The sequence below is a fragment of the Qipengyuania oceanensis genome (assembly GCF_009827535.1).
Lineage (GTDB): Bacteria > Pseudomonadota > Alphaproteobacteria > Sphingomonadales > Sphingomonadaceae > Qipengyuania_C > Qipengyuania_C oceanensis.
In genome coordinates, this window is record NZ_WTYN01000003.1 from 1 (window position 1) to 57,671 (window position 57,671).

At 59.1% G+C, this 57,671-nt stretch carries 48 protein-coding genes (1 of these 48 running past the window's edge); 30 read left to right on the forward strand and 18 right to left on the reverse strand.

The genetic code is table 11. The features are described from left to right. Positions 1 to 132 precede the first annotated feature (132 nt). The 4 genes from GRI48_RS11820 (at position 133) to GRI48_RS11835 (ending at position 6,146) form a co-directional block, all read left to right on the forward strand. On the forward strand, positions 133 to 1,413 hold the full coding sequence (locus GRI48_RS11820; RefSeq protein WP_237451933.1) for a site-specific integrase: 1,281 nt from the start codon (positions 133 to 135) through the stop codon (positions 1,411 to 1,413). Next, positions 1,410 to 2,627 (forward strand): tyrosine-type recombinase/integrase, encoded by a 1,218-nt coding sequence (locus GRI48_RS11825; protein ID WP_160676461.1) that lies wholly within the window; start codon positions 1,410 to 1,412, stop codon positions 2,625 to 2,627. Before GRI48_RS11820 ends, GRI48_RS11825 begins: the two co-directional genes overlap by 4 nt. A gap of 185 nt (positions 2,628 to 2,812) precedes the next feature. After that, positions 2,813 to 3,799, forward strand: a complete 987-nt coding sequence (locus GRI48_RS11830) for an AAA family ATPase (protein WP_160676464.1) — start codon at positions 2,813 to 2,815, stop codon at positions 3,797 to 3,799. Positions 3,800 to 4,010: 211 nt separating this feature from the next. After that, positions 4,011 to 6,146 carry a S8 family peptidase gene (locus GRI48_RS11835; protein ID WP_202389342.1) on the forward strand — a complete coding sequence of 712 codons (2,136 nt, stop codon included), beginning with the start codon at positions 4,011 to 4,013 and terminating at the stop codon, positions 6,144 to 6,146. Here GRI48_RS11835 and GRI48_RS11840 read toward each other — a convergent pair. Together GRI48_RS11840 and GRI48_RS11845 are read right to left on the reverse strand one after the other, a co-directional pair. Further along, entirely contained in the window at positions 6,143 to 8,686 is a 2,544-nt protein-coding gene (locus tag GRI48_RS11840) for a polynucleotide kinase-phosphatase (protein ID WP_160676470.1), read from the reverse strand. The two genes, GRI48_RS11835 and GRI48_RS11840, sit on opposite strands and share 4 nt — an antisense overlap. Next, positions 8,683 to 10,089, reverse strand: coding sequence for a 3' terminal RNA ribose 2'-O-methyltransferase Hen1 (locus GRI48_RS11845; protein WP_160676473.1), 1,407 nt, complete (start codon positions 10,087 to 10,089; stop codon positions 8,683 to 8,685). The genes GRI48_RS11840 and GRI48_RS11845 overlap by 4 nt, the downstream gene beginning before the upstream one ends. A 795-nt stretch (positions 10,090 to 10,884) precedes the next feature. Between GRI48_RS11845 and GRI48_RS11850 the strand changes: the two genes are divergently transcribed. From GRI48_RS11850 to GRI48_RS11865, 4 genes are all read left to right on the forward strand, one after another. Further along, positions 10,885 to 11,115: a hypothetical protein gene (locus GRI48_RS11850; protein WP_160676476.1), complete on the forward strand. Its 231-nt coding sequence runs from the start codon at positions 10,885 to 10,887 to the stop codon at positions 11,113 to 11,115. A 3-nt stretch (positions 11,116 to 11,118) separates the two neighbouring features. Next, positions 11,119 to 14,058, forward strand: coding sequence for a MobF family relaxase (gene mobF / locus GRI48_RS11855; protein WP_160676479.1), 2,940 nt, complete (start codon positions 11,119 to 11,121; stop codon positions 14,056 to 14,058). Between the two features lie 334 nt (positions 14,059 to 14,392). Beyond that, positions 14,393 to 15,805 carry a TIR domain-containing protein gene (locus GRI48_RS14345; protein WP_160676482.1) on the forward strand — a complete coding sequence of 471 codons (1,413 nt, stop codon included), beginning with the start codon at positions 14,393 to 14,395 and terminating at the stop codon, positions 15,803 to 15,805. 276 nt (positions 15,806 to 16,081) lie between these two features. Beyond that, positions 16,082 to 18,703 carry an AAA family ATPase gene (locus tag GRI48_RS11865; protein WP_160676485.1) on the forward strand — a complete coding sequence of 874 codons (2,622 nt, stop codon included), beginning with the start codon at positions 16,082 to 16,084 and terminating at the stop codon, positions 18,701 to 18,703. Between the two features lie 241 nt (positions 18,704 to 18,944). Here GRI48_RS11865 and GRI48_RS11870 read toward each other — a convergent pair whose 3' ends face one another. Beyond that, complete coding sequence (locus GRI48_RS11870) at positions 18,945 to 20,093, reverse strand: tyrosine-type recombinase/integrase (RefSeq protein ID WP_160676488.1); 1,149 nt, start codon at positions 20,091 to 20,093, stop codon at positions 18,945 to 18,947. Positions 20,094 to 20,465: 372 nt separating this feature from the next. Here GRI48_RS11870 and GRI48_RS11875 point away from each other — a divergent pair, with 372 nt between their 5' ends. Beyond that, positions 20,466 to 21,191: a Crp/Fnr family transcriptional regulator gene (locus GRI48_RS11875; protein WP_160676491.1), complete on the forward strand. Its 726-nt coding sequence runs from the start codon at positions 20,466 to 20,468 to the stop codon at positions 21,189 to 21,191. Here the strand turns inward: GRI48_RS11875 and GRI48_RS11880 are convergent. Together GRI48_RS11880 and GRI48_RS11885 are read right to left on the reverse strand one after the other, a co-directional pair. Next, entirely contained in the window at positions 21,188 to 21,559 is a 372-nt protein-coding gene (locus GRI48_RS11880) for a carboxymuconolactone decarboxylase family protein (protein ID WP_160676494.1), read from the reverse strand. The two genes, GRI48_RS11875 and GRI48_RS11880, sit on opposite strands and share 4 nt — an antisense overlap. A 102-nt stretch (positions 21,560 to 21,661) precedes the next feature. Further along, entirely contained in the window at positions 21,662 to 22,336 is a 675-nt protein-coding gene (locus GRI48_RS11885) for an OmpW/AlkL family protein (RefSeq protein ID WP_337190827.1), read from the reverse strand. Between the two features lie 163 nt (positions 22,337 to 22,499). On the opposite strand from GRI48_RS11885, the gene GRI48_RS14600 reads away from it, so the two are divergent. The 13 genes from GRI48_RS14600 (at position 22,500) to GRI48_RS11955 (ending at position 35,713) form a co-directional block, all read left to right on the forward strand. Next, the gene (locus GRI48_RS14600; RefSeq protein ID WP_474091850.1) at positions 22,500 to 23,198 is read left to right on the forward strand and encodes a helix-turn-helix domain-containing protein; all 699 of its coding nucleotides are present in this window, start codon (positions 22,500 to 22,502) and stop codon (positions 23,196 to 23,198) included. 79 nt (positions 23,199 to 23,277) lie between these two features. Then, complete coding sequence (gene ccoN / locus GRI48_RS11900) at positions 23,278 to 24,954, forward strand: cytochrome-c oxidase, cbb3-type subunit I (protein ID WP_160676503.1); 1,677 nt, start codon at positions 23,278 to 23,280, stop codon at positions 24,952 to 24,954. Positions 24,955 to 24,968: 14 nt separating this feature from the next. After that, positions 24,969 to 25,721, forward strand: a complete 753-nt coding sequence (ccoO, locus tag GRI48_RS11905; RefSeq protein WP_160676506.1) for a cytochrome-c oxidase, cbb3-type subunit II — start codon at positions 24,969 to 24,971, stop codon at positions 25,719 to 25,721. A gap of 1 nt (position 25,722) precedes the next feature. Continuing rightward, complete coding sequence (locus tag GRI48_RS11910) at positions 25,723 to 25,881, forward strand: cbb3-type cytochrome oxidase subunit 3 (protein WP_160676509.1); 159 nt, start codon at positions 25,723 to 25,725, stop codon at positions 25,879 to 25,881. Further along, entirely contained in the window at positions 25,871 to 26,794 is a 924-nt protein-coding gene (gene ccoP, locus GRI48_RS11915) for a cytochrome-c oxidase, cbb3-type subunit III (RefSeq protein ID WP_160676512.1), read from the forward strand. Before GRI48_RS11910 ends, ccoP begins: the two co-directional genes overlap by 11 nt. Beyond that, positions 26,781 to 28,364, forward strand: a complete 1,584-nt coding sequence (ccoG, locus tag GRI48_RS11920; RefSeq protein WP_160676515.1) for a cytochrome c oxidase accessory protein CcoG — start codon at positions 26,781 to 26,783, stop codon at positions 28,362 to 28,364. Before ccoP ends, ccoG begins: the two co-directional genes overlap by 14 nt. Beyond that, entirely contained in the window at positions 28,364 to 28,810 is a 447-nt protein-coding gene (locus tag GRI48_RS11925; protein WP_160676518.1) for a FixH family protein, read from the forward strand. Before ccoG ends, GRI48_RS11925 begins: the two co-directional genes overlap by 1 nt. Continuing rightward, a complete protein-coding gene (locus GRI48_RS11930; protein ID WP_237451935.1) occupies positions 28,807 to 30,939 on the forward strand; it encodes a heavy metal translocating P-type ATPase in 2,133 nt (710 codons plus the stop codon). Before GRI48_RS11925 ends, GRI48_RS11930 begins: the two co-directional genes overlap by 4 nt. Then, positions 30,936 to 31,088 (forward strand): cbb3-type cytochrome oxidase assembly protein CcoS, encoded by a 153-nt coding sequence (gene ccoS / locus GRI48_RS11935; protein WP_160676521.1) that lies wholly within the window; start codon positions 30,936 to 30,938, stop codon positions 31,086 to 31,088. The genes GRI48_RS11930 and ccoS overlap by 4 nt, the downstream gene beginning before the upstream one ends. Positions 31,089 to 31,335: 247 nt before the next feature. Further along, positions 31,336 to 32,649, forward strand: coding sequence for a radical SAM protein (locus tag GRI48_RS11940; protein ID WP_160676851.1), 1,314 nt, complete (start codon positions 31,336 to 31,338; stop codon positions 32,647 to 32,649). A 20-nt stretch (positions 32,650 to 32,669) separates the two neighbouring features. After that, on the forward strand, positions 32,670 to 32,945 hold the full coding sequence (locus tag GRI48_RS11945; protein WP_237451936.1) for a hypothetical protein: 276 nt from the start codon (positions 32,670 to 32,672) through the stop codon (positions 32,943 to 32,945). A gap of 177 nt (positions 32,946 to 33,122) precedes the next feature. Continuing rightward, positions 33,123 to 33,521: a DUF2946 family protein gene (locus GRI48_RS11950; protein ID WP_160676524.1), complete on the forward strand. Its 399-nt coding sequence runs from the start codon at positions 33,123 to 33,125 to the stop codon at positions 33,519 to 33,521. A 56-nt stretch (positions 33,522 to 33,577) separates the two neighbouring features. Beyond that, positions 33,578 to 35,713 (forward strand): TonB-dependent receptor plug domain-containing protein, encoded by a 2,136-nt coding sequence (locus GRI48_RS11955; protein ID WP_160676527.1) that lies wholly within the window; start codon positions 33,578 to 33,580, stop codon positions 35,711 to 35,713. Positions 35,714 to 35,753: 40 nt separating this feature from the next. On the opposite strand, the gene GRI48_RS11960 is transcribed toward GRI48_RS11955, so the two are convergent. From GRI48_RS11960 to GRI48_RS12015, 13 genes are all read right to left on the reverse strand, one after another. Further along, positions 35,754 to 36,374 carry an SAM-dependent methyltransferase gene (locus GRI48_RS11960; RefSeq protein ID WP_160676530.1) on the reverse strand — a complete coding sequence of 207 codons (621 nt, stop codon included), beginning with the start codon at positions 36,372 to 36,374 and terminating at the stop codon, positions 35,754 to 35,756. Beyond that, positions 36,367 to 37,719, reverse strand: coding sequence for an MBL fold metallo-hydrolase (locus GRI48_RS11965; RefSeq protein ID WP_160676533.1), 1,353 nt, complete (start codon positions 37,717 to 37,719; stop codon positions 36,367 to 36,369). The genes GRI48_RS11960 and GRI48_RS11965 overlap by 8 nt, the downstream gene beginning before the upstream one ends. Positions 37,720 to 37,796: 77 nt before the next feature. Beyond that, positions 37,797 to 38,426: a peroxiredoxin gene (locus GRI48_RS11970; RefSeq protein WP_160676536.1), complete on the reverse strand. Its 630-nt coding sequence runs from the start codon at positions 38,424 to 38,426 to the stop codon at positions 37,797 to 37,799. 194 nt (positions 38,427 to 38,620) lie between these two features. Next, positions 38,621 to 38,743, reverse strand: a complete 123-nt coding sequence (locus GRI48_RS11975) for a DUF2474 domain-containing protein (RefSeq protein ID WP_098109010.1) — start codon at positions 38,741 to 38,743, stop codon at positions 38,621 to 38,623. Continuing rightward, positions 38,743 to 39,750: a cytochrome d ubiquinol oxidase subunit II gene (cydB, locus tag GRI48_RS11980; protein WP_160676539.1), complete on the reverse strand. Its 1,008-nt coding sequence runs from the start codon at positions 39,748 to 39,750 to the stop codon at positions 38,743 to 38,745. The genes GRI48_RS11975 and cydB overlap by 1 nt, the downstream gene beginning before the upstream one ends. Next, positions 39,740 to 41,194, reverse strand: a complete 1,455-nt coding sequence (locus GRI48_RS11985) for a cytochrome ubiquinol oxidase subunit I (RefSeq protein ID WP_160676542.1) — start codon at positions 41,192 to 41,194, stop codon at positions 39,740 to 39,742. Before GRI48_RS11985 ends, cydB begins: the two co-directional genes overlap by 11 nt. A 4-nt stretch (positions 41,195 to 41,198) precedes the next feature. Beyond that, a complete protein-coding gene (locus GRI48_RS14580) occupies positions 41,199 to 41,354 on the reverse strand; it encodes a helix-turn-helix domain-containing protein (protein WP_160676545.1) in 156 nt (51 codons plus the stop codon). Then, positions 41,354 to 43,174, reverse strand: a complete 1,821-nt coding sequence (locus GRI48_RS11995; RefSeq protein WP_160676548.1) for a SulP family inorganic anion transporter — start codon at positions 43,172 to 43,174, stop codon at positions 41,354 to 41,356. Before GRI48_RS11995 ends, GRI48_RS14580 begins: the two co-directional genes overlap by 1 nt. Before the next feature lie 2 nt (positions 43,175 to 43,176). After that, positions 43,177 to 44,409 (reverse strand): NAD(P)/FAD-dependent oxidoreductase, encoded by a 1,233-nt coding sequence (locus GRI48_RS12000; protein ID WP_237451937.1) that lies wholly within the window; start codon positions 44,407 to 44,409, stop codon positions 43,177 to 43,179. 24 nt (positions 44,410 to 44,433) lie between these two features. Next, positions 44,434 to 44,847, reverse strand: a complete 414-nt coding sequence (locus GRI48_RS14355) for a protein tyrosine phosphatase family protein (RefSeq protein WP_237451938.1) — start codon at positions 44,845 to 44,847, stop codon at positions 44,434 to 44,436. After that, complete coding sequence (locus GRI48_RS12005) at positions 44,844 to 45,263, reverse strand: DUF6691 family protein (protein ID WP_160676551.1); 420 nt, start codon at positions 45,261 to 45,263, stop codon at positions 44,844 to 44,846. The genes GRI48_RS14355 and GRI48_RS12005 overlap by 4 nt, the downstream gene beginning before the upstream one ends. Further along, positions 45,263 to 45,709: a YeeE/YedE family protein gene (locus GRI48_RS12010; protein ID WP_160676554.1), complete on the reverse strand. Its 447-nt coding sequence runs from the start codon at positions 45,707 to 45,709 to the stop codon at positions 45,263 to 45,265. Before GRI48_RS12010 ends, GRI48_RS12005 begins: the two co-directional genes overlap by 1 nt. Beyond that, complete coding sequence (locus tag GRI48_RS12015; protein WP_202389343.1) at positions 45,706 to 46,635, reverse strand: MBL fold metallo-hydrolase; 930 nt, start codon at positions 46,633 to 46,635, stop codon at positions 45,706 to 45,708. Before GRI48_RS12015 ends, GRI48_RS12010 begins: the two co-directional genes overlap by 4 nt. An 83-nt stretch (positions 46,636 to 46,718) precedes the next feature. Here GRI48_RS12015 and GRI48_RS12020 point away from each other — a divergent pair, with 83 nt between their 5' ends. The 8 genes from GRI48_RS12020 to GRI48_RS12055 form a co-directional block, all read left to right on the forward strand. Beyond that, positions 46,719 to 47,378, forward strand: coding sequence for a peroxiredoxin (locus GRI48_RS12020; protein ID WP_160676857.1), 660 nt, complete (start codon positions 46,719 to 46,721; stop codon positions 47,376 to 47,378). After that, positions 47,375 to 47,713, forward strand: coding sequence for an ArsR/SmtB family transcription factor (locus tag GRI48_RS12025; RefSeq protein WP_160676560.1), 339 nt, complete (start codon positions 47,375 to 47,377; stop codon positions 47,711 to 47,713). The genes GRI48_RS12020 and GRI48_RS12025 overlap by 4 nt, the downstream gene beginning before the upstream one ends. Positions 47,714 to 47,780: 67 nt before the next feature. Then, positions 47,781 to 51,305, forward strand: coding sequence for a class I SAM-dependent DNA methyltransferase (locus tag GRI48_RS12030; RefSeq protein ID WP_160676563.1), 3,525 nt, complete (start codon positions 47,781 to 47,783; stop codon positions 51,303 to 51,305). Positions 51,306 to 51,340: 35 nt separating this feature from the next. After that, positions 51,341 to 52,375: a hypothetical protein gene (locus GRI48_RS12035; protein ID WP_160676566.1), complete on the forward strand. Its 1,035-nt coding sequence runs from the start codon at positions 51,341 to 51,343 to the stop codon at positions 52,373 to 52,375. 121 nt (positions 52,376 to 52,496) lie between these two features. Beyond that, complete coding sequence (locus tag GRI48_RS12040; protein WP_160676570.1) at positions 52,497 to 53,024, forward strand: hypothetical protein; 528 nt, start codon at positions 52,497 to 52,499, stop codon at positions 53,022 to 53,024. Further along, positions 53,021 to 55,786 carry an LPD7 domain-containing protein gene (locus GRI48_RS14525; protein WP_160676573.1) on the forward strand — a complete coding sequence of 922 codons (2,766 nt, stop codon included), beginning with the start codon at positions 53,021 to 53,023 and terminating at the stop codon, positions 55,784 to 55,786. The genes GRI48_RS12040 and GRI48_RS14525 overlap by 4 nt, the downstream gene beginning before the upstream one ends. Positions 55,787 to 55,965: 179 nt before the next feature. Then, positions 55,966 to 56,859, forward strand: a complete 894-nt coding sequence (locus GRI48_RS12050; protein ID WP_160676576.1) for a 3'-5' exonuclease — start codon at positions 55,966 to 55,968, stop codon at positions 56,857 to 56,859. 86 nt (positions 56,860 to 56,945) lie between these two features. After that, a protein-coding gene (locus tag GRI48_RS12055) for a hypothetical protein (RefSeq protein WP_160676579.1) crosses the window boundary here: on the forward strand, positions 56,946 to 57,671 show its 5' portion. The gene runs 141 nt beyond the window's last position; the window shows 726 of its 867 coding nt (coding positions 1–726); its start codon is at positions 56,946 to 56,948; its stop codon lies off the right edge, out of view.

Consider the following 57,671-nt stretch of genomic DNA (forward strand, 5'->3'; position numbering starts at 1 on the left):
GTTGGAAAAGCCCTTCAGAACGAACCGGCGAAATAACTGGTCACGTGGGGGAATATGGGAAATGGGAGGGCACACCGTACGCAGTAAGACTGCCATGGTATGGGGAAAAATGCCGTAAAATCAGTGCGTGAGATGCTGGAAGTGCTCGGCAGCAGACATGCGGTTGAAGGCCATCCGGTCCCCGCAAATGACGGTAATTCCGCGACTTTTGAAGGCAGTTTTGCTAGTGACGATTGCCATATGGTCCCCAGGCGGCGAAAGCCCGGGCGCAGGGCACTGCTCGATGGTAATTTCGCGCGGCGCAAGCTGCCGCTTCGCGAGACCGAATACTGCATCTGGGATACCGAGCTTGCTGGATTCGGCCTGCGTGTCAGGCCGAGCGGCAATTACTTCTGGTTTGTCCGCGTACGACATCGCGGCAAGCATCGCCGGATTTCGCTTGGCCGAACCGATGAGCTCGACGCTGGCGTAGCAAGGGCACAAGCGCGGCGCATTCTGGCCGAGGTGGCGCTGGACGGTCTGCCCAAGCGTGCCGTGGTGAGAGCCACGCCAACGCTTGCCGACTTCGTCGAGACGTATTGGGATGACCTTTCGCGGGTCTGGAAGCCGTCGACGATCAAACGCAATCGGAATGCGTGGCGGCTCTCCATCGAGCCGGAATTTGGTGCGATGCGGGTGGCGGACATCATGCCCGCGGACATCCACCGCTGGCGCGACGGCTGCTCTGGGGAAGGCGAAGCAAGCTTCAACCGCGCCTTGCCGGTTCTGGCCTCGCTCATGAAGTATGCCGAAGCGCTTCGAATGCGCCGCAAAGGTTCGAACCCTTGTCGGGGGATGCCGCGCTTCAAGCGCCCGAAGATGGAGCGATACCTTACCCCTGCCGAGTATCGCCGCTTGGGCGCGTCCTTGCGTGACGCCGAGGCCGAGTATCCCATACCGGTGGCAATAGTGCGGCTGCTGATGTTCACCGGAGCCCGGTTGGGCGAGATCAGATTTCTTCGATGGGGAATGGTGAAACCGCCCCGGCTCGTGCTGCCCGACAGCAAGACCGGACCAAAGGTCATCTGGCTCAACTCGCAGGCGCTGGAGGTATTGGCAGGATTTGAGCGCGGTGAAGACGACGCGCTAGTGTTCGTCAACTCACGGGGCAAGCACCCGGTCAACATCGAGCCGTGGTGGTACAATCTGCGGCGACGCTGCGCGATGCCCGATTTACGCGTCCACGATCTGCGGCATAGCTTCGCTTCGACCGCGATCATGGACAATGTGCCCCTCGCCACTATCGGCAAGCTGCTTGGTCACGTCTTGCCGGAAACAACAGCAAAGTACGCGCATTTGTCCGATGACGTGATCGGCGATGCCGCCGAGCGCATTTCTGGCTCGCTGGCACAGGCGATCGGACTGCGGTCATGACAGCCGCCAGCCTCAAGCGCATTGTCGAAGAGGCGCTGGCCGAGGTTGGCGCATCGGTAAACTTCAGGCTCGTTCCAAAGGGCAAGGCGCGGACGACCACCTGGCTCGGGATCGAGCACGGCTTCGGCATCCGTCACTATCCGAGCGGGCGCAACGTCTACATTGTTCAGACCCGGATGGGTGGCAGGCTGCGCACTGTCACCATTGGCCCTGCCTCGGTACTCACGCGCCATCAGGCTCAGATGGTCGCGCGCCGCGTCATTGCCTACGCGCAGGTGGGGCGCGATCCGGCCACCGATCGCAAGCGCATTCGATCCGCGCCGAGGTTCGACGATTTCCTTGAGGAATATTGGACCCGCTGGTCGCCGCGCTGGAAAGCTTCGACGCTCGACTCCCACACGCGCTACCGGCGGCTCTACCTCGACGACGCTTTCAAGGGCGTCTTCATCGACGAGGTCAACGAAGAGCATGTGACCAAGTGGTTTGCCGAGCTCAACAACCGGACGGGTCCGGGTGCAGCCAATCGGACCCTCGAAATCCTCAAGCACATGCTCAACAAGGCCGAGGCGTGGGGGTATCGGCTCGAGAATACAAACCCGTGCAGGTCGATACGACCGAACCGCAAACGCCAGTGCGAGCGGTTTTTGACGGTTGAGGAACTGGGGCGGGTCGGCATCGAGCTTGCAAAGCTACGGGAGAGCGACGACCTGACCGCCCGCTGCGAGGGCGCGGCAATCACCCTGCTGCTGCTGACCGGTTGTCGCAGGGGCGAGATACTCAATCTGCATTGGGGCGACGTGAAGGGAAATCGGCTGAACCTTCGCGATAGCAAGACTGGGCCGCGCACCGTCTGGCTCGGCTCCGCCGCGCGAGAGGTCATTGCTGGCATCCCGCGCCATCGGAAACTCCCCTGGCTATTCTGGAACTACCGATACCGGCGGCATATGCGGGACATTGCTTGGGCATGGAAAGGTATTCGCGAACGTGCCGGGCTTGGTCAGGTCCGCATCCATGACCTGCGACACACCTTCGCCAGCCATGCCGCCATGAACAAGGAAACGCTGCCGATGATCGGCAGGTTGCTTGGCCATGCAAACCACCAGTCCACGGCCCGTTACGCGCACCTGGATGATGACCACTTGCTTGATGCGGCGCAGCAGATTGGCGACGCAGTCGAACGAATGTGCGGGGGAAATCAGTCGCTTTGGAATTGATCCTTGTGGACGAAATGTGGACAAATACAAAGTGCGCATTCGGATTGCGATTCTTCGCCAGAGGAATCCTTTCGCCAGAGCAAGATAGCTCCGAAAGGTTCGGCGATCCGCTTGCGCGTCATTGCTGGCGATTTTGAGAGCAATCGCTATAGTTGTCTGGGGCGACTTCGGTTGAATGGAAGAGAATGGCGCGCGGTGAGTTGATGAAAAAGCTGCTGGCAAGTTACGGCCGGGACGAAGAGTTCCGCGCTGTGGCCGAGCAGATCATCGGCGAAGAGGAGAAGAAAAATAACCGCGTTCTCGCTCGTTCGCTGCGCAAATCCTTGGAGGCCGGCCCTTCGCCGCGATCAAAGCCGAGAGGCCTTGCGCCATTAATTCCATTCCCAGAGTCAGCTGGTGATTTCATCGAGCTGGTCGAGCCGTCGCACAACAAACAGGACATCGTACTGTCCTCCGAGAATGTGCGAATCTTCTTGTCGTTGCTGCGAGAATATCGTCGCGGCGACGAGATCCGTCGGCGAGGCCTGCTTGTGCGCTCCAAATTGCTTTTCTGCGGGCCGCCGGGCTGCGGCAAGACATTGTGTGCTGAAGTGTTCGCGGCAGAGCTTGGTTTGCCGCTCTATATCGTTAAGATTGACCGGCTAATCTCGTCTTACCTTGGCGAAACAGCGACAAATATCCGCAAGATCTTCGAGTTTGCTCGCAAGCAACCCACTGTCCTCTTTTTCGATGAGTTTGATGCGCTAGCCCGTGCACGGAGCGAAGATGGCGAGCACAGCGAGTTGCGCCGGGTAGTGAATAGCCTCCTGATATTCATTGATCGGATCCAACCGAAAGGCTTTTTGGTAGCTGCGACCAACTTCGACCAATCTCTGGATTCCGCGATATGGCGGCGTTTTGACGAAGTAATATGGTTTGACCGTCCTGATCGACGAATGGCCGCTCGATTCCTTCGAATGAAATTTAAGAACGTTCCATTGCAGTTCGATCCCGAGGCCCATTTGGATGGGTTAGATGGATATTCCTACGCTGAATTGGAAAGGATCTGTGTTCAGGCGATCAAGGCATCGATCATCGATCAGCGAAAGCAGGTTTCGGAAAAGGACTTCCTCGATGCATTGGCTGATGAACGGCGGCGGCGTAGACGCACAGCGCGTATAGCCGAAGCATGAGCTGTCATTGCCTCGCTACGATCACCTTGAGCTTGTCAGGCTGCCGGAGCGCCTCCCTCGCCGAAAAACCGGTGGCGGTGGGCCACCACCGCAACGAAATCCGGGCGGGCACAGCCGCCAGCTCAGCGACGAGCTCGACGAAGCAATAGCGTCACAAAGACGGCGACGCAGGCCTGATTCCGTCGATCCATCACTTATTTTGCGTGTCCAGATGCATGGGGCACTCCAAGAGGATGAGTGGGCGAAAGTTGGACTGACTGTCCTCTCGAGCGACGAGGATCGCACACTCATTTTGTTTGCCGACAGTGATGAACTTGATGAGTTTCGGAACAAGCTAGACAGCTATGGGCAAGGAACGCAGCCGGGTCGGCAGAACCCGGCTTATGCCGCTTTCATCGCAAATGTTGATGCGATCGCCGAGGTCGCTCCGCGTGATCGCATTGGGATGCGCGCGCGCGAAGAAGGCTTGGTTGAGGTCGACGATTTCCAGGCGGGTGTAGAGTATATACTCGATATCGAACTTTGGGATTTGGGACCACGAGCTTTGCGTGAGCGCAAGCTCGACGACATCGCTGCATACTCAGAGGCCCTCGGGGCAGAAGAGTTGGACCGTCACATTGGTCCAAATTTGACGATGCTTCGATTGCGTGCCGATGGAACGGTGGCCCGCAGTCTGCTGAACATCGAGGAGATCGCCGAACTCGACTTTCCGCCTGAGCCCGATCTCACCACGAGTGAGTTAATCGAGCGACCGTTGGCGGATGTGCCAGACCCCGAGGACGCGACCGACGATCTCCCGTTAATTGGCATCATTGATAGCGGGATCAACGATCACCCTTTAATTGAAGACGTTATCGCGGGATCCATCGCCATTCCGGACACGCTCGGTACTGCCGATGATTTTTGCCATGGCACCTTTGTCGGAGGAATAGCCACCTTTGGCGATTTGCGGGCTCAGCTTGGGCAGGAGAGGCTGGTTCGCTACGCAAGGCTCTGCTCGGCGAAGGTAGTGGATGATCGGGGGCGATTTCCGAATAGTCGGCTCACTCCGCGTCTAATGCGCGAGGCTGTCACCCGCTTACACGATGAGTTTGGTTGCCGTATTTTTGTGGTGGCGCTGGGTGATCGTAAAAAGCTCATCGAAGGATCCAAAGTTGGCCCTTGGACGCAAACCCTCGACGAACTTGTCCGTGAGCTGGACGTGGTCATCATCGTGTCCGCCGGAAATCACCAACCGCGAGGTGGCAACAGGATCGAAGAGGCGGTTACGGAATATCCTCGCTATCTGGTCGAACCAAGCAACCGCCTTTGTGAACCGGCGGGCGGAATGAACATTGTTACCGTCGGTTCGCTTGCGCATAGCAATGGCCTGGGCCGACAAGCACAAGAGAATATCGGAATTCGTCCCATCGCCGATCTGAACGAGCCATCTCCGTTCTCACGTGCCGGACCGGGTGTGCGTGGATCGATCAAGCCCGATTTCGCAGACATTGGCGGAACGCTGATTTATGACGGGCAAGCAATTGCGTTGCGCGGCGGCGAAGCAAGGCCCGAAGCCGGTGTTGTTTCGCTTCATTATCGGCCAATAGATCGCTTGTTTGCGACCTATTCGGGTACGTCGTACGCCGCTCCACTCGTCGCTTTCAAGGCGAGCCAAATACTGGCTCGCTTTCCTGATGCATCTGCAAATCTTGTTCGCGCACTTCTAGCAAGCAGTGCTGTTCCTCCGGAAGAGGCACTGAGGCGTCTTGAGCCGTTGGGAGGACGAGCGGCCCTCGACCTTTGCGGACATGGGCTAGTAGATGCCGAAAGGGCGTCGTTCTCCGACGATGCGCGGGTCATTCTCTATGCTGAGGATGAGCTCGAGATCGATCATTTCGCTGTTTACCAGATACCCATCCCGGACGCATTTCAAACGGAGCGCGGCCGCCGCACGGTCCGCGTGAGTTTAGCCTATGATCCGCCGGTTCGACACAGTCGTCTCGACTATAATGGTGTCTCGATGGGATTTCGGCTCATCCGGGGCTGTGAGCCTGACTTGATCTTTGAGCATTTTCGCCAGCGAACCGCAGAGGAAGGGCCGTTTCCGCGAGTTGAGAACCGCTACAACTGCGATTTGAGTCCAAGTTCTACGATCCGCGAGAAATCAAGTCTTCAAACTGCTTCTGTAACCTTCTCAAGAGACATCCAGCAATACGGCGACAACTATTACCTTGTGGTCCGCTGCGCGGGTGGTTGGGCTGGAGACGTTGGTCGCCAGAATTTCGCAGTGACAGTCGAACTGTCACACGAAGCGGAGGTGCAGCTTTATGAACGCATCCGGCAGCGGGCCAGGGTCCGTACTTAAAGCCGCGGATCAACCGGCTCACTCTCCATCGCCAGCACTCCGAACACGCATTGGTGCACGCGTGTGAGCGGAGAGTGGTCGACGAACCGTTTCAGCGCCTCGATCCCCAACGCGAATTCGCGCAATGCCATTGACCGCTTCTGGCCAAGTCCTCGTTTTTTCAGCCGCTCGATGTTGCCTGGTCGGTCGTAATGCGGGCCATAGATGATCCGCAGATACTCCCGCCCCCGACACTTGATGGCAGGTTGCAGAAGGCCGCGCCGACCGCGAGCGATGAAGTCGAGCGGCTTGACCACCATGCCCTCGCCACCCTTGGCGGTCATGGCCTCCCACCATTCGATTGCCTCTCGAACCTGAGTAGTGTCATCGAGATCGAGAGCTCGATATTCGGTCGCAAGCAGTAGGTCTGCGTCAGCCGCACATAGCCTGTGAGCCATCCCCATGTGCCAGAGGTGATCCTTATCGGAATGTACCTGACCCTCCGATGCCAGGAGATGGAACGGTGCGATCTGCAGGTCTGCAATGCCCTCGAAGGGGTGGACATACCGATTGTACGCTACGCGATAGCTCGCCGCGTCTTCGACTCGCTGAGACACTCTCGCCCCCAAGTCTTTGACGTCCACGCCACGCGCGAGAGCAGCCTGCAAAGCGGCATCAAGGGCAGACAAACCAGAGTTGGCGGCTGCGCCAACTGAAGCGTATTGGCCGCGCACAAGCGCACCGGCCTTCATGCTCCAAGGCATGATTTCACTGTCCCACAGGACCCAATCGGTATCGAGCTCAGTCCACAGGCCCGAACTCTCCAACGCCTGGTCCAAGCGGTGCAGAACCGACGCCTCCAATTCGGCATCGTTGAAAAAGCGCCGACCGGTTCGGGTCACAATGGTTCCTCGCGAACCATCGTGAACGCCAAAGCGCTTGGCCGCGGTTTCTTGGGTTTTCGACAGCACGATGAGCGCGCGCGAGCCCATGTGCTTTTCTTCGAGCACAAGCTTTTGTGCGCCCTTCGAGCCGTAATAGGCGAAGGCCTCTTCCGGCCGCTCCAGCCATCCTTCCTGTGCACTCGTTTCCGCTGGAGACATGGTCGGCGGCAGATGGATCAGCCAGTGCGGATCGACTGCGTGGCGGGTCATTACCTCCAGCGCGGCAGCGGCGTTGTCTTCACGCACCGTCACATGACCATACAGGCCAGTTTCGATGACTTGCTTGCCCAGCACGTCGGCAATGTTGAGCTGATGCGCCGGCGTGCTCCCGGTATCGGCGGCGGGACCGTCAAGGGGCCGGATCGGCTCATAGTAGGTCTGCTCGGCATCAACCGACACCAGTTCGAGTTCCGGGTAGCGAAGGGCAGTAAGCTTGCCGCCGAACACGCAGCCGGTGTCGATACAAATTGTGCCGTTGACCCAATTCGCTTCGAGCACAGGTGTGTGACCGTAAACGACCTTGGCGCGACCCTTGTATTCGGATGCCCAGTCCCACCTGACGGGAAGGCCAAACTCATCCACCTCGCCAGTCGTTTCGCCATACATGCAGAAGCTGCGGATCGCGCCAGAGGCGCGGCCCTGCATTTCTTCCTTTAGACCGGCATGGGCAACGACGAGCTTCCCATCGTCGAGCAGGTAGTGGCTCAAAAGACCGTCGAGCCACTCGCGCATCTCAGCCAAAAACTCCGGCGGCTCGCTACCAAGCTGCTCAATGGTTTCGGCAAGCCCATGCGTCGGTTTGACGTTGCGGCCAGACAGATGGCGCTTCAGCTTGTCATCGTGGTTTCCCACCACGGCCAAGGCAGTGCCAGAGTCCACCATGTGCTTCGCGATACGCAGGACGTCAGGTGAACGCGGTCCACGATCAACGAGATCACCAACGAAGATTGCCCTGCGACCTTCAGGTGGAGTTACATGGACGTCCTTGCCATCCCACGAAACTTGATAGCCAAGCTCGTCCAGAATGGTTTCGAGTTCATCGGCACAACCGTGAACGTCACCGATAATGTCGAACGGTCCGGAGTCTTCGCGACGGTCAGTCCAAAGGCGCGTCCGCGTTATCTCGACCGCTTCCACCTGCTCGATGGAGCGCAAGCGATGCACGTAGCGGATGCCTTCGCGCCCCATGCTTTTGATGGAGCGTTTCAGATTGAGCATCTGGCGACGGACCGGCCCTGCACCAAACTGGCGATCGGGACGCTCGGCGTTGCGAGCAAGTGCGACCTCTTCGGGCAGTTCGAAGGTAATAGCCACGACCAGGGCGTGCCATTTGCGGGCAAGCGCGACCAGGCTCTTGCGGGATTCCGGTTGTACACTGGTTGCATCAACGACCGTGAACCGCCGGTTCTTGAGCCGTTTCTCGACGATGAAATGGAGCACGTCGAAGGCGTCGCCCGTGGCGGACTGGTCAGTCTCGTCATCGGCAATCCAACCACGCATGCGGTCCGAGGATACGACCTCCGTCGGCAGGAAGTGCTTCGACGCAAAGGTCGACTTGCCCATACCCGACGCGCCAACCAGAAGGACAAGCGCGAATTCTGGAATCTCGATCTTCATGCCGCCTCCCTCACCGCATCGGCGCGTGAAAAGATGGCGACCTGTGTCGGGTGACCAAAAGTTGGATCTTCGCTCCCAATGCCTTCGTACCGAACCTCGTAGCCGTGCGCCCTCGCAACCGATTCCGACCAATGGTGGAATTCGGAACGCGACCACTCGAAGCGGTGGTCCGAATGCCGCATGGCACCCGGCTCCATGCCTTCGAAAAGGACGTTGTATTCGCTATTGGGAGTGGTCACGATCACGTTTGCCGGTCGCGCGTGGCCGAACAATGCCGCTTCCAGTGCTGGCAACCTCTCTGCATCGATGTGCTCGATAACTTCCACAAGAGCAGCCACGTCGAAGCCCTTGAGACGATCGTCGCGGTACACGAGCGAGCCTTGCATCAGCTCAATCCGCTTGCGCTTGATGTCGGGCATGTGATCCAGCTTCAGCCGGTCACCTGCCTTCGCCAGAACGCGCGGCGCGACCTCGACGCCTACTATGCGGTCGAGACCCTTGATCGCGAGTAGGTGGCGCAACAACCGGCCTTCTCCGCAACCAAGATCGAGTACGCTCGACGCGCCAAGATTGCGGATCAAATCCGCCAGATAATCCATGCGCTGCGTGTTGAGCCGGATCGGCTTTTCGATCTTTTCTTCCTCTGCATCGCGCGACGCGTGTTCCTCCGGTTCTTCCGCCTCAACCCGCTCCTCTAGTTGCTCGGTTGCTGACCGCATGAGTGACCGGAACCCGAGCAAGTACCGACGAACAATGAGTTCCTTCTCAGGATGCGCCTCAAGCCATTCGCCACCCTTTTGCAGCAGCTTTTTCACCTCATCCTCGCCCACGTAATAGTGCTTGGAATTGTCCAGCACCGGAATGAGTACGAAGAGGTGCGTAAGCAGGTCCTGAACCCTTACCGTGCCTTTGATGTCCAGCGACACGTATGGGCTAGCCCCCCACTCTGGATGCGCCGGATCGAGGGCAATTGCTTCTGCCTCGACTGAGTATCCCAACGGTTCGAACATGCGCGCCAGAAGGTCAGCCGACCCCCTGGCCGGGAGCGGCGTAAGAGAACATTCAAGCGGGATCGCGGTATCAGCAAGCTCCTGACGAAGCTTCGATCGACCGCCCATTGCGGTATTGAGAAGGCGGCCAAGCGCGACCGACAGCAGCGATGACGCGGCGTAAGGCCGGTCGTTGACGTACTGATCCTCAATGCTTGACTTGCCCCTGACCAGTGCGACCGGATCGACCTCCAGAGTAATCGCGGCGGTGCATCGATCCTCCCCGGCCTCGGGGTAGAACAGAGTCGCTGACCCGAACGGCAGGTCGACCGAATGGACGTTCTCCGGATGCTTCATCAGGAGGAAGCCGAGGTCGGTAGCAGGCCTGTGAGTGGTGGAGATTGTCAGAAGCATCTTCTCGATCCGGGTACAAAAAAGCCCCGTCGATTTCTCGGCGGGGCTGCGTCCTTTGTTTGGGTGGTGTCCGAACTAGGGCGCAGCGCTTTGATTGGGCAGGAGGGCGCGGTAATTGCGCGCGCAAAACCGCTCGTCGCCAAATGCGGAATGATTCAGTGCAGGCAGTTTCGCTATGAGCATGTGCTTCTAGTTCAACAATTCTTCGATAGGGTCAAGCGAGCAGTTGGAAGGGCCGATCCTGATCCGACGGGTGGTCGGATATGGATGTTGGCTATTTGGTCCCCATTTCGGAACAGAGCATGTTTTTGGACCCTGGCGTTGGAACGATCTTGAGAGAATTTTTCCGCTCGGGTGCCGCTAGAAGGCGCGTCAATCCACTGGGAAATAGATCAAAACTCCCAAGCCAACGGTCACGGTATTGCCGGTCACAGACACGCAGTCAGAAACCCGGTTGACCGGGCACACCGTACCCGGAGATCCGGTGTTTGGGAGGCGAGGATTTCTGCGGGTTTCGCCGATATTTCGGCATCTGTCGCCAAGTAATGTCATCTGATGTCACTCCGCGATCCGCAACTCACATGTGAGTTGCTCGCCGCTAAGTTATTAATTTGAAATCTTAAAATAGCGTTTTCCTACAGGGTGGGCGCTGCCGTAGACTGATGTCAGTCGAGAGGGGTCATTGGGCCGAGGAGGGGCGGCCAAACGTCAGGTGACGCCGTGCGATTTGCCCTTCAATGCTATGTCGACGAAGAACTTCATGCCCTTGTCAAAGCCGCTGCGGATGCAGCGAATATGAGCGTCAGCCAGTGGCTGAAACTCACAGTCATCGAGGCTCTCGAGCAGCCCCAGGACGATGCGTTCCGAGATCAGGTTCTGGCCGATCTGCTCTTCACCAAGATCGCGCTCGATGGCTGGCTCCGCACACACAAGGATAAGGAGCTGCGGGACCGGGTTGTGGTCGCTTACCAACGACGCATTCGCGAATATCGCGAACGCAAGGCAGCCACGCGTGCGGGGCGCTGAGCGATGCTTTCGGTTGCCAATGTGCGCTCCGCTGGCGGTGCGGCCAACTACTTCGCCAACGACAATTACTACACCAAGGCGGACGCTGATCGGTCCGGCATCTGGGTCGGTAGGGGTGCCGAACGGCTAGGTCTTTCAGGCACGGTCGAAGCCAAAGCGTTTGAGGCAATCCTGCGCGGCGAACTGCCCAATGGCGAGCGGATCGGGCACCAGGGCCAGTATCACCGTGCCGGGACAGATCTGACCTTTTCACTGCCCAAGAGCTGGTCACTGTTGGCGCTCGTCGGCAAGGATCAGCGGATCATTGACGCATACCGTTCAGCGGTCGTCGAAACGCTCCAATGGGCAGAGAAGAATGCGGCCCAGTATCGCACCGAGAAGGGTGGCAAAGAACGACTTCATGCAAGCGACAACCTGACCGTCGCGCTGTTCCAGCACGACACCAACCGCAACCAGGAACCGAACCTTCACTTCCACGCCGTCGTCGCCAATATGACGCAGGACAATGACGGCAAGTGGAGGGCGCTGCGCAACGACAAGCTGTGGCAGAACAATACGCTGCTCAATGCCATGACGATGGCGCGATTCCGGATCGAGGTAGAGAAGCTTGGCTACCGCCTTGGTGAATTCGGAAAGCACGGTAACTTCGAAGCCAAGGGTATAGACCGTGACGCGGTGATGGCCTTCTCGACGCGGCGTCAGGAGGTTCTCGAAGCCCGACGCGGCGGCGGGCTCGAGGCGGGTCTGGTGGCAACGCTGGCGACCCGGCAGGCCAAGCAAAGCGAAGTCGATCGCGGTGCCTTGATGGCCCAATGGGAGGGGCAGGCGTGGGATCAGAGGCTCGACCTTGAAGGCATGGTGCGCGACGCCAAGCTGCGTTCGCACGAGCTGACTGTAGCGGCTGCCAAGAGGGCAAATGATCGCCCCACCTTACTTGAACGGGGCAAGGCGATGATTGCCAGCGTCGCCGAGCGAATGGGCATCAAGGAGTGCGATCCGCTGATCCCTAAGCGGCTCCATATGAAGAGCAGCGAAGAGATTGCGACGGCTCACGCGGTTGCATCGGCGGTGCGGCATTTGTCCGAACGAGAGGCGGCTTTTACGGCAACTGATCTTGCCAAGGCTGCGCTCGATTTCGGTTTGCCGACAACGATGAAGTCGGTCGAGAAGCGCATTGGGCAACTTGCCCAGCAGGGCGCGCTGTTGCGCGGGCGAGGCGTGCAGAAAGGGTGGCTGACGACATCCGATGCATTGACGCTGGAGACCCGCATGCTGGCGGAAATCGAGAAAGGGAACGGCGCAGTCCGTCCGATCCTCCAAACGGACACCGCAGGACCATATCTGCAAGCTTCGGCAGCTATCAATTACGGCATGACACTCAACGCCGGTCAGGAAGCGGCAGGTCGGTTGATCCTCTCGTCGACCAATCGCGTGGTAGCCGTCCAGGGTGTGGCAGGGGCAGGCAAATCAAGCGTGCTGCGCCCACTTAATCAGCTTCTGGAAGAACACGGCAAGCGGGTCATCGGCCTCGGGGTCCAGAACACACTTGCCCGCATGCTGGAGAAAGATACGGGCATCCCGTCGATGACCCTGCATCGCTTTCTTGGACAGAGTCGTAAGCTTCTCGATGGCTCGGCAGGCAAAGCGGAACTGTCCGCTACGCGCGAGGAGTATCGCGACACTGTTCTCGTTCTTGATGAAGCCTCAATGGTCTCTACCCGAGACCAGGGCCGCCTGATCCGGCTTACCAATCTGCTCAAGCTTGATCGCCTCGTCCTCATGGGCGACGAAAAGCAGTTGGGGGCTGTCGAAGCGGGCAAACCCTTCGCTCTGGCGCAGTGTGCCGGGGCCGAAACGGCGCGCATGGATCACAATCTTCGTGCGCGCTCAGATACATTGAAGAAGGCGCAGCAGGCGGCCCAGTCGGGCAAAACCAGCGATGCACTCGACCACCTCAAGGATCACATCGTCGAGGTCCAGGAGGACAGCGCAATCGTTGCGGCGGAACGCTGGCTGTCCCTTCCGCCAGCAGAGCGCGAACGCACGTCGATCTTTGCGGCAGGTCGTCGTTTGCGCTCTGAGATAAATGCCGCGGTTCAAACCGGGCTTGCCGCCAATGGCGAAATCGGACCAGCAAGCACACGGCTTTCAGTTCTATCGCGTGTAAACGCGACGCGCGAGGAATTGCGCTACGCGCGCAATTACGCGCCGGGCATGGTGCTTGAAGTGGCAAGCCGCCAATCGCGCCATCGGCTCGGACGCGGAAGCCATGAGGTCGCCGCTATCGATACCGAGAGGGGTGTTGTTACGCTTCGCGATGAGCGAGGGCATTTGCGCCGCTTCGTGCCAGCGAGGTTGTCGGCGAAGGGTAGCGACCAAACATTGCAGCTGTTCGAGAAGAAGGATCTCGATCTGTACACCGGAGACGCGATTAGATGGACTGCGAGCGACCACCAGCGCGGAATGATAAATGCAGACCGCGCAACCGTGACCGCGATCGATCAGGATGGGGTGACCGTCACCAGCTCCAGCGGCATGGAGCATAAGCTGAAGCCGAATGACCCGATGTTGAAGCGGATCGACCTCGCCTACGCGCTCAACGCCCACATGGCGCAGGGCCTCACAGCAGATAAGGGCATTGCCGTGCTCGACAGCCGCGAGCGGCGACTGCTCTCGCAGCGCAATTTCCTAGTCACGATCACGCGATTGCGGGACGAGCTTACGCTGATCGTCGACAGCCGCGACAAGATCGGCCGAGGTATTGCGACCAATCTGGGCGAGAAGACATCAGCTGCTGAAATCACCGAGAGACTTGGCCTGGCGGCAGCCAAGGGACGGCGTGCGGGTCAGATCCAAGCGGCTAACAAAGAGCAGCAGGTCGAGCGAGCGCAGGCACCTGAGCTAGCCAAGGAGCGGATCAAGCCGTTCGAGATTGGGTTATGATGGTATGACTGAAACTGGGCCGTGAGTCGACTGTCCGGTCTCAGGCGGGCAACTGGGAAAAGCTGTCATTAGGATCGATCAATGGCTTTCGCTGGTCTCGCCAACGATTGCCGCCATTCACAGGCTCAGATCGTCCCGTCGAAACCGGCCATTCGTTCATCACCGCGAGTTGTCCGTTAGTTGGTTGGTATCAGGCGTCGTCTGTGGATGGCTCAGCGGCGAAACTTGGGTGGGAAGCCGACGCTAAGGCGGCGTCATTCCTTCCAACCCCCAGCGATTCCAAGCAGCAAGTTTCGTAGCGACTGAAAGCCAATCAGGCCCGTCCGTCAGCCCGGTGGCGCCGGGCGACAAAGGCGCCTGGCGACGTAGAGCGCGGTCGCCCGCTGGAGAGCGAGTTGCCACAGCGAGCACACCCCAGAAAGAACAAAAAGAGATCGAACTTCGTCGGTGCCTATGGCATAGCAATGATGACGGTTTGCGAATCCAACCTGCTGACGGGGACATCATGGCGATCGAGTTCCGGCGTGGCGGCCGCAAGGTATCCAGCGGAGACTTCTTCAAGGGCATGATGGATGATGCGCTCGACGAGGTCATGAACAGCTATGCCGAAGAGGTGCACGGCAAGGCGGCTTCGGTCGTCGATCCCGAGACCGGGAAACACGCACCGGTCTTCGTGCGACGCATCGGGAAACAGGGCTGGACCGTCTTCACTAGCGGGTCGCCTGCCTTCGCGCGAGCGCTGGAACAAAGATTGGGGCTCGACAGGGGGGAAGTCCACGGCATGAATGAACCGGCAGATCGTGAACGACTGGTCTATCTCGCGCACGCATCCGAAGATAAGCTCATCGTGAAGCCTCTGGCCGAAGGCCTGATGCAGCGCGGTATCGACGTCTGGTATGACAATTGGGAAATCGGATATGGCGACAGTCTGCGTCGCAAGATGGAGGAAGGCCTCGGCAACTGCACGCATTTCGTAGTCCTGCTGACCGGGACCTCGATCGCCAAGCCGTGGGTCAATGAAGAAATCGACGCCGGGCTGATGAGCGCAGTCGAAGGGACGGCGAAGTTCATCGGCCTGCGCCAGGACCTGCCATTGTCGTCGGTATCGCCCTTTCTCAAGACCCGGCTCACTCCCGAATATCGCCCTGGAGAAGACGGCATCGAGGCGCTGGCGGCGGAGATTTTCGGCGTCAGCAAAAAACCTCCACTCGGCCAGACACCGCGATATGTGCAACAGCACGAGGCTGGCTCCACCTGGTCGTCGTCTGCGCGCGTCGTGGCCGAATATTTCGTGCGCAACAGTGAGCAGGGACAGTCGATGGATCCGCAGGCCAATTATGCGGAGATCCAGGAGGCGACCGGACTGCCTATGCCGGATGTGCGGATCGGGGTGCTCGATCTTGTCGGCGCCGGACTTCTGGAGAAGCAAGATTATGTCGGTGGGGAATCGCATATCTGGCCGGAGGGCGACCTTTTCGCGACATTCGATAGCGCATTCATGGACTGGGATCCCGAGATTGACGCCCGCGATCTCGCGGTTCGGCTCATCAATCTCGACACCGACCAGGCCGATGCCGAGGAGGTGGATCAGGCGCTTGGCTGGGGACCCCGACGCTTCAACGCGGCGGCCGCCTATCTGGTCTCAGCGCGGATAGTCCAGCCCATCGAACATTCCGGTGGCAATGGCTATTGGCCCTGCGGCTTCCTGATGGGTGATGAACTGCTGCGTTTCGTGAGAAGTCTCTGACGCTGCCCGCCAACATAGCCGACATTTGGGGGCTCGACAGAGTGTCGCGAAAGCCGCCGCCCGTTCAGGTGCCTGGTAGTCGAGATCGGTTGGGAGACCACCATAACGGTAGACCGTCTGGCCTTCAGTCGTCGGTTCGGCCTAGATCACCCAACACCTAGCTGCGCAGAACATTTTTCGACGAGGATGGCGCAGTTCGTCGCCCTCACAGTGTTGGCTTGTGTAAATGAATTGTGTCAGCTTGCCGCTGACTAGAAGTCTTGGGGGATTCACGCCATGGATGAACTTGGCATCGGAGGTGACGGTTTGGCGGCGCCGGAAGCCGTTGGTGAAGAGCGCCCGCAAACCACGATATGGGCCGAATTGAACGCTTGGGGTAAGTCCATTGCAGACTGGAAGCGCTACATAATCTCCCATGCCGTTCGAGACGGTACACTTGCCGATGCGCGAATTGATGAAGCCTATCGATTATTTCTGCGGGACAGGAAGCTTGATAATGGTGACGAAGAACTACCGGATGTGCCTGGCTCCGTCACCGGCCGCGCAGCTGCGGAGGGAACGCCCCTCTCGCTCCAAGCTATAAAGGCATTGAAGAATGTAAATGCCATCCCTGAGGTGTCGCATGTCACCTTCGGCTCTCAACTGACCGTAATCTATGGGCACAACGGCGCCGGAAAGAGCGGCTTTGCACGCATCCTCTCATGTGCGTGTTTCAGTCGCTCCAGTCCTCAGATTATTCGCAACATCTACGATGATGATGCGCCCGAGGCGCCAGCAACGGCCCAGTTCGTCGTTGATCGTGGCAACGGCTTTGACGAGGATATCGCCTTCACCGATGGTGACGAGCATGATGATCTGAAACGGGTCAGCGTCTTCGATTCCTCTGTCGCCCGCATTCACTTGGCCAAAGAGAACGAGCTGGGATTCCAGCCCGCTGGCTTCGACGTATTCGATGAAGCGATGCGGGCGATCGGCCTCATCACTCAAAAGCTTGAAGCTGACATCAATGCGAAAACGCGACCGAACAAGTTCGATCTGCTTTTCGCCGACCCAGGGCCCGTCGCGGACAAGATCGCTGTGCTGAACGCGAAGTCAGACATCGCTGAGCTGCGGACACTCGCAACCTTTGGCGATGCCGAAAAAGAACGCTTGGATGAGGTGGCGCGGCAGGAACAGGAGCTTCTCGCCAAATCTCCCGTTGAAACGCTCAAAGCCCTTGCAACTGCAAAGACCGATACGGAGACTCTTCAGAAGAAGGTCGCGGATCTCGCGTCCGCCCTCGGCAACGCCGCGTGCGATAAAGCGCGCCGACTGCTCAATGGCCACAAGACTGCGCTGTTGGAGGCCGTAAAGGCCGGAAGTGAGACGGTCTCCCATCCCCAGTTGAGCCAGACGGGCTCAACCGCCTGGAACAACTTCGTGCTCGCGAGCCGCAAGTTGGGGCAAGCCGAGGCTGGAACTTATCCGGCGGAAGGCGATCCCTGTTTGCTCTGCCATCGCCCTCTCGATACCCCGTCTGCTTCGCTGATTGGTCGCATGTGGGGTTATCTTGACCATGATGCTCGAAAGGCAGCCGTCGTCGCTGACGAGGAACTCAATCGCTTTGCGGCTCAACTCAAGGCGCTTAGTTGTGCATTGCTACCCGCTGAGAGCCGCATTCGCGCTGACCTTTCCAAGATTATTCCTACGCTGGTCGGTGAAATTGACGCGGCCTCTGCCACTTTTGACGCGAGGCGAAGCGCGCTTGTTGCTGCTCTTGAACAAGGTGCGGCCGACGCCGTTCCCTCCGGCGATCTTGCCCTTCCAGAAGAGGCTCTTGCCAAAGCATTTGAGGATATTGAGGCGCAGGATGTGGCGCTCCGCGACGGCAAATTTGATGAGGTTCTTGCCAAGCTGAAAGCCGAGCATATCACCCTTCGCCATCGTCAGGTGCTCAGCAAGAACATCGACGACGTGGTTGCATTCGTCGAAGACCTAGCCTGGATCGAAAAGGCTGTTGGCTCCCGTCCAAACACCCGTTTCGTCACGGATCGCCAAAAGATAGTTTTCGAGAAGTTGATCGAGGGCAACTACAAGGAGCGGTTAAAGGACGAGTGCGCCAAGCTCAATTGCTCACTGCCGTTTGAGTTCAAGGCGCGAGGGAGCGCTGGGAAGACCCTTCGCGGTCTCAAAGCCAAAGGCGGTCATAAGCCTGATGATATTTTCAGTGAGGGAGAGCAGCGGGCGCTGTCTCTCGCGGATTTTCTCACCGAAGTGAATCTCAATCCCACCAGTGCCGCCATTGTTCTCGATGATCCGGTCACATCGCTCGACCATCAGCGAAAACGGGCGATTGCTAGACGACTCGCTGAGGAAGCATCTGTACGACAAGTGATCGTCTTTACGCACGACCTCGTATTCCTCACGCTGCTCTCTGACAGAGCCGAGGCCGCTGGCTGCGAGGTCACGAGCCACTGGGTACAGTGCTTGGAAGGTGTCCCTGGGTGTGTGAGAATCGAAGACACTCCAGCCAATGGCAGGGCCTATCGCAAAACCACCAAGGCGAAGGAGTTTCTGCAACAGGCCAAGCAAGCCACAGGCGGTGAACGGGTTGATTTGGTTCGAAGTGGCGCAGGGGCGCTTCGCCGCACGGTTGAAGAAGTGGTCATTCTTCACCTGTTCAAAGATACTGTGCGTCGATGGGATGAACAGGTCAGATTGGGCGCATTGACCAAAATCAGTTGGTCAAACGACTTAGCAGACGAGATTGTCGCCTTGCAGGATGATACCTCCCGGCTCTTGGAAGGCCACTCCAACTCGGATGAATTCGCAGGTGAAATGCCGGACGTGGACGATCTTGAGAAGTTGATCGCCCGCGTGGAAGATGTGATCGACAAAGCCAAAGCTCAACGTACCTGATACCGAGCAAACTGCAGCGATCCGGTAAACGGTCGAAAGAGGGCGCAAAGCTGACCCGCTAGTTCTCTGCCGGGATCGTCCGCTGTGCAAATCAGCGCTGCTGAAAGGAGCCGTTCCGGATCGTCCGACATTGCAGTCGTTCAATCGACGACCGGTGAACGGCCGCTTTCGGGAATTCCCTCGCTGAATTAGAATGACCGATATGAAGGCGCAATGCCGCCGTGCTTTCGCGAGTGCTTATTCACCTTCCAACGCAAAAGCCCGACCACTCGCGCATAAGCTCACGCCGCTTGTCCAAATAGTTGGTACGGCGATAGGCCGCTTCCACTTTGTTGCTGACCGAGTGCGCTAGCGCCGCTTCCGCCACTTCGCCGGGGTAGCTTGTCTTCTCGGCGGCCCAATCTCGGAACGCAGATCGAAAGCCGTGCACCGTGAAGGGTAGCTTGGCGTAACGCAGGATCTTGAGCAGCGTCATGTCGGACATCGGGCGCAAGACATTGCGACCCGGGAAGACCAGATCGCTGCATTCAGCGTAGTAAGGTCTGGCACGTTCGAGCACGTCGATTGCCGCATCGGTCAGCGGAACCACATGTTCCTTGCCGACCTTCATACGCTCCGCTGGGACAGTCCAGAGTTTTGCGTCCAGATTGATCTCCGCCCATTTAGCACCCCGCACTTCGCCCGATCGAGAGGCAGTCAGGATCAGGAACTCAAGCCCGAGCCGTGCGACACTCGTTCGCTTGTGCAGATGCTTCAAGAAAGTTGGGACATCCTTATAGGGCATCGCAGCGAAATGGCCGTCCTGCTTGGGCTGCCGTGGCAGCGCACGACTCAGCGAGCGCATCGGCGCTTCGGTCGCGCGCATTCCGTTTGCATAGGCCCAATCGAGCACAACGCCGATCCGTTGCTTTACGCGGCGAGCTGTCTCTGGCTTTTCCAGCCAGATGTCGAGGAGCACTTCTCGGATGAGTGGGCCCTCGATGTCATTTACGAGCCGGTCGCCGAGCTTGGGAAAAGCATAGGTTTCGAGTGTATTGATCCACTGATCCTGATGCTTCCCGTTTTTCCAGGCCGCCTTTTGCTCGGAGTGGACCTTCTCGGCAGCGGCCTTGAACGTGAGGATTTCGATTTTCTGGCGCTTGCGCTCTTCGATCGGATCAATGCCTCGCTGAATATCGCGGCGCATGTCGATCGCGAGTTCGCGGGCTTCAGCCAATGTAACTAAGTCTAGTGGCCCTAGGCCGATGTCCCTTCGGCGCCCGTTTATGGTCGCGCGCAGCACCCAATACCCCTTTTTTGGGGCGGTGAGCAGCAGCGATAGGCCATCGCCATCCATGTAGCGGCCCGGTTTAGTGAGAGCTCGAATCTGAGCAGCGGAAAGTTTTCTCATAGCCATCCATCCTGGTTCTCTTCCCACATCTGCTCCCACAATGGTGGGTAGAAAGTGTGGGAAGGGTTAGAACAAAATAAGAACTAGAGATTCCGATGCAAGTCCAGAAAACCGCAGAATTCTGCGGCTTTCAGGGACTTTCTGGGATCTCTTGGGATGGTATAGGTGGCGGAGACGGAGGGATTCGAACTTCGTCGATAAGGTTATGTTTCGTAACATTAGTTCGATTTAGACAGAGCGTAATACCCCCTTGCATACCCCGAATTAAGATTGGATCCGCCTGCGATTTCCTTGGTTCTGGCCAATCGCCGGTTGATATCGAAATCGGACGATAGAGATTGAACCTATCCGTCTTACCGTTAGACGAAAACCATGAGTGCCCAACACCCCTCCAACGCTGTCAATTTCTGCCAAGCGTGCGCCGTACGGAACCGCGCGATTTGCGCAGACCTCGACAGGGAAGAGATTGAATTGCTCAATGCCATCGGGCGAAGAAAGACAATCTCGCCGGGCGAGCAATTGCTCTGGGAAGGCGATGAAGCGGTCTTTGTGGCGAACGTCATTCATGGCATCCTCAAGCTTTCGACGCATTCGGCGGAAGGCAAAGAGCAAATCTTGGGGTTAGCCTACCCGTCCGATTTTCTCGGACGCCCGTTCGGCTCCACCACACCCTACAGCGTGGAAGCGCTCACCGAAGTCCAGGTGTGCCTGTTTCAGCGAGCCGATTTCGACCGTTTTGCCCGGGAGCATCCCAGACTGGAGCACAAACTGCTCGAGCGGACGCTGACGGAACTCGACCGAACGCGCCGGTGGATGCTGCTGCTGGGGCGGATGAACGCAGAACAGAAGCTGGCGAGTTTTTTGCTTGAAACCGCGGACAGGCTTCAACCCGCGACGTGCAGTTTCGTTGCCGAGGGTGACGCCAGCGTTATCGAGCTTCCTCTCACTCGCCAGCAGATCGCCGATGTCCTGGGGCTGACGATAGAAACCGTCAGCCGCCAGTTCAGTCGGATGAAAAACGAGGGACTGATCGCCATCCCCTCACGCCGCGGCGTCGAATTGCGCGATCGCCAGCGTCTGGAAGTAATCGCCATCTAACCTTTTCCTGACGCCTGATCTGTATATTGATCGTAGGCTTCGAGCGCCTGGGCTGCATACATCGCGCTCGGACCAGCACCCATATACACCGCCAGCCCCATGGTTTCGGCAATCTCTTCGCGCGTTGCGCCGTGCTTGCGAGCGCCCTCGACATGAAACGTGATACAAGGATCGCAGCGCACAGCGACGGAGATCGCCACGGCTAGCAGTTCCTTGGTCTTGGAATCCAGCACGCCCCCCTCATGCGCAGCGGCCCCCATTTCCCGAAAAGCCTTCATCACACCGGGTGACCCCCGGTGTATTTCCTTGATTGCGGGAATGAGATCGGTGGCCATCTGTGGCCAGTTCTTAAAGGCTGTGTGCGACATTTGATGCTCCATTATGCGTAAATTAGGCCTGGCTGCTGGATGACTGCCGCTTCGGATCGGGCATTGCGAACCCATCACTGGCAGTCAAACGAGGTCTGGCAGCTAGAAACGGTAGCTTACGCCAGCGCTGATGACCCACGGATCCAGTTTGTGTTCGGTTTCGATGGCTAGGGTGTCACCCGCGAACCACCGGGCGGTCGTGTCGACGAAGTAGCGCTTCGCATCCACGCTTAGTCCAAAACCGTTATCGTTGAGCGGGATGTCCAAGCCGGCCTGAAGAACAAGGCCAAGCTCGTCCGACAGGGTGGTGCGCGTAACACCCAGGGGCAGGGTCGATTCTCCAGGCTCGACGTCAACCCACCAGAAATACGTGGCTCCAGCACCCACGTAGGGCCTCACGCCTGCCAAGGGGAGGTGGTACTTGGCGGTTACTGTCGCCGGAATAAGCTTGGCGTCGGCGACAAGTTCGGCTCCTGGCAACCCGGAAGTTCCATCGACATCGTGCTGCGTGAGGCAGCAGATCGTCTCGATCGAAAAATTGTCCGACACGAAATATTCAGCCGCGACTGTCGGCACCACATTGTCGCTCGCCTTCGTCTGCGTGTTTCCGGGCAGTCCGACAATGTCGGTATTGACGGCCGTGATTTCGCCGTCTGGCAACACGACAGTTGCGAACGCCTTGATCTGAATTCGGCCGGCGTCGTCTCGCGCGCTGGCGATCGAAGGGACTGTAACGGCCCCGACAGCAAGCATGCTTGCAAGTATCTTCAAATTCATGGTTTTCCTTTCCTGGTTCAATGGCCGCGCGTCGCAGTAACGGTGTCTGCGCAACGATGACTCTTCGTCACTGACACGGGGACAATCATTGATCTGAATCAAAGACGACTCGTGTTGCTTGACCCATGGTCAAGTTATGACGAACATGAATCAGCACAGCCCAATGCCTGTCGTGAATCCATTCGAGCGATTTGCAGCGGCCATACTTCCGGCGGGCGTCGCGCCGGATGTGCGAGCGCGGTTCCAGTCACTTGCGCGCCACGCCGTTGCGGATGCTGGTGGTGCCCCCTTGGAGCATCAGGAACAGGACCAGATCGTATTCGTGGCGAGCGGCGCTACGAAGCTTGTCGCGCGGGCATCGCTTGGTCGAGAGCAGATCGTGGCGTTTCATTTTGCCGGCGACCTGGTTTCCCTGCCAGCGCGGGGAAGACATTCCTATTCGCTGGTTGCGCTGCAACGGAGTGAATTTCTCTCTTTCTGTGCGACCGATTTCCTTGCATCCGCCCAGGACGCGAGCTGTATCACAAACGAGATCCTCCGGCGTTCGCTTGTATCCCTTTGGCGCTGCCGCGAAAAATCCATCACCCTTGGTCGAAAAACGGCTCAGGAACGCCTCGCAAGCTTTCTTGCGACGATGGCGGACCGCATAGGTGTGCCGCATGACGGCGGTTGTGTTCTTGATCTGCCGATGTCGCGACGCGACATCGCCGACAGTCTCGGACTGACGATAGAAACAGTCAGTCGCCAGTTCACCATCCTTCGCGATCTTGCCCTCGTGGAAACCACTGGCCGTTCCACCGTCACCCTTACCGACATCCCAGCGCTGGAGGATCGAGCCGGGCATCTTCCAGTGGCGGCGTGATTATTTTGCCGATTTGACCTGGATCAATGAACGATGCGCGCCGCTGCACTAGTCCTCGCGAAAATGGACGGAGATTTTAATGCAGGCTGAAGCTGCACTAGGCCGGACGGGGCTGTGGTTTTTCGTAATGTTGCTTTCGATCGTTGTTGTTGCAACAGCGGCTGATAGTGGTTTCGCAGCCCATGCGACCATAATCGCCATCGTGGCGTTTGCGCTGATGTGCATGAGCGCGGCGCGTTTCGATCCGGTGAGTAATGGCCGCACATTCTTCAAGATGCCCGACGGCCCTTCGCGGTATGATGACGATGTCGTGCGCTGGGGCGCGATTGCCACGATGTTCTGGGGCATGGCCGGGTTGGCGGCTGGACTTTTCATCGCGTTGCAACTCGCTTTCCCGCAGTTAAACTTCGAACCCTATTTCAACTTCGGGCGAGTGAGGCCGCTGCACACCAGTGCGGTCATATTCGCATTCGGGGGCAATGCCCTGATTGCAACGAGCTTTTATGTGGTTCAGCGCACCTGCCGCACCCAGCTCGCCTTCCCGTCGCTCGCGCGGTTCGTCTTCTGGGGCTACCAGCTTTTCATCGTGCTCGCTGCAACCGGCTACTTGCTGGGAATCACGCAAAGTCGCGAATATGCAGAGCCGGAATGGTATGTCGATCTGTGGCTGACGATTGTCTGGGTCGCCTATTTCGCTGTCTTCGTCGGCACCATCATCCGCCGTCACGAACCGCACATCTACGTCGCCAACTGGTTCTACCTGGCGTTCATCGTCACGATCGCGATGCTTCACATCGTCAACAATCTGGCAGTCCCGGTCAGCTTCCTGGGGTCGCGTAGCTATAGCGCGTTCGCGGGCGTGCAGGATGCGCTGACGCAGTGGTGGTATGGACACAACGCTGTCGGCTTTTTCCTGACCGCGGGATTCCTCGCGATGATGTATTACTTTGTGCCGAAGCAGGCTGAGCGGCCGGTTTATTCCTATCGCTTGTCGATCATCCACTTCTGGTCGCTGATCTTCCTCTACATCTGGGCGGGGCCTCACCACCTGCACTACACGGCTCTGCCGGACTGGGCGCAGACCCTGGGTATGGTCTTCTCGGTAATGCTCTGGATGCCGAGCTGGGGCGGCATGATCAACGGGCTGATGACCCTGAACGGGGCTTGGGACAAGGTGCGAACCGATCCGATCATACGCATGATGGTGATGGCGCTCGCCTTTTACGGAATGAGTACTTTCGAAGGCCCGATGCTTTCGATCAAGAGCGTAAACAGCCTCTCGCACTACACCGACTGGACCATCGGCCACGTCCACTCGGGCGCGCTCGGCTGGAACGGCATGATCACCTTTGCGGCCATGTATTATCTGTTCCCCCGGCTGTGGAAGCGCGAGCGGATGTATTCGCTGCGCATGATCAACTGGCACTTCTGGCTCGCGACGATCGGGATCGTTTTCTACGCGTCCAGCATGTGGGTGGCCGGCATCACCCAGGGCCTGATGTGGCGCGAATACGGGCCCGACGGATATCTGGTGAACAGCTTCGCCGATACGGTCGCGGCACTTCATCCGATGTATATCATGCGGGCGTTCGGCGGTCTCCTCTACCTCTCGGGCGCAGCAATCATGAGCTACAATGTGTGGATGACGCTCGCAGGCAAACTGCGGGATGAAGCACCGATGACGGATACGCCGCACAACGAGGCGGCGGACCGGCCGATCGTCACCCCCCAACCTAATGCCGTTCCGGCAGAATAAGAGAACACAGACTCATGGGCCTGGCCGAACGCCATAAGAAACTGGAACGCAACATCACCCTGTTGGCGGTGGGAACTTTTATTACCGTCGCCATCGGGGGGATCGTCGAAATCGCTCCTCTGTTCTGGATCGATAACACGATCGAGGAGGTCGAAGGCATGCGGCCTTACACTCCCTTAGAACAGGCAGGCCGTGACATTTACGTGCGCGAGGGATGCTATTCCTGCCATAGCCAGATGGTGCGTCCCTTCCGCGATGAGGTCGAACGTTACGGACACTACAGCCTAGCGGCCGAAAGCATGTACGATCACCCGTTCCAATGGGGTTCGAAACGTACGGGACCGGACCTCGCGCGAGTTGGCGGCCGCTATTCCGATGAATGGCACGTTCAGCACTTGCAGGATCCGCAGAGCGTGGTGCCTGAGAGCATAATGCCGCAATATGGCTTCCTGGCCGAGACCGATCTCGAAATGGGTAATCCCGGTGCTCATTTGAGTGCCCTGCGTCGGGTTGGTGTTCCATACACCGACGAAGATATCGGGCAGGCTATGGCCGATCTGATTCTGCAGGCCGATCCGGATGCGGACGGCGATGTCGAAGATTTTATCCAACGCTACCCGAAGGCGCAGGTGCGTGACTTCGACGGCGATCCCGACCGCATTACGGAAATGGATGCGCTGGTGGCTTACCTACAGATGCTGGGGACTCTTGTCGATTTCGACAGTGCCGCCGCGCAGGAAGAGCTCGCACAGGAGAAGGGCCGCTAATATGTACGATTTCCTTCGCGAGTTTTCTGTCAGTTACGGACTGGTGGCGATGATGATCGTTTTCGTCGCACTATGTCTGTGGCCGTTCCGGCCAGGTGCTCAAAAGCATAACCACAAGGCCGCACAATCGATTTTCGAGGACGAAGCCCATGGCGAATAAGGGCAACAACACCCGCGTGGACGAACCGACCGGAACCGAATTTGTCGGGCACGAGTGGGACGGCATCGAAGAACTCGACACACCCATGCCCCGCTGGTGGGTATGGACTTTCTATCTCACGATCATCTTCGCCTTGGGATACGTGATTGCCTACCCCGCATGGCCGATGTTCGAGAAAGCGACCGAAGGTGTCTTGGGGTGGTCGAGCCGGGGCCAGCTAGCGGAAGAAATCGACGCCGCTGACCAAACGCGCGTTTCGGTGCGCGAGGCGCTTGCTCGGATTCCCATCGAGCGTTTGCCCGATGATAGTGCGCTTATGCAGCAGGCAATCGCGGGAGGTGCAGCTGCGTTTCGCGTCAATTGCGTTCAATGTCACGGCTCCGGGGCAGCCGGTAGCCAGGAGCTGGGCTATCCGAATCTCAATGACGACGCCTGGCTTTGGGGCGGTGACCTTAGAGCGATCGAGTACACCCTTGTTCACGGCATTCGCCAGGCAGGCGACGATCAAACGCGTGCGAGTCAGATGCCTCCTTTCGAAGGGGCTTTCGACAGCAATCAGATGGACGCTCTCGTTTCCCATGTCCTTTCGCTCAGCGGTAATGGGCAATCGACCCCGCGTGGGGCGCAGACATTTTCCGATAACTGTGCCGCCTGTCACGGTTCCAGCGGTGAGGGCAATCGCGAGCTAGGAGCGCCGCGGCTCAACGATGCGATCTGGCTTCGCGGCAGTAGCCGGGAAGCAATCACTCGCCAGATACTGAATCCGCGCATGGGAATGATGCCGAAATGGGAGGGGCGCCTCGATCCCGTGACTATCAAGATGCTGGCCGCCTACGTTCATTCTCTCGGAGGCGGCGAAGACTTCTTGGAAGTTGCCGAGGATCCCGAGGTCGAAGTCGATGAGCAACCCTGACGGACAAAAGTCCGGCGGCGATCGCGACTGGTCTGTCGTTGTCGAAGACGGAATTGCCAAGAGCAACGAACCTGTCTCCAGCGCGGTAGCCGAACCCGCAGCGACGACCCGGCGGCACGAACCGCACGAACCGCCCCGGCAGCCTTTGCCGGAGAAGCTCTACAAACCGCGTGAGCCGGTTCACAACAAGCGCGTACGCGGGCCATTCCGCACGTTCAAATGGCTGGTGATGCTGGTAACGCTCGGCATTTATTATGTGACCCCCTGGATACGCTGGGATCGCGGCCCCTACGCGCCCGATCAGGCCGTGCTGGTCGACATGGCCAATCGTCGTTTCTACATGTTCGGTATCGAGATCTGGCCGCACGAGTTTTACTTCGTCGCCGGTCTGCTCATCATGGCGGGTATAGGTCTTTTCCTCGTGACCAGCGCAGTGGGCCGTGCGTGGTGCGGCTATGCCTGCCCGCAAACCGTGTGGACCGACCTATTCCAGCATGTAGACCGGCTGATCGACGGTGACCGAAATGCCCGCATCCGCCTTGATCGTGCCCCCTGGACATGGGGCAAGGTATTCCGACGCGGATTCAAATGGACAATATACGCGCTGATCGGGTTGGTGACGGGTGGCGCCTGGATATTGTACTTCGCTGACGCGCCTACATTGTTCCGGGATTTTTTCGCAGGCGAGGCAGCGCCAGTCGCTTACATCACCGTCGCTGTTCTTACCCTCACGACTGTGACGCTGGGCGGGTTCATGCGCGAGCAGGTCTGCATCTACATGTGCCCGTGGCCGCGCATCCAGACCGCCATGCTCGACGAGAAGTCGCTTATTGTCACCTATAAGGACTGGCGCGGCGAACCCCGCGGCAGTGTGAAGAAAGCCAAGAAAGAGCCGGAAAAATTCGGGGACTGCATAGATTGCACCCAATGCGTGCAGGTCTGCCCGACCGGCATCGATATCCGGGAAGGGCCCCAGATCGGCTGCATAACCTGCGCTCTTTGCATCGATGCATGTGACAAAGTCATGGCCGATATCGGGCGACCGCGCGGATTGATTGATTATGCGACGCTCGAAGATTGCGAGCGCGAAGCGAATGGCGCAGAGCCGCGCTCGCCCTGGCGCACGTTGTTGCGACCGCGAACCATTGCCTACTTCCTGATATGGGGCAGCATCGGCCTTGCGATGCTCTTTGCACTCGGGGTGCGCAGTCACACGGACCTGACCGTGTCCCCTGATCGCAATCCACCCTTCATGCTCATGAGCGATGGATCCGTGCGCAATTCCTTCACATTGAAACTGCGCAATATGGAAAGCCGGCCGCGTGACATGGAGATATCGATCGAAGGTCTGCCGGGTGCAGTGATGTGGTCCGATACAATCAATCGGCGCGATGCCGCAGCGACACAGGTCGTAACAGTTCCCGCGGACCAGACGCGGGCGGTTCGCGCTTACGTGATGGTACCCGAGGGCACAGAGACCCGCGATTTCACCTTCCGCATCACATCGCAGGACGAGCAAGGCGAAACGGATGCTGTCGAAACCCGCTTTTCTGCGCCCGGCGATAGCTGATGCGCCGCGAACTTACAGGCCGGCATATCGCCTTAATCTTTATCAGTGGCTTCGGCATCGTGATGGCCGTGAATTTCTATATGGCGGCCCTGGCGACAAAAGGCTTCGGCGGAGTAGTTGTCGAAAATTCCTACGTCGCGAGCCAGAAGTTCAACGGCTGGCTGGAAAAGGCCCGGGAACAAGATCAACTTGGCTGGACTGCAGAAGTTTCGCGCAGTCCCGACGGTAAACTGCAGGTGGCGGTAGCCGATGCCCCAGCCGACCTAAAAGTGTCGGCACAATTGAGGAGGCCGCTCGGCCGTCCGGAAGCGACCGATCTGGTCTTGCGTTCTCTGGACGGCAGTACATTCACCTCCGACGTGCCAATTCCTTCGGGCCGCTGGATCGCGCGGGTGTCCATGCGTTCTGCCAACGATCGCTGGACAAGGGAATCGAGGCTCGATTGAATGCGCCCGCCGCCATCGACGTCGCCGCGCATGGGCAGTTGACCGATACCCGGCTGACGGTTCCCGGCATGCGCTGTGCCGGCTGCATTGCGAAGATCGAGCGGGGTCTCGACGAGGTGGATGGTATCGCCTCGGCTCGCGTCAACTTTTCTGCCAAGCGCGTGGCGGTCCGGCATGACAGGGGCATTTCCGAACAAGAACTCGTCGTTCGGCTGCAAAAGCTCGGTTTCGAAGCCCAGGCGATAGCCTCCAATCCGCTGGCGAGAGACGACCGAGAAACGCAAACCCTGTTGCGGGCCCTTGCGGTGGCGGGCTTCGGCATGATGAACATCATGTTGCTATCGGTGAGTGTCTGGTCGGGGGCTGGAGGCGTTACGCGTGAACTGTTCCACTGGCTTTCGGCTCTGATCGCGATACCGGTGGTGGCCTATTCGGGGCGCCCGTTCTTTTCGTCTGCAGCGATGGCATTGCGCTATCGCCGCACGAATATGGATGTGCCGATATCCATCGGTGTGGTGCTCGCAACGGGTCTAAGCCTTTACGAAACGTTGATGGGCGGGGAACACGCCTATTTCGACAGTGCGGTGATGTTGCTGTTCTTCCTGCTCGCGGGCCGGGCGCTTGATGCCACGATGCGTAACAAGACCCGCTCGGGGATTGGTGCGCTGTTAAGCCGGATGGGACGCAGCGCAGGAGTCGTCCAGCCTGACGGGACTATCGTCCGTATGGACGCTGACGAACTGAAGCCTGGCATGTTGATGCTGCTGGCGGCAGGCGAAGCTCTCCCCGCTGACGGCGTGGTCGAAAAGGGGACCGCATCCATCGACAATTCGATGCTGACCGGCGAAAGTGCACCGGAAGCGGTCGGGCATGGAGCACTTGTGCATGCCGGGGCGATCAATCTGCTTCACCCGATACATGTTCGGGTGACCGCGACCGGAAGCGACACCGCAATCGCTGAAATCGCCCGCCTGATGGACGAAGCGGGGCAATCGCGCAGCCGACATGTTCGTATTGCCGATCGCGCTTCGCGTCTTTACGCGCCAGCCGTCCATTCGCTTGCGCTCCTAGCCTTTGTCGGCTGGATGTTAGCTGGTGCTGGTTGGCACCAATCGCTCGTCATCGCCATTGCGGTGCTGATAATTACCTGTCCGTGCGCGATGGGCCTGGCGGTACCAGCGGCCCAGATCGTTGCCTCCGGGGCGTTGATCCGCAAAGGCTTGCTGGTGAAGGACGGAAGCGCACTGGAGCGCCTGGCAGAAGTCGATGCTGTCATCTTTGACAAAACCGGCACGCTTACGCTGGGCGACATGCGCGCTGACGTTGCCGCGCTTGATAGCGAGCAACAGTCCATCGCTCTAGCTCTCGCTCAAGCCAGTCTCCATCCTGTCAGCGTGGGCCTTGCGAAAACGCTCAGCGAACGCGGTCAAGGGCCCGCGGACGTCGTCCATATCGAGGAAGTTTCCGGTCAGGGGATCAAGGGTTCCTTTGCGGGACGAAGCGTGGCCTTGCGAAGGCCTTGGCAAAGATCCGGCACCACTAGCGTAGATCTGCAGATCGGCGAGGAAACGACGTCGATTGATTTCGCCGATGAATTGCGCCCCGATGCGGGCAAAACCGTGACCCGCTTGCAGGCCATGGGACTAAGCGCAACTATCTTGTCTGGCGATGCGGAACAAGCCGTCAGCGACGTGGCCTTGGAACTGGGTATCTCTGGACGGGGCGGAGTGGATCCCGCAGGAAAACTTCGCGCGCTTGATGCGATGAAGGCCGAGGGCCGGCGGCCGCTCATGGTTGGCGACGGGCTGAACGATGGTCCGGCCCTTGCCGCAGCCCATGCCAGCATCGCACCAGGCACGGCCAGCGATGCCAGTCAACAGGCGGCGGATGCGGTTTTTATCGGGGAGCGACTGACGCCTGTGGCACTCGCAGTCCAGGTTGCTCGCCGCACGATGGCGATCGTCCGTCAAAATTTCGGTTTCGCAATCGGATACAATATTCTCGCCGTGCCACTGGCGCTGGCGGGGTTCGTTACGCCCCTGATTGCTGCGATAGCGATGTCGTTGAGCTCGCTCGTTGTCGTTGGTAACTCGCTGCGTCTCGCCAGGGCAGCGGAAGGTGACGTATGAGCGTCTTGTTATATCTTATTCCCATCGCGCTGGGCATGGGCGGGATCGGGCTTGCCGTCTTCTTCTGGGCGATGCGCGACGGTCAGTTCGAAGATCTCGACGGCGCAGCGAACCGCATCCTTATTGATGACGAGGATGACGCTTCGTGAGTACTTTTTATTCGGCAATGATCGCCTTGCTGCCAGCGCTCGTGGGCCCGCTTCCCGATGCCGCGGACCAATTGACGCTATCCGTCTGCGGAAGCGAAGCACTGGTAACGATAGATCTTGGTCGGGAGGCCCCCGAACCCGCACAGGGTCCTTCATGTCATGGGAAAGCGTGCCATGCAGGCTGCAGCCGCAAGAAATTTGATCCAGCGCAATGACCGCGAACATTCTCCTGCATAAACCGAGCCGCATGTGGACGTATTATCCTGACTTGCTCGCCACGCCGGTGCCGCGATACACCAGCTTCCCCACCGCAGCCGACTTCGGGGAAATGCCTTCCGACGACTATCGGCGGGCACTTTCGAATGTCTCCGGCGCTGTCTCGCTCTACCTGCACATCCCATTCTGCGAGAAAATCTGCTACTATTGCGGGTGCAACACCGGGGCTGCGGGCCGGCGGTACAGGTTGGAATCCTATCTCGACGCCCTGCATCGTGAAATCGAGAGCGTGGCCGCCTTGTTGCCTGCTGGAACCGAAATCAGTCGGGTTTCCCTCGGCGGAGGCAGTCCAAATGCCATCGCGCCGACGGATTTCGTGCGATTGGTCGATGCCCTGACAATCCAATTCGGTCTGACCGACCCGGTCTATTCCATCGAACTGGATCCGCGGACCATGACCCGTGACTGGGCCGAAGCATTGCGCCTGGTTGGTGTGGATCGCGCGAGTCTGGGCGTGCAGACCTTCGCTAGGCACTGCCAAGAGCGTATCGGGCGCGTCCAGTCGGAAGATATGATCCTGCAGACCACCGACTGGTTGCGCGAGGCCGGTGTGACCTCGCTCAACTACGACCTGATGTATGGTCTTCCTGGGCAAACCCGCGACGATTTGCATGACAGCCTGAGCCGTACCCGTGTCCTAGGTGCAGACCGGATCGCTCTTTTTGGCTACGCCCATGTCCCGCATATCGTGCCACGGCAACGCGCCATCGACGCGACCGGCCTGCCTGATCAGGTAGAGCGCTTCGCAATGGCGGCTGAAGGATACGCCTATCTTGTGACGCACGGATACACGCCCGTCGGCTTCGATCATTTCGCAATACCCGGAAAGGATGCCCTCGCGAGTGCGGCCCTGTCAGGTCAATTGAAACGAAATTTTCAAGGTTTCACCGATGATCAAGCGCCTAATCTGATTGGTCTGGGGGCGTCGGCCATCAGCGCGTTTCCGCATCTGATCGTCCAGAACGAGAAGAACAGCGGTCGTTACAGAATGCGCGCAAGCGCGGGCAACCTCGCGACCGAGCGCGGTCTTTTCCGCTCCGTTGATGATCGTCTTCGTGGAGAAATCATCGAGGCGTTGCTTTGCCGTGGAGAAGCCAAAGTCGAGCCTCGTCTGCTCGCCGAAGCGCAACCTCATCTTGAACGGTTCGTCGATCGGGGCCTCGCTGCGGTTTGTGGAAGCAGTCTTCAAATTTGCCCGGACGGCCTGCCTTATGCCCGGACAATAGCTTCTCTATTCGATCCATATCGCCGACAATCATCGCGCCGCTTCAGCTCTGCGGTCTAATCCTACAGGAAGTATCGTCTATGCCGCTCTGGTTCTTTCCCGCGCTCATGGGACTTCTGGCCACCATAAGTCTCGTCGCCGGTATATGGCTTCTGCTTCATCTCCGCGATGTTGCTGCCGTTTTCGCGGGCCGCGAAGATGGTGAGTTCGTTCGCGGGCCGGGACGGCGGCGGGCCTCGAAATCGCGAGTCTGGTTCGCAATTATCGTTTTCAATGCCGGATGGATCGCTTGTCTGCTTATCTGGATATTCGTGATCGGGGGCGATGCGAACGCGATGACCGATGCGGCCTCCTAGAAGTGATAATGTCGGATGGTCGTAACCTGCTGTGCTTGAGCTGTGACCTGCTCGTACCAGTCAAATTTTTCCAAGTGGCGATCTGTTGATTTGCAACCCAGACACTTGAGGCACTGATCGCGAGTAACTAGGCGCTGAGAAATGCCAACCGCGAGAAACCCGATGAAGCGAGCTGTCGTGCTTGCCATTCTCGCACTGATATTGCTGGCGTCCAACGTGTTACCCACAGGCTGGATGCCAGACCGCGAACCCGACGGCACGTTTGTCGTCCGCATCTGTTCGCAAGGATTGACCGAAGCACAGCGAACAAGGTTCGAAGCGATCGTTCAAGCTCGGGTCGACCATGCTATGCATGGTGCCGATCAGCATTCCGGCGACGACCACCAAGCGGCCAGCGATCCGTGCCCTTACGGCGTGGTGGCGAACGCCTTCGCGGTTCCGCCCGTTTCTCCGCCGATGGTAGAACCAGTCGAAGGCATCGAAGCGGACTTGCCTCTCCTTACTTCGAATGTCGGCATAGGGATGGGTCTGGCGGCACCGCCACCTCCATCAACAGGTCCGCCGATTATTTCCTGAACGCGCTCTGCGACCAGCGGAGTTGATCACACCTTTCCGTATTCAGGATATGACCAATGAAATTTCCCCTTCGTGGGGCGCTTTCGAGCGCCTCGGCTCTTTCGCTTGTGGCGGCACCAAATGCCGTGATGGCCCAGCAGACCAATGCGCCAGAAGACGATCGTTCCAATGCCAACGAATTGCTTACTGATACGATTATTGTAACGGCGGCAAAGACTGACCCGCTCCAAGCGGATAACCAATCCCCTCCAGAGCAGATTGCAATTCCAGCCGATGCAGCGGGAATTGCCGCGCGCACGCCCGGGGGTGCACTGGTTCAGAACGGCGCTCTTTCGGGGCAGCTTTCCTATCGCGGTCTATTTGGAGAACGCGTTCTCGGCCGTATCAATGGCCAGAGGTTTGTATCCGGCGGGCCGAACGCCATGGATCCGCCGCTGCATTACGCGCCTTCCATCCTTATCGACCGTATCGAAATTACGCGCGGCACGGCGCCCGTATCGCAGGGACCGGGCCTGTCCGCCGCGGTTAATGCGCAGCTTGTCGGGACGCGCTTCTCCGACATCGGTGAGCTCACCGCGAGCGCCTACGCAGCGGGGCAATATCGAAGTGTCGACAATAGCTACGCGAGTGGAGGGCAAATCGGTATTGCGACGCTCCGGTGGCGACTAGGCGTCATCGGTAGCCGCGAGGAAGGTGACGATTACGATTACGCTGGTGGCACGGCCGTGGGCACATCCTTCGAGCGACAGCTTTACGGTGTCGAAGGAGGCTTTCGTGCTGGTGAAGGCGAATTCTTCGTCGAATACCGGCGCAGCGAAACCGACCCGACCGGCAATCCGCCTTTCGCCTTGGATATCGTGTATTTCGATACCGACTTCCTTCAGGCCGGCTACCGGGGGCAGCTTACCGATGACCTCCATCTCGATCTGCTGATGGGCCATGTTGCGGTCCGTCACCTGATGGACAACCAGACGACCAGGCAGCCTGCAGCTCCAGCCATACGGGCACGTGCAACCTTTGCGGATGCCGACACCAACACCGGCGAAATTGCACTGCGCCTCGGCTCGGATACGCGCAACGTAACCGTCGGCGGCGACGTCGAGATGGTCGACAAGGACGTGACGATCACCAACCCGACCAATGCCGCCTTTTTTCTGGACGCCCAACCGAACTTGTCTTCGGAACGTATCGGCGGCTTCGTTCAGTGGCGTGGCGGCATCGGAGCTGCTGAGTTCGAACTTGGCGCGCGTCTCGATCATACTAGCCAGACCGCGGGCGTCCCCCAGCTCGGAACAGCCGTTCCGATGGGGCCGCGTATGCTCGCAGCAGCATTCGCTGCATCCGGACGCGAGCAAAGCGATATGACGGTGGATGTGGTTGCACGGGCGTGGGTCCCAATGGGTGTATTGGTCCCGCGCGTGACACTATCGCGCAAGACTCGTGTTCCAAGCCTCCTGGAACGTTTTGCATGGTTACCGACGGAAGCGAGTTACGGCCTTGCGGACGGGAATATCTATGTGGGCAATCAGACTCTCGAGCCAGAGGTAGCCTATACCTTGGAAGCCGGCGCCGATTTTAACGGTGAGGTATTCACGTTCCGCCCGACCGCCTACTATCGCCGGGTCGACGATTTCATCCAGGGCACACCCTTCGATGCAACCGTTGGCGTGCTGGATACGCCGGTTGAAATGGTTGCGAATATGAACGGTGATCCGACGCCGTTGACGTTCCGCAATGTCGACGCCGAATTTTACGGCGTGGATCTGGATTTTACCGTCCGACCGACAGCGCGCATCCTGATCGATGGCACGATGAATTACGTGCGAGGCAAGAGGAGAGATATCGACGATGATCTCTACCGCGTTCCTCCTCTGAATGGGCGTATCTCGATTGCCTATGAGGGCGATCGATTCGCCATTGGCGGCGAGCTGACAGGTGCAGCCGATCAGAATGCCGTATCGGTCAGCAACGACGAGGATACCAGCGAGGGCTATGCAATTGCGGGATTGTTTGCGCAGTTCAGACTGAGCGATGAAGTGAAGCTCGAAGCTGGTGTCGAGAACATTTTCGACACTTTCTACCAGCCGCATCTTGCAGGCAGGAATCGTGTGCAGGCATCTGACGTGCCGCTGGGCGAACGACTGCCAGGCTACGGTCGGGGTGTCTGGATCCGCGCGAGCGCAAACTTCTGATTGTGATGCCAGCCGGGGCCGGAGCTCCGGCTGGCATTCTTCAACCGCGCTTGCGGGCTATCAGGTCGATCAACGCCGACTTGCCCGAATGGCCGATACCCTCCTCGATCTCGGTATCGTAGGCATCGAGCAATTCTATCTCCCACGTCGAGAAGGCGCGGCGCAAACCGTCCTCCGTATAGAGATTTTCGATATTGGGCGGACCGCCTGTCCCGTAGGCCAGCTGTTCTTCGCGATAGCCTTCGAGCAATAGCAGACCACCCGGCTTCAGCGAGCGATGGATACCATCGAAGATGTCCTCACGCAGTTCGGGACCGGCAAACTGGATGAAGATGCCGACCACCGCATCCAAAGCTTCCGCCGGCCATTCCCATTCGGCCAGATTTGCCTGCCGATATTCGACGTCGACCGCTCGCCGCTCTGCGAAAGCTCGCGCCTTATCGAGTGCCCTTTCCGAAATGTCGGTAGCGACGACGCGATGGCCATGCTGGGCCAGGAATACGCTGTTTCGCCCCTCGCCATCGGCGACCGCCAGGACTTTCGATCCCGGGGTCAGGCAATGCACCTCGCGCGCGAGGAATGCGTTCGGTGCAGTCCCGAACAGATATTCGCCCGTCGCATAGCGCTCATCCCAGAAGGCCGCTTGATCCGGTTCAGTCATGGTCCGCCTTCCAAGCGCCCATCGAGCCTAGATAGACATCCAGCTTTTCGAAGCCGCGGCTCGCAAGCCAGCCGACAGCGACCGTGGCCCGCATTCCGCTGGCGCACATTAACGTGTAGTGCTGCGCCGGATCGAGGTCGTGATAACGGTCATTCAGTTCGCCTACGTAGATATGCTCGGAACCCTCGATCGCGTTTTGCGCGCGTTCGTCCGCATCCCTCACATCGAGCAGCGTCCAGCCATCTTTGCCGGCTTCCAGACGACGCTCGACTTCCTCGGTTCCAATCATCGGGATAGTCCGCATAGACTTGCCTTGCGCAGCTGCAGGCACGACACCGACATAACCGCCTTTGATATTGTCGAGTGCGATCCGCACGAGATGCGTCATGGCAGCTTCGAGCTGGTCTTCATCGGAAGCGATAAGAGCGACCCTCTCGCCCTCGCGAATGAACCATCCCGCGAATGCCGAGATCATGCCAACTGGTAGGTTCATGGAACCGGGAAGATGCCCTGACGCAAAGGCAAGGGGCTCGCGCACATCCACCAGGTGGTCGACGTCGGTGTCGCCCAACTCGGGCAGCGACAGCCGCTTGGGTCGCATCACACGAGGCGCAGCTTCGCCGCCTTCGAGATTGAGGCGCTCCATCAGCCGGAAATAGGGCGGCTGGTAATGGTTTTCCTCCACCTTGAAGTTGATGAAGGCATCGCGACTTTCGAATTGAAGGCGTGGATTGTTCGCGCGTTCGTGGCCGAGGGTCGAGAACTCGCGTTCCGCCATTCCCGATCCGCACACAGACCCCGCGCCATGTGCCGGATAGAGGATGACCTGATCCCCGAGTGCCAATATCTTCTGCAGGGAATCGTATAGAAGGCCTGCGACCTCGCGCTTTCGTTCGGGATAAAAGTCCGTGCGGCCGACGTCGCCGACGAACAGAGCGTCTCCCGTAAACACCCCGACTGGCCCATCGGGATAGCCAGTGTCGTGGAGAACGAAAGCAAGATGATCGTCCGTGTGCCCGGGCGTTTCGAGCACTCGGATTTTGAGCTGGCCTATCTCGAATTCGTCGCCCTCGCGCGCCGTTTCTGCATATTCGACTGTGCCTGCAGGATTTGGACCGTGCAGGACGCGCGCGCCGGTCAATTCTCTCAGGATGGGAGCCCCGGACACTAGATCCTCGTTGCGATGGGTTTCGAAGATATGGGTGATCTCCAGACCCTCGGCGCGTGCCATTTCGACATAGCACTCGCAGTCGCGGCGCGGATCGATGACGGCCGCCTTGCCGCCCGAACCAATCAGGTAGGAAAGGTGGGACAGGCCGGGTGTCTTTATTTTTTCGAGCAGCATGATGCCTCCTTCATAAGGAAAAAGCGGGACCGGCGCGAACCGATCCCGCTTTCAAAAGATTCGATGAGGTCGGACGCTCAATCGATTTTCACTGTGCGCAGGTAGGGACGAAGCGTGGTGAAACCCTGCGGGAAACGCGCTTTTGCATCCTCGTCGGAAACCGACGGTGGAATGATCGCATCCTTGCCTTCGCGCCAATCAGCGGGCGTTGCCACGCCATGCTTGTCGCTGAACTGGAGCGCATTGATCGCGCGCAGGATCTCGTCGAAGTTTCGTCCCACGCTCATGGGATACGTCATGGTGAGCCGGATCTTCTTGTCCGGATCGATGATGAATACCGACCGCACAGCCGCCGTCTCGCTCTGATCCGGATGGATCATGTCATAAAGCTTCGCGATCTTGAGATCGGCATCAGCGACGATCGGGAATACGAGGTTGGTGTTCTGGGTGTCGTTGACGTCTTCGATCCACTTAACGTGTTCTTCGGCAGTGTCGGTCGAGAGGCCAAGTGGCTTCACATTGCGCTTGTCGAACTCGCTGGCGAGCTGCGCGGTGCGGCCCATCTCTGTAGTGCAGACGGGAGTGAAGTCGGCCGGGTGGCTGAAGAAGAACACCCAGCTATCGCCAGCCCAGTCGTGCAGGCTGATCTCGCCATTCTGGGTGTCGACGGTGAAGTCGGGGGCGGTGTCACCGATGTGAAGGCTCATTTCGATTTCCTTGTTTCGTGTCGATGCACCCTTTGTAAAGAGACCCAGACACGCTGCCCAATTCAAATTATCGATTGCAATAAGTGATAAACCAACTGGCAGGACCGAAAGGCTGAAAAGGCACTTTTTCCGTTTGATGGTGCCTCTATCACTTAACTATTGCATATAACTTTCTTGAGCACCGATGACGTCAGTTACGCTTTCAGCCAGAACCTGATGATCGAGGCTACGAGACCCAGCACGGTTATGCTCGCAAGCCAGATCACGAACATCCAACCGAGCCGCTGCCAAAGCGGGCGATCCTGCGGCTCGTCCATCAGTGATATCCCTCGTCCGCCACCTTGCCGCGGAACACCCAGTAGGCCCAGGCGGTGTAGGCGATGATGAGCGGCATGGTGATCGCGACGCCAACCAGCATGAAGATCTGGCTGCGTTCGGGTGCGGCGGCGTCCCAAATCGTGAGGCCCGGCGGAACGACATAGGGCCACATGGTGACGCCGAGGCCGGCCATGCCAAAGAAAAACAGCGCAAGGCTCAGCCAGAACGGCTTGCTGTGCCGGTCGACCGAAAGAGCTCTCAGCAGCATCACGGCAATCACCAACGTGAGGATCGGGACCGGCGCGGCGAAGTAGATCTCCGGCGCAGTCAACCAGCGCTCGGCATATTCGGCGTTCAGGAACACATTGTAGAGGCTAACGCCTCCCATCAGCACCAGCGTTGCCCATGCCGCCCGCTTGCCCAGCTTTCGGGCGTGATGCTGACTCTCCCCGTCCAGCTTCCACACCAACCAGGTCGCGCCAAGCAGAGCGTAGCCGGCAACCGTCCCCAGGCCGGTCAGTAGTGTGTAGGGCGTGAGCCAGTCGAACCAGCTGCCCGCATAGGATCGATCTACGACTTCGATGCCTTGAAGAAGTGCACCCAGCGTCATGCCCTGCGCCATCGCCGCGACCAGCGAGCCGCCGGTGAAAGCCGCGTCCCAGTATCGACGATGCCCCGGATCGCGCCAGCGATACTCGAACGCGACCCCCCGAAACACCAGCCCCAGCAGCATGGCGATGATGAGCGGGTAGGTAGCGGGCAGGATGACCGCATAGGCGAGCGGGAAGGCTGCGAACAACCCTCCGCCGCCCAGCACGAGCCAAGTCTCGTTTCCATCCCATACCGGCGCAATGGAGTTCATCGCCCGGTCGCGTTCGGGGCCGACCTCAAAGGTGGGAAACAGGATCCCAATACCAAGGTCGAACCCGTCCATGACGACATAGGCGAATACAGCGAAGGCAATGATAAATGCCCAGATCGTCGTCAAGTCCACGTTAACGTCCATCGGTCGCCTCCTCGTGATTACTCGGCAGTGGGTCGGGATCGCCCGGGTTCTGTGACGGGCCGGGCGTGATGCCCGCGGTCCGGATCGGTCCGGTGTCCCCGCGCTTGACGCCGTATTCGCCTGCGTGCGGCGGTTTGTGCATCAGGTGCAGGATATACCAGACGCCCGCGCCGAAGACTGCAAAGTAGACCACCACGAAAGCAAGCAATGACGCGGCGACAGCAGGAGCATCCAGCGGACTCGCAGCATCTGCCGTGCGCAGGAGATTGTAGATCACATACGGTTGCCGGCCGACCTCCGTCGTGATCCAGCCGGCGATGACCGCAACGAAACCGCTGGGAGCCATGACCAAGGCTGCGCGATGGAGCATTGGCCATTCGTAGAGTTTCTTGCGGAAGCGAGCGACCAAGCTCCATGCTCCGATACCAAGCATGGCAAAGCCGATCCCGACCATTATCCGGAATGACCAGAAGACGATGCCGACCGGCGGTTCCTCGTCGTCCGGGATCGTGTCCAGACCGGCGAGCGGCGCATTCAGATCATGTTTCAGGATCAGCGACGATGCCTTGGGAATCTCGATCGCGTAGTCGACACGCTTCTCCTCGCTGTTCGGAATGCCGAACAGGATCAGCGGCGCACCATCCGGATGGCTCTCGAAGTGGCCTTCCATCGCCATGACCTTCTGTGGCTGGTGTTCGAGCGTGTTCAGTCCGTGCAAGTCACCTGCAAAGATCTGGATCGGCGCAACGATGGCCGCCATCCACATCGCCATCGAGAACATCTTGCGAGCGTGGAGGTTGGCTTTGTCCTTCAACAGATGCCATGCGCCAACCCCGCCGACCACGAAGGCCGTAGTGAGGTAGGCCGCGATGACCGTGTGAACCAAACGATAGGGGAAGCTCGGGTTGAAGACGATGTCCCACCAGCTTTCGCCAGGCAGGTATTGTCCGTTCGCCCCGATTTCATAACCCACGGGGGTTTGCATCCAGCTGTTCACCGAGAGGATCCAGAAGGCGCTGATGAAGGTGCCGATTGCCACCATGAGAGTGGCTGCGAAGTGCAACTTCTTGCCGACTTTGTTCATGCCGAAGAGCATGACGCCGAGGAACCCGGCCTCGAGGAAGAACGCGGTCAGCACCTCGTAGGCCATCAGCGGGCCGATAACCGGCCCCGCAATATCGGAGAAGACCGACCAATTCGTGCCGAACTGGTAGGACATCACGATGCCCGAAACGACGCCCATCGCGAAGGCAATGGCGAAGATCTTCAGCCAGTATTTGAACAGGTCGAGATAGATCGGTTTCCCGGTCTTAAGCCAGAGCCCTTCGAGCACTGCAAGATAGCTTGCGAGGCCGATGGAGAAGGCCGGAAAGATGAAGTGAAAGCTCACCGTGAAGGCGAACTGGATGCGGGCAAGCAGAAGGGCGTCTAGCTGTTCGAACATGTCTTTATCCGTGTTGCTTTTCGGCGCGTGCCTTGCGCCAGCGGTAAAAAGTCTTTTCGGAAATCCCGATCTCGCGGCAACTCTCGCAAACACCCTTTCCGGATGCGATCAGAGCTTCGATCTTGCGGCAGCGGGTGTCCTTGTCATGAATGGCAGGCATCAGATCATGCCCCTCGCAGCATCGGGGATTGGTTCAGCTGGTGGTCCGCCGTTTGTCGCCAATTCCCGGAACGCGCGGTTCTGCGACATGAAGACCTGCCCGTTCAGCTCGTCCACAAAATGGGTTCGCTTCAGGCGGTCCATGACCGGACCTTTCACTTCGGAAAGGTGAAGGCCGATCCCCGCGTCGATCAAGCGGTGATTGATCGCTTCGAGGCTTTCGAGGCCGGAGGCGTCGATTTCGTTAACCGCACTACACATCAGGATCACGTGACGCACATCGGGGCGGTCGGCGATCTCCTCGAGCACATATTCCTCGAGCCACCGCGCATTGAGATAGGTCAGGCTTTCGTCGATCCGGATCGAAAGAACGTGCGGGACGGTGAAGACCCGGTGGCGGTCGACATTGCGGAAGTGCTCGGTCTCGGGGACACGGCCTACGATGGCGGCATGCGGTCTGCTCGCCCGCCATAAGTAGAGGAGCAAGCCGACGCCGACCCCTGCGATCACACCCAGTTCGACGCCCGCAAGAAGGGTAATGGCGATCGTCGCCATGTGGGCGGCGAAGTCGGCCTTGGAATAATTCCACAGCTGCCCTGGCGTCTTGAGATCGACGAGGCTCAGGACCGCGACGATGATCGTGGCCGCCAGCGTTGCGATGGGCAGGCTGTAGAGCAGCGGCGTCAGGAACAGGCCCGCCAGCGCTATGCCGACGGCGGTGTAGGCCCCTGCCGCAGGCGTTTCCGCCCCGGCGTCAAAGTTGACAACCGAGCGGGCAAATCCACCAGTGACGGGGTAGCCCCCCGAAAAGGCACTGGCGATGTTCGAAGCACCCAGACCGATAAGCTCCTGGTTAGGTGCGATCCTCTGCCTGCGCTTGGCAGCCAGTGTCTGCGCGACCGATACGCTCTCGACGAAGCCGATGATCGAGATGAGCAGGGCCGGAACCCACAACTGCCCGATTAAGCCGAGATCGGTGGATGGCAGGGCGAAAGGCGGCAGGCCCTGCGGGATAGCGCCGACGAGATTGACGCCGCGATCCTCGAGATCGAGACCGACGGCGGCGAGGATCGTAGCGACCACGGCAATTACCGGCCCTGCCTTGGCCGCGATGTCGGCGGCGCGCGGAGTAAGGCCCAGCTTCACCAGTGATGGTTTCAAGCCCTTGCGAACCCAGAAAAGGAACAACGTGGCCGGAATGCCAACGGCGAGGGTCCACGGGTTGATCGCGTCAATCGCGGCGGCAAGCCCGCCGAGCATTTCGGGCCAGTTGTCGCCGCCCGCCGAAACGCCGAGGATGTGCTTCACCTGGCTCGTCGCTATCAGGATGCCGCTGGCAGTGATGAACCCGCTAATGACCGGATGTGACAGGAGGTTGGCGAGAAAGCCCATTCGCAGGAATCCGAGCACGGCCAGCATCACACCGGACAAGGCGGCGAGGGTGATTGCCGCCTCAAGATAAAGTTCAGTCCCCTGCGCCGCGACGGCTCCGGCAGCGCTCGCCGTCATCAAGGACACGACCGCCACCGGCCCCACGGCAAGCGTGCGGCTGGTGCCGAAGATCGCGTAGGCGACCAGCGGCAGGATCGATGCGTAAAGGCCCACGACAGGTGGCAGGCCGGCAAGCAGCGCATAGGCGAGGCTCTGCGGGATCAGCATGATCGTCACGATGATCGCCGCGACGAGATCGTTCGTCAGGACCGATCCGTTGTATGTCCGGCCCCACTCGAGGATCGGGAGATATTGCGCCAGCAGCCCGGGCTTGTGCCTTCGCGGCAAGCCGGACGGCTGCCCAGCTGACCCTGGGTTGCTGTCGCTCATGATCAGGCAGCCTGTTTCATATGCGGCTTGGCGAGCCACTCATGGCCCTTCAGCATGCCGTTCCAGTAAATCCAGGGCAGCGCCTCCGACTTGAGTAGCCAGCTCAGCTTGCGCGGCTTTGTGCCATCGATCACCCATTTCGGAAAACTCGGCAGCAGCTTTCCGTCATAGCCGAATTCGGCGAGCACGATCTTTCCGCGTTCGACGGTCAGCGGGCAGGAGCCGTAGCCATCGTAATCGGCCACCGGCTGCTTTGCATCGAGCTGGGCGAGCGCGTTGACCGCGACGATCGGTGCCTGCTTGCGCGCGGCAGCCATCGTTTTGGCATTGGGAGTAGATCCAGCGTCGCCGATCCCGAAAACGTTGGGATAACAAACGTGCTGGAGCGTGAACTTGTCGACATCGACAAAGCCGCTGTCGGCATTGGCGAGAGGGCTGTCGGCAACGAACTGCGGGGCAACCTGCGGCGGGACCGCATGGAGCATGTCGAAGTCGACTGTTTCTTCAGCAGCTTCGCTCTTGAAGACCGCCTTCTTGCCGGGGCCATCGACCGCGACAAGCGTCTGGTTGAGCTTGAGGTCGATCCCGTATTTGTCGACATATTCCATCAGCGCCGGGACGTATTCCTTCACCCCGAACAGGACGCCGCCGGAATTGCGGAACTCGACGTCGATGTCGTCGAGAACCCCACGCTCCAGCCATGCATCGCATGACAGATACATCGCCTTCTGCGGCGCACCTGCACACTTGATGGGCATGGGCGGCTGGCTGAAGATCGCGCGCCCCGATTTCAGGTTGCGCACGAGCTCCCACGTGTAGGGTGCCAGATCGTAGCGATAATTGGAGGTGACGCCGTTCTTGCCGAGCGTCTCTTCCAGCCCGTCGATCTTTTCCCACGCGAGCCGGATGCCCGGCGCGACGATCAGGATCCGGTAGGTGATGGTCGTGCCATCGCTGAGCGTGACCTGATTGTTTTCTGGCTGAAACGACGCGGCGGCCGTTTTCAACCAGATCGCCTGTTTCGGCATTACGCTCGCTGTGGTGCGCCTGGTCGCTGACACTTCGAAGACACCGCCACCGACCATGGTCCACCCAGGTTGATAATAATGATCCTCGCTCGGCTCAACGATCGCGATATCGAGTGACGGGCGCCGCTTCAGCATGGAGGATGCAGTCGCAATGCCTGCTGACCCTCCGCCGATGATGACGACTTCATGATTTAGGCCTTGGGCCATGACAAACTCTCCAGTGTTTTTTCGTTATTCGCCAAGCCGGTCGCGCAAGCCCGACAGATCGTAGCCCGCTATCTTGGCGCGATTGATGCGCTCGGCGGCGGATTCGTGCTCGATATTGGCGAGTGCATCGAGCGTGATGGAGCGTGTGCCGGTCCGGCAGAAGGCAAGCACCTTGCCGTCCGCTTCTTCACGGACCTTGGCAAAGGCCTTGATCGCAACCGGCGGAAACTCGCCTCCTGAGACCGGAATATGATGGAAGGCTAACCCAGCCGCTTCGGCAGCCTCGCGCATCGATGCGACGGTGGGCTGGCTCAGCTCTTCGTCATCCGGCCTGTTGCAGATCACCGTGCTAAATCCCGCGTCGGCAAGCCCGCGCATGTCGTTCGGCTCAAGCTGAGGGGAGACGGCGAAGGCGTCGCTTACATGTGCGAGCTTCATGATGATGCCCCTTCGAAAAGCCGGACAACAGCCATGCCGGCGAGCATGGCGACGACGAATATCGCGGCCGCTGCAGGTTCGATCACGAGAGCAGCAATCCCGGGTCCCGGACACAGCCCCGCAATTCCCCAGCCGATTCCAAACAGGGCTGCTCCGCCGATAAGGCGGGGGGTGAGATCGGATTTGGTCGGCAGATGAAACTCGCCAGCGAAGATTGGTTCGGCCAGGCGCGGCACGATCCGCCACGCGATGGCCATGACGATGACCGCTCCGCCCATCACGAAGGCGAGCGTGGGGTCCCAGTCACCGAAGATGTCGAGAAAGCCGCGCACGCGGGCTGGGTCAGTCATGCCGCCAAGGGCAAGCCCAGCGCCGAAAAGGACTCCGGATACGATCGAGGCAAGAGCGGTACGCATTACAACACCTCCAGCCCGAGCGCGTTCATGATCGCGACTGTCGCAATACCAGTCGCCATGAAAGTCAGCGTGGCTACAATCGAGCGGCCCGATAGACGACTAACACCGCAAACCCCGTGCCCACTCGTGCACCCGCTGCCGACGCGCGTTCCGATGCCGACGACCAGTCCAGCTATCGCGAGCGTTACGGGGCTGGCGAAGCTGGCTTCGAGCCCGCCCGATGCCAGCACAACGATGAGTGCACCCAGCGGCAATCCGATCACAAACATCCATGCGCCGCTCCTGGCTATGCCGCTACCGCCAAGCCCGACGGCCTTCGCGGCAAGCCCGGAAACGCCAGCGATCCTGCCAAGGCCGAGCAGCATGACCGCCGCAGCAAGGCCGATCAATACGCCGCCCGCCAGGCCGGCAAGCGGCGCGGCTTCAGGGAAGCCGGGGAGCGTCATACGGCATTTACCGGAATCTTGATGTAACTGACGCCGTTGTCTTCGGGGTCAGGCAAACGACCGCCTCGGATATTGACCTGCACCGACGGCATGATCAGGTTCGGCATGGCGAGCGTCTTGTCGCGGGTCGTCCTCATTTCGACGAAGTCGTCCTCGCTCACCCCGTCCTTCACATGCACGTTCTCCTCACGCTGTTGCTTGACGGTGGTTTCCCAAGCGTATTCGTCGCGGCCCGGTGCCTTGTAATCGTGGCAGAGAAACAGGCGGGTTTCGTCCGGAAGCGACAGCAGTCGGCGAATGGACCGATAGAGCTGGTGCGCGTCGCCTCCGGGAAAGTCCGCCCGCGCCGTGCCAAAGTCGGGCATGAAGATCGTGTCGCCGACAAAGGCCGCATCACCGATGATGAAGGCCATGTCAGCAGGCGTGTGGCCAGGAACATGAAGGGCGATGCCTTCAAGCTCGCCGACCTTGAAGGTCTCACCATCCTCGAACAGCTTGTCGAACTGCGATCCGTCGCGTTCGAAATCGGTGCCGGCATTGAAGAGCTTACCGAATACCTCTTGCACGCGAATGATGTCGCGTCCGATAGCCAGCTTTCCGCCGAGGCGTTCCTGCAGATAGGGGGCAGCTGAAATGTGATCGGCATGCGCGTGCGTCTCAATCAGCCATTTCACTTTAAGATTATTAGAAGTGATATACTCGATAATGCGGTCGGCCGAGCCGTTAGAAGTCCGACCGGACGCCGCTTCGAAGTCCAGAACCGAGTCGATAATGGCCGCTTCGTCCGTCTTGGGATCGTGTACGACATACGAAACCGTATTCGTCGCCTCGTCAAAAAAGCCCGCGATAGAGGGGCGGAGGCACTTATCGGCCTGTGCGCGCTCGATCTGGGCGGCGGCGCTGTTGAGGTTTTGATCTTCAGCCATAGCTTGATCTCCATACATTTACATAAACCGTTTATATGTGTTGCTATTCGGTTGTCAAGTGGTATGAGGGCTCGATGACCGAGATGACCAAAGCTGATAACGAACGAGAGGCGCCTTGCGCTGGACTGCGTATCGGAGACCTCGCCCCGGCCTTTTCCGCACGCAGCACGACAGGGGATGTCCGCCTTTCGGATTACCGGGGGCGGTGGCTGATCCTCTTCTCACACCCCGCGGACTTCACGCCTGTGTGCACGACCGAGTTCGTCGCACTGGCCCAATCGGCCAGCGAGTTCGAACAGCGCGACTGTGCGCTGATGGCGCTTTCCGTCGATAGCCTGTTCTCGCATTTCGCCTGGCTACGGCTGATCCGCGATCGCTACGACATCGAGGTGCGCTTTCCGATCGTGGAGGATCCGACACTCGTGATCGGGCGCGCCTACGGCATGGTGGCGCCGAACGACAACGACAGCGCAACGGTGCGCACGACATTCTTCATCGATTCAGCCGGCGTTATCCGCGCGATGACTTGCTATCCCGCGAACGTTGGACGTTCGACCCCGGAGATGCTGCGGACGCTCGATGCTCTCCAGGCGGTGGACAATGGGCCAGTCCTGGCCCCTGCAAACTGGGCGCCCGGAGAAGCCCTACTGGCTCAGCCCGACGCCTCGCTGGACACTGTTTTCTCGGCCAAGGGCCAGACCGACTGGTTCATGAAGGAAACCATGCGAGGGTCTCGGAAATGACGGACGAAGAGCTGGTCGATGCCTTGAAGGCGCTCGCGCATCCCGTGCGTCTTCGCATCATGAAGGCCCTGACGGGCACCGAGCGCAATGTCGGCGAGATCGACGACGCCGCAGATATCGGCCAACCGACGTTATCACAGCAGTTGGCGGTCCTTCGCAACGCGGGCCTCGTAAAGACCCGGAAAGACGCTAAGCTAGTTTATTACCGGATCGATGAAGCCAGGATTGCGAAGGTTGTCGATGCCGCAGGCGCACTTGGTGGCTTGTCTGCAAACCCTATTCAGCAGTCGCGCCAGCCAGCGCCAGGGGTCGCTAATTTCGCCAGACTGGGGTGAGAATTTGGGCTCCCGCACTCCGTGTTATCTGCTTGAACGACGCATTTATCAGGGCCAATCGTAGGTGATGGACAAAAGCGCCGAAAAGGCTGAACAATTCATCGCTGCCTGGCGCGATACCGGGGGGTCCGAGCTCGCCAATACGCAGAGTTTCGTCAACGGCCTTTGCGATCTGATCGGTGTTCCGGCGCCGGATGGCAGCAAGCCGGATGATGCGGAGAACGACTACGTTTTCGAACGCCGCGTCTTCGCCGATAACGGCGATGGCACGACGAATTTCGGCCGGATCGACTGCTATCGCCGGGGGGCGTTCATCCTTGAAGCAAAGCAGGGGTCGGACGCGGACCGGCGCGCTGCGGAAGCAGGCGAAGAGGACCTCGATCTGTTCGGCCAGTCAGCGGCACGTCGCATGAAGCGGGGTACTGCCAAGCGCGGAACGGGCGGCTGGACAGCCGCGATGATCGCCGCAAAGGGCCAGGCGGAACGCTATGCCCGCTCTCTCCCGGTCGACCACAACTGGCCGCCATTCCTGATCGTCACTGATGTCGGTTACTGCCTCGATATCTGGGCGGACTTCTCAGGCACGGGAAGGGCCTACACGCAGTTTCCGGACCGCGCACGCTATCGCATCATGCTGGAAGATCTGCGGGATCCGGATGTGCGCGAGCGTTTGCGTTGCATCTGGACCGATCCGCTTAGCCTCGACCCTGCCACCAAGGCGGCGCGCGTCACACGCCAGATAGCCGATCTATTAGCCAAGGTTGCGAAGCGGCTGGAGGCCCGCGATCACAATCCCGACCGGGTGAGTGGCTTCCTGATGCGGCTGCTTTTCACGATGTTCGCCGAAGACAGCAAGCTGATCCCCGAGGAAAGCTTCACCGGCTTGCTGAAGGCGCAGAGAGCCCACCCACAGCATCTTGCCCCCCAGTTGTCGGCCCTTTGGCAGGCGATGGACAAGGGTGAATTCGCACCTGCTCTCGGTGTCCCCGTAAAACGATTCAATGGATACCTGTTCAAGGATCGAACCGCGCTCGACCTGGAGACGGACGAACTGGAGGTGCTGATTCAGGCGGCGGAACACAAGTGGACGGAAGTGGAGCCTGCGATCTTCGGCACCTTGCTGGAACGTGCGTTGAACCCGAAGGAGCGGGCGAAGCTTGGGGCGCATTACACTCCGCGGGCCTATGTCGAACGCCTGATCGCTCCCACGATCATGGAACCTTTGCGGACAGATTGGGACGGTGTGCGCACCGCTGCTGCCAGTCTTATCGATGACGGCAAGACCGACGCCGCCCATATGCTGGTGGAACAGTTCCACACGCGTTTGGCTGGCACTAAAGTGCTCGATCCGGCATGCGGAACGGGCAACTTTCTCTACGTTGCCATGGCGCGGATGAAGGAACTCGAAGGCGAGGTGCTCGACCTTCTGGAGGAGCTGTCGTCCAGCGATGCCGAGAAGCAATACGTAGCCGATCTTACCGGCCACACGATCACACCCGAAAACTTCCTCGGCCTCGAAATCAACCCGCGTGCGGTTGAGATTGCGCAGCTCGTTCTGTGGATCGGTTACCTGCAATGGCACTTCCGCGTTAACGGGCAGGAGCGCATGCCGAACGAGCCTATCCTGACCGGCCTGCGCACAATCGAGCACCGCGATGCGTTGATCGACTACGACGAGAAAGTGCTGGAGCGCGATGAGGAGAACCGGTCCGTCTCGCGCTGGGATGGGGAGACGATGAAGCCCCATCCGGTGACCGGCAAGCCGGTGCCAGACGAGACGGCACGGGTCGAAAGCTGGCTCTATCCCAATCCCCGACCCGCGAAATGGCCCAAGGCTGATTTCATCGTCGGCAATCCGCCTTTTATCGGTGGCAAGGACGTTCGGGATCGGCTGGGTGATGGATATTTCGATGCCTTGTTCAAGGTATCGGACGTTCCGGAAAGCGCCGATTTCGTGATGCATTGGTGGGATCGCGCGGCCAATGCGGTGCGGGCAGGGACTGCGCGGCGGTTCGGCTTCGTCACTACCAATTCGATCACACAGGTCTTCAGTCGTAGGGTCACGGCAAAGCATCTCGATGCCAAGAAAGGCGTCACAATCGCCTATGCTATTCCTAACCATCCTTGGGTGGACGAGAAGGACGGCGCGGCGGTTCGGATCGCCATGACTGTGGGCGTTCCATCGGGGACGCAAAGCAAAGGCTTGCTGCGCAAGGTCAGTGACGAGAGGGATGCGCCTGATACGATACTGTTCGCAGAGAAATCCGGGCGCATCGGATCCGATCTGCGCGTTGGTGCCGACGTTACCAAGGCGGCGCCGCTAAAGGCGAATGCCCGAATTGCGTCCCGTGGCGTACAGCTAATGGGCTCCGGCTTTATCGTCACGCCCGATCAAGCGCAGCGGCTCGATCCGCGTTCGCTGGCCATCGCCAGAGGAGAGGATGATGCGCCGCCGCGCATCCGTTCCGGTAGCGGCGACGAGCCGCAGGTCATCTTCGATTACCGCAACGGCAAGGATCTGACGGCTCGCCCGCGCGGCGTCATGGTGATCGACACCTACGGCTTAAGCGAAGCCGAATTGCGCGACTGGCATCCGGCGGTGTGGCAGCATATCTTCGACGAGGTGAAACCGCATCGCGACACCAACAATCGCGCATCCTATCGCGATAATTGGTGGTTATTCGGTGAACAGCGCAGCGAAATTCGCAAGGCTCTGCGCGGGTGCGAACGCTATATTGCGACGGTCGAAACCGCCAAGCACCGGGTGTTCCAGTTTCTTCCGATTGCCACGGTGCCGGACAATATGATCGTGGCAATAGCTTCTTCGGATGCGTTCGATCTCGGAGTCTTGTCCAGTCGCTTTCATGTCCCGTGGGCGCTCGCGAGTGGGGCACGAATGGGTATGGGGGACGACCCGCGTTACAGCAAATCGCGATGCTTCGACCCATTCCCATTCCCGGCGGATGTCCCCGAATCGCTCGCTAATTCGATCCGCACCGAGGCCGAGGCACTCGATGCCGTTCGCAAGCGTGTGCTGGCCGACCATGACGATCTTACCTTGACCAAGCTATATAACGTGCTCGAGGCGATGCGATCCGATCTTCCGCTGACAGACACCGAGCGCGACATCCACGACCGTGGCCTCGTTACCCTCATTCGTCGCCATCACGACACAATCGATAGCGCTGTTGCCGAAGCCTATGGCTGGGCAGCGGACTTGCCCGAGGAGGAAATCCTCACCCGCCTCGTCGCGCTCAACCGCGAACGCGCCGCCGAGGAATCGCGCGGCCTTATCCGCTACCTGCGCCCAGATTTCCAGGATCCCGGCTATCGCGCGCCGATCAGCGAAACACTTGATCTGGGTGAGGCGCAGGTGCCGTTGCCGGACAATGTTATCGCGTGGCCGAAGGACCTGCCGGGGCAGATCGGCGCGGTTCAGTCAATTCTTTCTGCGGCGAACGAACCCCTTGCGGCGCAGGACATTGCTCGCGCCTTCAAAGGCAAGCGGGCAGCCACTGTACGGCCTGTTCTGGATGCGCTAACAGGGGTCGGTCTGGCGCGCCGTACTGGCGAGGGCAAATACGCGGCATAGCGCCGCCTTCTGCTTTTTTCGCCAACACGTTTGGGGTGACCGACACCCACATCCTAAAAGGCACTTCGTATCATCCCACGGAGTGCCACAACGTGTATCCGAACAACGAAGCAGGCCGTAAGGCTTACGATCGCCACCAGACGAGCAGCCTCCCGACGCTGCTGCCGGGACTAGATCCGGACCCTCCCGTGCTGCTCTGTGCGCGCACGAAACCCTACGATGCCACGATCCTCGCGCAGCTGCGCCAGCATGGTTGGCCAGGAACTGGACAGACCACCACACGAGCTCGGACGAAGCGTCCCAAGGCAATCAAAGCCATCACGCTTGCCAGAAAAATCGCTAAGGGTTCTGGCCTTTCGGATGCCGAAATCAGAGTTCTCGCTGATCGGATAGCATGGCTCATACGCAATCCGTTTCGCTGGAAAGCGCGCGAGGGATACGCTGTCCTGGCAGTTGCTAAGGGGCCGCCAGCCGACGGCAGCGTCACTGATGAAAGCAGTCAACCCGCACGGACAGAGGCGACTCCACCGGTCGAAGTTGAGGCGCGGAATTCGCTCGAAACCAGTTCGCCGAACGATCAGAGCTCGGTCGCGGAACAGGCCGCTGTCCTGCCCCCGGAGAAACCGCAGTCCACTAAATCGGGGAATGTCACGACCGGTCCCGAGACCAAGAATCTTCGGGAATCTCGCGATGATAACGATCTGTTCGAGCATAGCTCCGGCCTGGACAGTTCTGACGATCTACTCGCCGAATTGGGTGGTAGCGCAAACATGTCGTGGGAGGACTATGCGAACCAAGTAGGCCTTTCGGACGAAGCGGATGATGACCGAGGGTCTTCAACCAAGCTCTGCGTGATTCGTACCGTCATGATCGAACACCTGCCTCAGAAGAAAGCGCGGGCCCTCTTGCTCGCTATCGAACAAGAGGAACCTGAAGAGGTTCTCCGCCTCAAAGCGAACGCATTGCTGGCTGACGAGGAGGAGCTTTCGGCAGCTCTTTCATCAAGCAGTTCGCTTGCACAGGACATCGACGATGCCTGCGCGGCTTTGGGGATCGATCTGCCATGCTGATCCAATCCGATCCCAACACCCGTTCTCTGTGTCTGGAAATTACAGGATGGGAACACTCCGTGCTCCTTCCCGTGCCGTGTCGCTGCGCTTCGTGGCACGGGTCTGAAGGAAAGGTTTCACGATGAAGCCTGAATATTCGGAAGAGCCTTCCGCAAAGGCAAGGGCGGTCCTCTCCCCAGGTCCGAGCGAAGGACCATATCGTCATGAAATCAGGATTGCGCTTACCAGCGCGCAAAAATCCTATCTCGAACAGGCGGCGGGATGCGACGCGATCTCCGCATTTGTCCGCGACAAGTTATTTTATGCCTCCCCCAATATGGTGACCGCCATCGGTGCTATCGGCGCGCTCTATCAGGCTGCAGGACAGGTCATCGAAGCGAGCGATGAGCTACGAATGCAGGCCGCAAAGGCTGGACGCACGATCGACAGCATCGGACAAATTGCGATCAGTAAGAACGAGGTCTGGGAAGGGATGCCGAAGGATATCGCGACCGCGTTGCGACCGGTCGGCGAACAAGCCGAAAGGTTGCATGATCTCGGCACAAGATTGCACGGGCTCGCGAATAATCTTGCGGCCGAGGATTTCCTCGGCGCGCCGAACCGAAAACTGAACCACGAAATTCAACCTCGACCGAGACCGAAGCCGTGATCGCAAAGCTTATCGGGATCAAGTCTCAGCTCATGAGCGGTGCGAGCCTTGCCGCCGGCGCGCAAAAGGTCCGCGATTACGGCTGGACATTGGCGAAATACGTCGCCGCGTTGAAGCTCGACGAGGAAGATCTCGCGCGCCTCCACGAACTGGGTGAGATGGGCAAATATCCCGTCAACGACAAAGGCGATGAGAACCGCATCCGTGATCGCGGGACGATGCATCTAGAGGGCGAGGACTACGACCAACGTGCGCTCGCATTTGCGTACCTCACCGCCCAGTATGGACCGCGGGCCCTCAAGCACATCGTTGTGTCCTATCGCGAAGGCCCCGTATCTCTCGAAATGGCCGAACGTCATCGCGATACTTTCCTACGTGTCTTGGGCGCTGAAAACTGTGCAGGCTTTTACGGCCTTCATGGAGATACCGCACGTCCGCATTTTCACCTTGCTATCAACGCATATGATCTGACGCAGAGAAACCTGAGTAAATGGGGGCAGGGCTTCGAAATCGAGGCCCTTCATATCGCGTCGGCTCTGTGCGAACGCGACGACATGCTGCCGTGTGAACCAAACAGGCGGTACGTGGCCGATGAAACAGGGGTCTACCACACCTTGTCCGGTATCAAAGTCGCCGACGAGAACGGGCGGATTCTAAATGCCTCGCGAATGCTTCGCGTCCCTGGCCTACAGCACAAGATCGAAGATGAATTTCGCACGCCGGATGGACTCGAAGAGGGGAAACCTGTTCCGGCGGAAACCTCAGTCAAAATTCTTGCGAAAGCGGCGCGGGAAAGCGCTCGAGATTGGGAGGGGTATCACCGTGGTCTCGCCCGCGTAGGCCTCCGTTACGAACCTTACGAAGCCGCGGGGAAGATTGTCGGTGGCTATTTCGTTCCGGTCGATGCCGATATTTCTAGTAAGGTGCGGGTGAAGGCGAGCGCGATCGGAGCCGGCTACAAGAAGCTCGTCAATCGTTTCAATCAGACCGAATATCAGGAGCCGCCCAAGGATATCTGGTTCAGGCCATTTCAAACGCTGGGTTATGTCGGTGAGCCTCCTGCAGACGCCGACGCCCGCGATCGCGAACGAGAGCTACAGAGAGCCGAAGAAAAACGGCTTGCGACGCTGACTGCGGAAATTGCTGCACGACATGGTCGCGATGGATTGTCAGCCCGGGCTACTCAAAAAGCGCGCGCCGCCAAAAAGCGTAAACAGCTTGGTCTATCGCTGGACCAAGATGACGATCCTCTAAATGATCAAAGCGCCAAGTATCGCAAATACGAACGCGACTTCATCGAGGGGATCAAGCGCGCCATCAAGCAGGAACGAGGCGCGACGCGTGGACGCAAAAGAACGAAACCGATTGATGGCTTGCTATGGGGAGCCAGCAGCAGCGTAGTCGATGATCAACCAGCATGGCTGGACAAGTATAATCCTATGCGCCTCAACGGCGTCCGGGAATTTTATGACGGCGAGGTTCTGGCGTTCACGGAAACCCGCAATTTCGTAGCGGTTCATTCCAGCTCAAAACAGCACAGGATCGATGCGCTGCTGCTCGCCCAGAAAAAGTTCGGCACCATTCGGATCGAGGGCTCCCGGAGGGAACGGAAACGACTGATAAAACTGGCCGTAGAACTGGATATTCCGCTTGATCGATCACACCAAGGCGAAGCCGAGAGAATTCAACGTAGGACGGCATCAGAGCAATCAAGAGGGCGGATTAGCGAGCCAAGTCTTGAGACGCAGCCCGAGCCTCGTCAAGAAGTCAACCGCAGTCAGAGCGACTCTGGTATTGACGAAAACCCGGACAAAGCAGCGCACGCGCTGCGCAAAAACAGACAACGAAAATTAAGCGCTCTGCGCTACCTCGTGCAGCGCGACAGTCGAGAGCGGCGGCATCGGGTCGAGAGCCACTTTCCTGCCTACGAAATGTCTTGGCTGCAACAAGACAACGAGAGTGCCGCAGATGTCCGCGGCCCTAACCCGCCCCCGAATGAATCCATTCGCGCTCGCAGGAAGCTTGAAAGCATTGATCCCAACAGGCTGATGCTGGCTTCCTCGCAGGAATGCTACAAAGGATACCGTTTTCTTGACGATAAGGTGCTAACGACGGTCTTCACCGCGCCGAAACGCTGGCTGATGCTGCCCGAAATCCAGAAGCATCTGAAAGCGCTGGCTGCGATCCAAATGCATGAGCGCCGCTGGATTGCTTCGGCCGTGCAATCTGGTCGCGTCACGATCGAAAAGGGAGAATTGTTTGCGGTCAGAAAGACCGACGGCTGGGCAACCGAATTCTATCGTCGACAACGAGACGATCCCCGCTTCCAAGCTACAATACTTCTCGCGAAGGTGGCGCCGAACCGGTTCGCATTGAACCTCGATGTTCACCCCGGACTTGCGGCTTGGCGGCAAGCCCACCGGAGCCAAGACGCGGATATAGCGAGCTACATTGCGTATGAACTCAACCGAACGGCAATCAAGCATGGCGCGGCGAGCGTGCCGATTGGTGCTGAAGCAAGAGACGGCAGGACTTTAACGTCGCTTCGTAATGATGCCGCAGGCGAGTTCCGCAAGCTGATCGCCTCACCGCTAAGCCGAGATGAGCGCGAAGCGTTGTCCAAAACGCGTTCGGTCACTGCGACCGTTTTTGCGCAATTCCCATGGGCCTCGATCCGTTCGCCGAAGCGGATGAAGCGGTATGCGCGAAAACAAAGGTTCCGGCACATCGGTACGGCGGTGCACGATAGGAACGGTCGATAAATCCGTTTCCAACTATCTTGAACTCAAAAGCCTTAGAAGCCGGAACGCAGATCCGTCTAATAAGGTGGAATATTTGACTGAAGAGAGACCTGCCGGTTGAAGCCGGCAGGGCGAAAGGAAAAGGGATGCGGAAAGCGCGTCCCGCGCCTCGCCGGTTTCGACGAAACCGGAGAATAGGAATGATCAACACCGACCACCTGTCACCAGACGCCGAAGCGTTGGCGGATGAGCTTCAACGCAGCGACGATTATCGCGTGCTGCGGCGCGTCCCAAAACCCTATCCATCGATGCCCCACATGGGACCTGTGCCCGATGGTCGTTGCGTCGCCATTGTCGATACCGAAACGTCGGGTCTTTCAGCAGAGCACGACGTCATCATTGAGCTCGCAATCATGCTCTGCTTCGTCGACGATGGTAGCGAGCTCATAGGCCACTTCGGACCGTTCAGCTGGCTGCAGGATCCAGGCCGTGAACTCGATCCCAGGATCAGCCTCATCACTGGCCTCGGCGCACAGCATCTGATGGGCCAGAAGATCAACGATACTTTCGCGCGCGGTTTGCTCGATCGCGCTGACCTGATAGTCGCTCACAATTCGAGCTTCGACTCGAAATTCATAGAGCGCCGTTATCCCGATCTGGCGGGCAAAGCCTGGGCCTGCTCGTGCAGCGAAATCGATTGGCTGAAGTTGGGCTTCGACGGCCGCTCGCAATCCGCGCTTCTCGCGCATGCCGGATGGTTTTCGGACGCGCATCGCGCGGCCGCGGATGTCTGGGCGCTGTTCTGGCTGCTACGCCACCGCCAACGCGATCCCGGTGGAGGTCCGGTCCGCACCCACCTAGCGCGCCTCATCGACGCTGCCGACACGCCCTCGGCCATCGTGCAGGCCGAACGCGCGCCGTACTCAAAGAAAGAGATGCTGAAAGCGCGCGGCTATCGATGGAATCCCGACGGCCCGTTCTGGCAGATCGAACTGCCGCCGCAGAAGGTCGAGCACGAACAAGCATGGGGCTATCGCAACGGTCTTCCAACGATGACCACGCGCACGGTGACGGCGCGCGAGCGGCATCGCTGAACGCGGCCGTTTCTTCATTCACAATTCGACGCAAATGCGCCGGTGCACTTCTCGGTTGGCACCGGTGCGCAACAAGGAAATACATCATGACCAATATCGTACCGCTGGGCGGCGAACTCGAGCGCCTGTCTCGCAAGCTCGAGCACGAAGCGCAGATGTTCCTAGCGCGCAAGCGTGACGGCCGTTTTGATACAGCGCGCCGCTGGTTGATCTTCGATCTGGAATTTGTTTTCGATCGCTCGCGTCACAAAGGTTACACGAAGTCCGAAGGAAAGGACGCCGAGCTGTCGATCCGTTGGCCGTTCCATCAGGTCGCAGCGGTCAGCTGGATGACGCTGGAGTTCGTCGCCGATGGAGCTGTTCCGGCGATCGCAGGACCGTTCGTCCTGACTGCCGAGAATGCGGACGAGCGTGACATGGTCACGGCGTTGTTCGACGCGCTCGAGCAGGATCCCGGTGCGGTCGCGACTACGTGGGGAGGGGAGGCTCGCGACCTTGCCGTCCTGCGCCGTGCAGCGGCGACCCATGGGCTGGTGTTGCCCCACCAGCTGATCGACGGATCTCCGCACGCGAGGGAGCGGCTCGATCTGTGCCGGGCTAGCTGCGTTCAGGCATCCAGTGTGCATCTACCCGAGCTGGCGGCCGCGGTCGGTGTTCCATCCAAGCCGACACCATCGGAAGACATCGGCAAGCATTGCGAAGCGGGCAATTGGGCAACGGTGCGTGACCAGGTGCCCGCTGATGTCCTCACCACGGCCGTTCTGACAGTCCGGCACCTGGCCGCGCACCGCCAGATCGAATGCCATCAGCCC

Coding starts and splice junctions, on each gene's coding strand:
- GRI48_RS11820 (WP_237451933.1), top strand. CDS start 133: ATGCTGGAAGTGCTCGGCAGCAGACATGCGGTTGAAGGCCATCCGGTC.
- GRI48_RS11825 (WP_160676461.1), top strand. CDS start 1,410: ATGACAGCCGCCAGCCTCAAGCGCATTGTCGAAGAGGCGCTGGCCGAG.
- GRI48_RS11830 (WP_160676464.1), top strand. CDS start 2,813: ATGGCGCGCGGTGAGTTGATGAAAAAGCTGCTGGCAAGTTACGGCCGG.
- GRI48_RS11835 (WP_202389342.1), top strand. CDS start 4,011: ATGCATGGGGCACTCCAAGAGGATGAGTGGGCGAAAGTTGGACTGACT.
- GRI48_RS11840 (WP_160676470.1), bottom strand. CDS start 8,686: ATGAAGATCGAGATTCCAGAATTCGCGCTTGTCCTTCTGGTTGGCGCG.
- GRI48_RS11845 (WP_160676473.1), bottom strand. CDS start 10,089: ATGCTTCTGACAATCTCCACCACTCACAGGCCTGCTACCGACCTCGGC.
- GRI48_RS11850 (WP_160676476.1), top strand. CDS start 10,885: ATGAGCGTCAGCCAGTGGCTGAAACTCACAGTCATCGAGGCTCTCGAG.
- mobF (WP_160676479.1), top strand. CDS start 11,119: ATGCTTTCGGTTGCCAATGTGCGCTCCGCTGGCGGTGCGGCCAACTAC.
- GRI48_RS11865 (WP_160676485.1), top strand. CDS start 16,082: ATGGATGAACTTGGCATCGGAGGTGACGGTTTGGCGGCGCCGGAAGCC.
- GRI48_RS11870 (WP_160676488.1), bottom strand. CDS start 20,093: ATGAGAAAACTTTCCGCTGCTCAGATTCGAGCTCTCACTAAACCGGGC.
- GRI48_RS11875 (WP_160676491.1), top strand. CDS start 20,466: ATGAGTGCCCAACACCCCTCCAACGCTGTCAATTTCTGCCAAGCGTGC.
- GRI48_RS11880 (WP_160676494.1), bottom strand. CDS start 21,559: ATGTCGCACACAGCCTTTAAGAACTGGCCACAGATGGCCACCGATCTC.
- GRI48_RS11885 (WP_337190827.1), bottom strand. CDS start 22,336: ATGAATTTGAAGATACTTGCAAGCATGCTTGCTGTCGGGGCCGTTACA.
- GRI48_RS14600 (WP_474091850.1), top strand. CDS start 22,500: ATGCCTGTCGTGAATCCATTCGAGCGATTTGCAGCGGCCATACTTCCG.
- ccoN (WP_160676503.1), top strand. CDS start 23,278: ATGCAGGCTGAAGCTGCACTAGGCCGGACGGGGCTGTGGTTTTTCGTA.
- ccoO (WP_160676506.1), top strand. CDS start 24,969: ATGGGCCTGGCCGAACGCCATAAGAAACTGGAACGCAACATCACCCTG.
- GRI48_RS11910 (WP_160676509.1), top strand. CDS start 25,723: ATGTACGATTTCCTTCGCGAGTTTTCTGTCAGTTACGGACTGGTGGCG.
- ccoP (WP_160676512.1), top strand. CDS start 25,871: ATGGCGAATAAGGGCAACAACACCCGCGTGGACGAACCGACCGGAACC.
- ccoG (WP_160676515.1), top strand. CDS start 26,781: ATGAGCAACCCTGACGGACAAAAGTCCGGCGGCGATCGCGACTGGTCT.
- GRI48_RS11925 (WP_160676518.1), top strand. CDS start 28,364: ATGCGCCGCGAACTTACAGGCCGGCATATCGCCTTAATCTTTATCAGT.
- ccoS (WP_160676521.1), top strand. CDS start 30,936: ATGAGCGTCTTGTTATATCTTATTCCCATCGCGCTGGGCATGGGCGGG.
- GRI48_RS11940 (WP_160676851.1), top strand. CDS start 31,336: ATGTGGACGTATTATCCTGACTTGCTCGCCACGCCGGTGCCGCGATAC.
- GRI48_RS11945 (WP_237451936.1), top strand. CDS start 32,670: ATGCCGCTCTGGTTCTTTCCCGCGCTCATGGGACTTCTGGCCACCATA.
- GRI48_RS11955 (WP_160676527.1), top strand. CDS start 33,578: ATGAAATTTCCCCTTCGTGGGGCGCTTTCGAGCGCCTCGGCTCTTTCG.
- GRI48_RS11960 (WP_160676530.1), bottom strand. CDS start 36,374: ATGACTGAACCGGATCAAGCGGCCTTCTGGGATGAGCGCTATGCGACG.
- GRI48_RS11965 (WP_160676533.1), bottom strand. CDS start 37,719: ATGCTGCTCGAAAAAATAAAGACACCCGGCCTGTCCCACCTTTCCTAC.
- GRI48_RS11970 (WP_160676536.1), bottom strand. CDS start 38,426: ATGAGCCTTCACATCGGTGACACCGCCCCCGACTTCACCGTCGACACC.
- GRI48_RS11975 (WP_098109010.1), bottom strand. CDS start 38,743: ATGGACGAGCCGCAGGATCGCCCGCTTTGGCAGCGGCTCGGTTGGATG.
- cydB (WP_160676539.1), bottom strand. CDS start 39,750: ATGGACGTTAACGTGGACTTGACGACGATCTGGGCATTTATCATTGCC.
- GRI48_RS11985 (WP_160676542.1), bottom strand. CDS start 41,194: ATGTTCGAACAGCTAGACGCCCTTCTGCTTGCCCGCATCCAGTTCGCC.
- GRI48_RS14580 (WP_160676545.1), bottom strand. CDS start 41,354: ATGCCTGCCATTCATGACAAGGACACCCGCTGCCGCAAGATCGAAGCT.
- GRI48_RS11995 (WP_160676548.1), bottom strand. CDS start 43,174: ATGAGCGACAGCAACCCAGGGTCAGCTGGGCAGCCGTCCGGCTTGCCG.
- GRI48_RS12000 (WP_237451937.1), bottom strand. CDS start 44,409: ATGGCCCAAGGCCTAAATCATGAAGTCGTCATCATCGGCGGAGGGTCA.
- GRI48_RS14355 (WP_237451938.1), bottom strand. CDS start 44,847: ATGAAGCTCGCACATGTAAGCGACGCCTTCGCCGTCTCCCCTCAGCTT.
- GRI48_RS12005 (WP_160676551.1), bottom strand. CDS start 45,263: ATGCGTACCGCTCTTGCCTCGATCGTATCCGGAGTCCTTTTCGGCGCT.
- GRI48_RS12010 (WP_160676554.1), bottom strand. CDS start 45,709: ATGACGCTCCCCGGCTTCCCTGAAGCCGCGCCGCTTGCCGGCCTGGCG.
- GRI48_RS12015 (WP_202389343.1), bottom strand. CDS start 46,635: ATGGCTGAAGATCAAAACCTCAACAGCGCCGCCGCCCAGATCGAGCGC.
- GRI48_RS12020 (WP_160676857.1), top strand. CDS start 46,719: ATGACCAAAGCTGATAACGAACGAGAGGCGCCTTGCGCTGGACTGCGT.
- GRI48_RS12025 (WP_160676560.1), top strand. CDS start 47,375: ATGACGGACGAAGAGCTGGTCGATGCCTTGAAGGCGCTCGCGCATCCC.
- GRI48_RS12030 (WP_160676563.1), top strand. CDS start 47,781: ATGGACAAAAGCGCCGAAAAGGCTGAACAATTCATCGCTGCCTGGCGC.
- GRI48_RS12040 (WP_160676570.1), top strand. CDS start 52,497: ATGAAGCCTGAATATTCGGAAGAGCCTTCCGCAAAGGCAAGGGCGGTC.
- GRI48_RS12050 (WP_160676576.1), top strand. CDS start 55,966: ATGATCAACACCGACCACCTGTCACCAGACGCCGAAGCGTTGGCGGAT.